Below are 52,061 nucleotides of genomic sequence, written 5' to 3' on the forward strand. Positions count from 1 at the left end.
TTTCACGCGGCTGTTGGTGGGTGCCGACCTTGGTCGGCACGGGGTCGGATCACATCGTGAATATCGATATCTGACAGATGTGTCGACCAAGGTCGACACCCACCAACAGCCGCGTGAAACTGTCGAAGGTGGGGCGGTGTCGGAGTGCGGGGTGTCAGCCGCATGGGCCCGAGGCATGCCTCGGGCGGGTTGGGCAGGACGCCCAACCCCGGTCTTGCCGTGTGCGCAGGAACGCGCACACGAGCAAGCGGCTGCCAAGCCTACACGGACGTACTTGCGGCGTCCCCGCACACCGACACCGCCCCGCCACCCCACAGAAGGCCCGCATTTGACGTTGACGTTGCTCTGGCTCGCAGCAGGTGCAGGGCTGCAAGCCCTGCCGAACACCCCCTACTTCCGCGGCAGGTAGGTCACCAGCGAAAGATCGTGCCGGCTCTCCGGCACCAGCGCCACGTACTGCAGGTCCAGCAGCCCGCGCGTGGGATGGTTCAGCTTCTTCGCACCCTCGTCGAACCGGCGCACGTCGTGCTCCGGCCACCACTGGCGAAACTCTTCACTGTGCGCCGCGATGTCCTCGACCAGTGCCAGGAACGGCGCCTTGTCCGGCGCCTGCGCCATCGCCGCGCGGAAACCGGCCAGCAGCCCGCGGGTCATTTCTTCCCAGTTGAGGATCAGCGTGCGGTACGGCGGGTACAGGAACATCAGCCGCAGCGTGTTGCGCTCGTGCGGCGCCAGCTGGCTGTAATCCACGAACAGTTCGGCGATGGCCGGATTCCAGGCCAGGATGTCGAAACGGGTATTGCGCACGTAGGCCGGGATCGGCTGCATCGCCTCCACCAGCTGGCGCAGGCCGTCGGTCACGCTCTCGTCCGGCGATTCCAATGGCACGCCATAGCCGGACAGCGCGAACGCATAGGCGCGCTCGTCGTCGCTCATGCGCAGCACCTGCGCCAGGCGCTCAAGCACCTCGGGCGAGGCGCGCACTTCGCGGCCCTGCTCGATCCAGGTGTACCAGCTGACGCTGACCCCGATCGCCAGCGCGACTTCCTCGCGCTTCAGGCCCGGGGTACGCCGGCGCCCGGCCGGGAGGCCGAGCGTGGCGGGGTCGACACGGGCGCGGCAGGCCTTGAGAAAGCCACCGAGCTCCTTGCGTTCACTTTCGCTGCGCATCATCGCCCTCCGTTGCGGAAGGCGATGATATCCGCGCAGGCGCGTGGATCAGGCATCGACGCGCTTGGAGCCCACGGCCAGGCCGGCCTTCAGGCTGGCCTCGACGAACTCGTCCAGGTCGCCGTCGAGCACCTTCTGCGTATCCGAGCGTTCAATGCCGGTGCGCAGGTCCTTGATACGGCTCTGGTCGAGCACGTAGTTGCGGATCTGGCTGCCCCAGCCAATGTCGGACTTGGTGGCTTCCACCGCGTCCTTCTCGGCGTTGCGCTTCTGGATTTCCAGCTCGTACAGCTTGGCGGCCAGCATCTTCATCGCGTTGTCGCGGTTCTGGTGCTGGCTGCGGCCGGTCTGGCAGGCCACCACGATGTTGGTCGGGATGTGGGTGATACGCACCGCCGACTCGGTCTTGTTCACGTGCTGGCCACCGGCACCGGACGAACGGTACACATCGGTACGCAGATCGGCCGGATTGATGGTGATGTCGATGTTGTCATCGATTTCCGGCGACACGAACACCGAGGTGAAGCTGGTGTGGCGGCGATTGTCCGAATCAAACGGCGACTTGCGCACCAGGCGGTGCACGCCGGTTTCGGTCTTCAGCCAACCGTAGGCATAGTCGCCTTCCACGCGCAGCGTGGCCGACTTGATGCCGGCAACGTCGCCACCGGACACTTCCATCAGCTCGGTCTTCCAGCCGCGCGATTCGCACCAGCGCAGGTACATGCGCAGCAGGATTTCGGCCCAGTCCTGGGCTTCGGTGCCACCGGCACCGGCCTGGATGTCGACGAATGCCGCCGCATTGTCCATCTCGCCGGAGAACATGCGCTGGAATTCCAGCTTCTCGACGTGCGCCTGGTGCTTGTCCAGGTCGGCGACCACGGCCAGCGCGGTATCCTCGTCCTGTTCGGACTCTGCCAGCTCCAGCAGTTCGGTCGCGTCGGTCAGGCCGTCGAGCACCGAGGCGATGCCGCCCACGGTCTTTTCCAGGCTGGAACGCTCGCGGCCCAGGTTCTGGGCGTACTCGGCGTTGTTCCAGACGTCGGGGCTTTCCAGCTCCCGCGTTACTTCTTCAAGACGCTCTTTCTTGGCGTCGTAGTCAAAGATACCCCCGAAGCGACAGCACGCGATCGGTCAGATCGGTGATGCGCTGGCGGACAGGATTCAGTTCGATCATGTCGGCGGTCATGCATTCAAAAGATGACTGGGAATGATACCGCAGCCACCCCGCCCCCGGCGAGGCAGCCAGGCCCGCGACGTCCGGCGGCGGCTGGACAGGGGCCGGGCCACTGCCGGTAGACTTCCCGGCCGCCACGGCAACAGGGGGACGCGGCGGTTCATTCCCATCCAAGGAGCACCAATTCAATGACGATCCTGCGTTCCACCCTGTGCCTGGCCGCCTGCCTGATGGCCGCCAATGCCTCGGCCATCGACCTGAAGGGCCTGACCAGCACCGGCATGAAGGCCGGCAAGGCGCTGACCCTGTCCGACGCCGAAGTCTCGGCCGCCGCCGACCAGGCCTGCACGTACATGGACAAGGACAACCCGGTGGTGGCCGGCAACGACCCCTACGCCCAGCGCCTGGCCAAGATCACCCAGGGCCTGTCCAACGAGGACGGCCTGAACCTGAACTTCAAGGTCTACCGCACCGCTGACGTCAATGCCTGGGCGATGGCCAACGGCTGCGTGCGCGTCTACACCGGCCTGATGGACATGGCCAGCGACGACGAAGTGCGTGGCGTGATCGGCCACGAAATCGGCCACGTGAAGCTGGGGCACAGCAAGACCAAGATGCGCACCGCTCTGCTCGCCTCGGCTGGCCGCGAGGGCCTGGCGGCCTCGGGCAACGGCAACCTGACCCAGCTCAGCCAGGGCCAGCTCGGCGAACTGGCCGAAGGCTTCATCAACGCGCAGTTCTCGCAGAAGGAAGAGAGCGCGGCCGATGAGTACGGCTACCAGTTCATGAAGCGCCACAGCTACGATCCGGCGGCCCTGGCCAGCATGTTCCGCAAGCTGTCCAGCGACGGCGGCCTGATGTCCTCGCACCCGGGCTCGGAAGCCCGCGCCGCGCGCATCGACGCGATGATCAAGAAGGACAAGAAGTAATCCCTGTGCGGGCGGGCCGACCGGTCCGCCCGCTCAGCTCCCTGCCAGCGCCTGGCGCAACAGGGGTAGCTGTCGCCGACTGCACGGCACTTTGACGCCATCGGCCATGTGGAGCAGCGCTTCACCGCCATCCAACGGCTCGATCGAGCGCAACTGGCCACGGTGGATCAACCAGCTGCGGTGCGGGCGCAGGAACTCGGCCGGGTCCAGCCGCTGCTCCAGCGCCGCCATGGTGATGCGCAGCGGGTAGTCATGCCCGCGCACCCGCAGGTTCACGTAATTGCCCGACGCCTGGGCGTACTCGACGTCCGCGGTGGCGACCAGGAACTCCTTGCCCAGCTTGCGCACCAGGAAGTGCTGCGGGCGCTCGACCGGTTCCACTGGCGGGCCTTCGTCGGGCGGCGCCAGCAGATGGGCCTCACCCCGCCGCTGGCGACCGAACCAGGCCGCCGCGTGCACCGCGATCACCAGCAGGCTGTAAGTCTGCACGTCCTTGAAGAACTCGTAGAACCACTGCGCCGGCCACGCACCATACGTGTAGTGCTGGCCGGCCAAGGCAAAGGCCACCTTGCGCAGCAGCACCATCGCACTGACGTGCAGCAGCCACCAGGCGATGCCGCCCAGCACGTAGAAACCGATCCGGCGCCGCCAGGTGTCGGCATGCAGCGGCCAGCGGCGCGCGGCCGCATGCAGCAGCGCCAGCAGGGCCAGGCTGGCCAGCGCACTGCTGAACTCCTCGATCGAGACCGCCCCCGCCGGGAAGATCTGACCATCACGCAAGGCCCGCATCCACTGTGCCAGCACATTGCCCGCGGCCGTGCCCAGGAACAGCAGCGACCAGAACGCAGCAGCAAGCCCGGGGTGCCGCGGCCGCGATGCAGCAAAGGCGGTCAACGCCGCCGGATCTCCCTTTTCCATAGCGCCATTGTTGCGCATCCGGCCGCGCGCGCATCCGCCATTGGTCCCCGCCACCCCTCCACTGAACCCTGCGCACCGGCCATTTCGCCCCATCCGCTGGCGGCCACGCGTTGGCAGGCGGAGGGTGCAGCTTCCTCCTGAAGCCCACCCACCCATGCACCGTCGCCATGACCTGGACACCCTGCGCATTGCCGCCTTCGGGCTGCTGATCCTCTACCACGCCGCCATGGCCTACGTGGCCGGCTGGGACTTCCACCTCAAGAGCGCCTACACCACCGAGTGGCTGCAGTGGCCGATGATCGCGATGAACCGTTGGCGCATGCCGCTGCTGTTTGCCATCAGCGGCATCGCGCTGGGCCTGTCCCTTCCCGACCAGGGGCGGCTGCGGCATACCCTGCGACGTTGCTGGCGCCTGCAGCTGCCCCTGCTGTTCGGCATCGTCGCCGTCGTGTCCCTGCAGGCGTACTGCGAGGCGCTGGACAAGGGTGACGTGGCGCCGGGGCTGGCCCGGTTCCTCTGGCGCTACTGGCAGTTCCGGCCGTGGCCGGGTGCGCACTTCAGTGGCGCCGAGTACGGCTTCACCTGGAACCACCTCTGGTACCTGGCCTATCTGCTGCCCTATACCCTCCTGGCCGTAGCACTGGCCAGCCTGCTGCGACCGCTGCGCGGCGCGCTGCCACGCTGGCAGCCGGGCGACCGCCTGCTGGGCAGCCTGCTGCTGGTGCTGCCGGTCGCCTGGATGGCCTGGGGGCTGCTGGTACTGATGCCACGCTGGCCGCCCACCCACGCGCTGCTGGACGACGTCTACGTGCATGCCGAGTCGCTGCCTCTGTTCCTCGGCGGCTTTCTGGCGGCACGCTGGCAGCGCGGCTGGGATCTGCTGGTACGCGGACGACGCCTGACCCTGTGCCTGGCTCTGCTTGGACTGTGCCTGGAACTGGGTATCCGTGCACTGGCCCGATTGCCGCATGTGGGCGACCTCGATGCCTGGGTGCTGGCCCTGCCTTGGGGCCAGACCGAACGCATCGGCCGTGCGCTCTATACGTGGTGCATGCTGCTGGCCCTGTTCGGCTGGGCACGGGTGCTGCTGTCCCGTCCCTGGCCCGGCCTGGGCTATTGCCGGGAGGCCGTTTTCAGCTGGTACATCCTGCACCAGACCGTGCTGATCGTGCTGCTGTATGCGTTGCGGCCGCTGCAGCTCGGCCCCTGGCTGGAGCCTGCACTGCTTGTGGCCGGCACCGTCGGCGGTTGCCTGCTGATCCACGAACTGTTGATCCGCCGCGTACGCTGGCTACGCCCCCTGTTCGGCCTGCGTGCCGATCCGCTATCGTCGACGCCGGCCCGCGTCGTGGCGGCGCATTGAGGACAATGGATGTTCCAGACGCAATGGCACCTGTGGTTGCAGCACACCTTCGACAGCGGCTGGATGCTGTCGCTGATGCAGTTCATCAGCCTGCTGGGCTACGAGATGGCCTATACCGCGCTGATTCTGGTGTGCGCGTTCGGGGCACGCCTGCGCGCCGGCCTGTGCGTGATGCTGGCGGTGTTGCTGATGGCCTGCGCCACGCATGCGATCAAGCAGAGCGCAGCCCTGCCCCGCCCGACCGATGTGGACGCAGCAGTGCTGGACAAGGGCGAGCCGTCGCATCCGTTCGTGGTGGACGGCGGAGGCCACGCCTTCTGGGCGCTGCCGGACGCGCAGGCTACTGCAATGCTGCGGGCGCAGCCCGACGCCGACTACGGCTTCAACAGTGGCCATGTCGGCGTGGCAACGGCCGCCTGCGTGGGCCTGCTGCTGGCCTTCGGCATCCGCCGCCGCTGGCTGCGCTGGGTCCTGCTGCTGGGTTGGCCACTGCTGATGGCCCTCTCGCGCATGTACCTGGGCCGGCATTTCCTCGCCGACGTGCTGGCCGGTTGGCTGATCGGCCTCGGCGTGGCCGTGCTGGCCTGGCAGTTGATGCCGGGGTTGTGCGGGAAACGGCGTTGGCAACTGCCGGTACTGCTGGGCCTCGGCACAGCGCTGGCCTGGGCCTCGCTGTGGACGCCTCTTGTGCCGTTGAGCGAAGCCGCGCGCCTGCTGGCGCTTGGCCTGCTGGTGGTGTGGCTGCAGTGGCGAGGCTGGCCAGCCGATCCGCACGGCATCGTGCAGCGAGTGCTGCGTGTGCTGGGCGTTGTGCTGGTCTACCTGCTGGCGCGGCCCATCATCGACTGGCTCGCGCACAGCATTCCGTTACCGGATGCACCGATCACTGCGTTGCTGTGGCATGCCGTCGGCACGCTGTTGATCCTGGGTGGCGGCGTGGCACTGGCGCGGTGGATTCCCCGCCAGCGCTCCCACGAGTCGGACGGCGCCCTGTAGATCCACGCCATGCGTGGATGGGTCGTTCCGACGCCGTGCGACAGCCACGCATGGCGTGGCGCTACTTCACCTCGAACTCGCCCACCAGCACGGTCTCGGCACGGTCCTTCAACCGCAGCGTGACACTCTGGTCCTTCTGCTTCGGCGTACCCCAATGGGTGGTCAGGCGCAGCATCAGGCTGGTGGCGCCGGTCACCAGCTGCTGGCGGCTGCCGAAGTAGTTCGCCTCCACCTTGTATGTGCCCGGCTTCGCATTGCGCAGCGAGAACTGCTCGGGCCCATAGCCGCCGGTGAAGTCCTGCGACATCTGACCGCCCTGGTAGGTCAGGCGGTTGCCGTAGTAGGCGCGCTCGCCGTTCGGATCGGTCACCCACAGGTCCATGTCGCTGTTGTCGGCATCCCATGACAGCACCACGCGCAGGTCCAGCGGCATCGCCTGCAGCAGGCGTGGATCGATGCCCGTGGTGTCCAGCGTCGGGCGGCTGCGTGATACCAGGTTGGTCAATTCGTCCAGCGCGATCAGCGCGATGCCATCGAAGCGGCTGTCCCAGGGGCGCACCACCACCTGGTACAGCGGCGCCAGCGCCTGTTGCGGCTTCCCGGCAGCGGCCAGCGCCAGGCCAAGGTCACGGAAACTCTGCGGTTCTTCCTGGCCCATCGCCAGCACCTGCTCAAACACCGTCACCGCCAGCGCGGGGGCATCGGCCTGCATCAGCCGGTAGCCGAGCACGCGCAGCAGGTGGCGGTTGTCCAGGTCCATCTCGGCCAGGTTCGACAGCACACGCAGGGCCAGTTCGCGCTGACCCTGCTCCAGCAGCAGGTCGGCCACGTCGAGGAAGAACGCGCTGCTGTCGGCATGTGCCTCGCGCTCGGCCAGGTAGCGGTCGTACAGTTGCGACGCCGGGCCCTGGCGCAGGCGGCGGGCGATCGCTGAATCCGGCTGCCATGCGGCCAGCTGGATGCCGAGCTCGCCGTCGTTGGCGGGTCCGGCTTGATCGATGGCCGAACCGGTGACCACCACCGCATCGAGCGCCGGGTTCGCCGCGGACACGGAGCGTCGCGCGCGTGCGCTGCTGGCCTCCCTGCGCTGCTCGGCTGCCGCCGCCATAGGCGCAGGCGGGGCCGCCGGAGCGGGGGCCGCCAGCATCGCTACCGGCGCCGATTCCATCGCAGCATCTGCGGACGCCACTTCCAGTGCCCTGCCCTTCAACTGCGGTCGCGCATCCTTCGGCCAACTGCGGCTCCACCACTGCTGGCGCTCCTTCCAGCGTGCCGCCACATCATCCAGACGACGGCGATCGGCAGCGGCGCGGTCGCTCACCTGGCGTGCGAAGCGGGCGTCGTACTCGGCGCGCAGCGTGCCCGCCGGACGGATCGCGTAGCGCAGGTAATCCTCCAGCGTTTCCAGCACGATCAACGAGGTATCCGGCCCAACCAGGCCGAACTGCTGCGACAGGCGCTGCATTGCCTCGCGGTTGCCGCGACGGTCGGCCCCCAACTGCTGCAGGCGCGCCTGCGCCCACAAGCCGGCGAGCAGTTCACCGTCGTCGCTCTTCTGCGTGGCCGGCAGCGCCAGCCACTCACCACCGCCAACACGCACCCGCATCGGCACACCGTCCGCCGCCAGCCGCGCATGCAGCCACAGCCAGCCATCAGCCTCGCTGCGACGGTCGATCACCACGTCCTGCACGCCGCGGCCCGCAACGATCTGTACGTCCAGCGGCGGGGACAGCAGCTCACGCGCAGCGGCGTCGACAGCCTTGCCGAGCGCGACGAAGCGACCGCCATGCGCTTCGCTCCAGCCACGCAAGCGCACTGCATCGGTACGCGCGCCGGCACTGCTGACCGCGAACAGGCGCTGCTCCGGCGCCATTGCCGGCAGCTGTTCCGGCCCATAGGTCAGCAGGCCATCGCTGACCAGCAGGTACTCCTTCACGCTCGGCTGCGGCTGCCACTGGGCCAGCGCGCTGGCACCGTCCGGGCGCACCGCCTGCAAAGCCGCGCGCAGCTCGCTCCAGTTGCCTGCACGGATACGGAAACGGCCCACCGGCTCGGCGCGGTCACGCAGCACGGTCAGGGCGACCGTGCCATTGCCCATCGCGGCGAAGTAGCGATCCAGCAGGGCGAACTCACGCGCGCGGTCGCGCTGGCCGGAGGAACGCGAGCCGTCCCACAGCAGGCCGACCTCGCTCGGCAGCGCGCGGGGAGTACCGCTGACCGGCACCGGCACCTGCGCCAGCAGATAATGTCCGTCCTGCCACGGTGCCACCTGCACCTGCGGCTTGCGTTCGGCGGGCAGGGTCCATTGCAGCTGTGCCGGCAGCTGCGCGCCGCGGCCCTGCCAGTGCAGCTGGCCCGCCGTGATCTGAAACGGTGCGGTACCTGCGGCCATCGCCCCTGGCGCCTGCACCTTCACCTCAACCGAGGCAGCACCGGCGGCGAACTGCAGCGGCAGCGTCCACCGCCAGTCCTGGCCCGAGAAGGCCAGCGGCTCGCGCAGCACCAGCTGCACGCGGCGACTGCCACCGGCCGGCAGCGGGTAGATGCGCAGGCGGAACTGATTGCCCGCTGTCTGCTCCAGCAAGCCGGGGTCGACACCACGGCGGGCGATCTCCTCGAAGACCTGGCGGCCGCGATCCTTCGGCACTGGCACCGCCTCGCGCAGCTCGCCACCGATCTCGAGGGCAAACCCGGTGATCTGCTGGCCCTCGGCCAACGGGAACTGCAACTCCCCTTCCAGCACGCGCCGGTTCGGGTTATGGAATTCCAGGGTGATGCGGGTCTGGGCGATGCCGGCGCGGACCTCACCCTCGATGCTGGCCTGACGCAGCTCAATGGGCTGCTCGGCACCCGCAACCTGCAGCAGGGGGGCTGGAGCAAGCGGCCGGACGGCCGGGCGAGACTGTGCGTAGGCAGACCCGGCCAAGGTGCCGAGCAAGAGGGCCAGCACGCAGGGGGCACGGCGGAGGACGAGGGGCATTGGACGGCTCCAGCGGGAGGATGGATGGTTCAACGCCTGGGTAGGGGGAATGGGGTTGCTGGGGAGGCAGCCGGCGCGCATGCCCCTTTCCAAGACCGCCGCCTGCCTTGACCTGATTCAGAATCGCCTCCCGTCCAGTCATCCTTGCAGCCACATGCGACGCTCCCCTGCGTCGCGCAACATCAGATCTGGCCGTCTTCCAGCTGCTCCAGCACAACAGACCACCACGCGCCTTCCGCGAGTGCAGCAGGGTCAAGCGTAGTCCATTCCGCCGCCATCGTGCTGATTGCAACATCACGATTGAACCGTTGCTCTGTCGAACGCGCTTGGAACTCACCTCGCCTGAAGGCCTCAAGCCTGGCCTGCATCTCTGACTGGGAGTAGACAACGGGACCGGATTCCCCTGACCTGGCCTGCTCCTGAAATGCCTCATACAACGCCAGAAACCCGAGGAAGCTGGACAAGCAACCATTGACGAACTTATGTATGCCATCACCCGCCGCAATCACCTTTCCGCTTGCTGATAGGCAGAGCAGAAGCTTCCGTCCCCATGGCTCGTGCGCAACGACGAGAAGCTCCTTCCCGTCGAGAACGGCTCTCTGCGGCGCCTCAAACTGCACAAGGGGCACTTCGCCCGGCAGTTTTGAAGGCAACCCTAGGCGCAACATCAGCTCGCTGGACAAAGGATCAAGACCAAAGTCGCTCAGTACTTTGGCACTTACCTCCAGAGAACCCGCATCGTAGATGCGAGGGAAGGAATTTCCAGTCACGTCCAGACCTCACAGGCAGGAAGACGCTGTCCGATAGATGGATGAACCAACGGATGATTGGCATCCCAGATCAGCGCCAGATCGTCCGACGCATTCCGCTGAGGCGCTCACTTGCTCACCAGATCGTCCTCTCGGTCAATCAAGTTGCGCTTGCCCTGATAGGTGCCCCTGCACGCTCAGGTGATCACCATCGTCGCCCCATCGCCACCTTACGCGTCCGAACCTGCTTCACCTCAGTGTGCACCCAGTCGCCCGCGGGGTAGTCGGAGTAGCGATAGCTCCAATCCCAAAGGCTATGGAAAGAGACGACCCCACCTTTAGTCAAGCCAACCAATTGATGCCGCTTCCTTCTTAAGTGCGAACATGAAAGAGGTGACATCAAGACCTTCAAATTTGTACTTTTTCAAAGAGTCCTCAACGTACTTGAAGAAATACTTCGCCACGACAGACCTTTGCTGCTCAACATCCATTTCTTTCAGCAAATCCTCTGATAAGCACATATCAAGGAAGAGAACCGACTCAGCCTTCGAAAAACGACGTGACGACTTCCTTCCAAGCTCCTCCGGGAGGCATCGGAAGACAAAGAAAACCTCGACTTCGACCGATTTGAAATCCAGCTCCAACACTGGAAATATGGAAACAAGCTCATTCGCAATTTCATAAACGTGAGTTGCTCCACCTGTATCCGTAGACAATCCAAATTTCATTTCACCCTCAATGCCTGCATTTATTTCCCGGAGGAAGAAATCCCTTCCAATTCAAGAATCCTGATATTCGCATCCGCTCCACAATCCGGTTAAAGCTCTTAGTCGTCCCGCGATGTATGGCAAAGTACTGCAAATTATTCCTTCGCAACCATGCAGCAGAATACCTAGTTTTCGGCACCTTTGTCTCGCCAAACTTCCAGACCTCGCCCTTCTTTAGGTACCAATAGCCAACCGGATTCTTCTTTCCCCATTCCATAATAGGATACCACCCATCCTTTGAGGCAAGAAGCGCATAAAGTTCGTCAAGCCCAAGTGGATCCGCCCACCCAATCGCATTTGGACCAAATAGGTAAAAATTCTCACCCGCTTCAAGCCCCAGTGGATCCTGACCAATGAACGACCCAACACTTTCTTCGTAATATCTATACCTATTGTAGTGCAGTCCAGTTTCATGGTCGTAGTACTGCCCTTGCAATCTAATATTGTTGTCTATGCTTGAGCTGGGATCTGGCGCCATGCCACCCCACGCCGTTTGATGGCTGGACCACACACATCCTCCCGATTTGCTCAGAATCCGATCAGGAGAACCGTTGGGCATGACGTGGAAGTAGTGCAACTCGCTTCCGAGGGGCGCTTGGGATATCTCGGAGGAACGGCTGAACGATGTATCACCAAAAGAGTGACCAGCGAAGTTTTCCCGCGATGTGGTCGCCTGCCCCGCCTCGGTCCCATCTGCTTTCGGTGACCTCCCAGGTGCGGCGATCTCATGCCCAGAAAGGCGTTCCGAGTCGCTCTTGTTGTGGCTTTTCCCACCAGAGAGCGCAGACAGACATTTATCATTGACCGAGCGTTGAATGGGAGCTTCAGCTCCGAGCGGCCGAGCGCCAAGCCCGCCAAAGGCAAGGGGAAGTTTTTGTTGGGCAGATGTCCCGATTGGGGCACCCAATCCCACCGGCGCCGTCGAAGCACTGACGACTGACTCATCGCCGCTTGGCTTGGCTCGATGTTGTACGCCCTCCAATTCTGGTGCCGTGGAACTGACAGCGTCCACCAGCGCCAACGGCACAAACGTCCCCGGGTAGTACACATACTCCCGCACCCGCCCATGCAGCTTTTCCAACCGCCGCTGCCGCCGCCTCACCTCCACCAGGCTCGCCACATTGCCCACCCAGACCGGCGCCGCCTCTTCGGCATCGTTGGCCTGCTGCACTTCACCCAGCAACGCATCGCCATCCCAGAAGAACCACGTCGTGTGCGTCGGGTTGCACTTGAACACCCGCCGTCCCAGCGGGTCATAGCCGTAGTACGTTGATTGCCCGTTGCGGCGGCTCTCCGCCAGCCGATGGTTGGCATCCCAGATCAGCGTCAGGTCATCCGGCGCATTCCCGTGCGGCACGCCCTTGCGCACCAGGTCGCCCGCCCGGTCGAACACGTAGTGCATGCCCTGGTAGGTGCCCTCGCGCGTCCAGGTGGCCAGGTAGTCATCGTCGCCGCCGACTACCTTGCGCGCCTGCACCTGCTTTACCTCGGTGCGCAGCCGGTCGCCCGCCGGGTCGTTGAAGTAGCGCTCGACCTTGCCCGTCGGGTCGATGTGCTGCAGCAGGCGCCCGATCGCGTCGTAGCGGTACTCGTCCACGCCTTGCGTGCTGTCGCTGCGGCGGGTCAGGTTGCCACTGCTGTCGTAGTCGTAGCGGGTCTCAAACAGCGGCGCAGCATCCTTCAGTATCGACTGCGACGTCAGCAGGCTGCGACTGTCGTAGGTGAACTCGCGCTGCAGATGCGGGCTCAACTGCTCGCGCGTGGTACGACCCAGCGCGTCACGCTCCATCGAGATCGGCGATTCGTCATTGATGGCCACCGATACGGTCTGGTCCCGCAGGTCATAGCCGAACTCGACGCGGTTACCCGCCGAGGTCTCGCGCAGTACGCGGTTGCCGACCGGGTCATAGCCATAGCCCACGCGGAACCCGTCCTGCAGTTCTTCCAGCAGCCGCCCCAGCGGGTCATACCGGCGCTTCACGGTACGCGCTGGATTGCGCAGCTCGACGATCTGGCCCTGCGTGTCGTAGACGAAATGTTCCTGCACCTGCTGGCCGGGATGCCGCACATCCGGCAGCGTCTTGCGGGTGATGCGCCCAAGCTTGTCGGTGGTAAACGCCACGCGCTGGCCCAGTGGATCCAGGGTCGCCGTCAGCCGCCCGGCAGCATCGTAGCTGTAACGCCGTGATTGCCCCCAGTAGTCCACTTCCTCGACGATGCGGCCCAGCGCATCGCGCACCAACTGATAGGTTTCGCCGCGCTGGTTGATGACCGCGACCAGCTGCTCTTCGGTATCGTAGCGGTACTCCACACTGTGGCCATCGGCCTGAAGGCGCTTGCCGATCTGTCCGATGCCCACGTACTGCAGCCGCGTCTGCGCGCCGGCCTCATCGGTATAGCGAAGCAGTTGGTCTTCAGCATCATATTCGCAGCGCACACCCGCGCCATCGGGGCCAGCGGTGGCCAGCAGCCGCCCCTTGGCGTCGTACTCGTAGCGACTGGCCTGCCCCAACGGATCCACCTGGCGCAGCAGGTTGCCGAGCGGATCGTGCTCGAAACGGCTCTCATGGCCGAGCGCATCAATGACGGCAGCCACCAGCCCATGACGGTCATAGCGAAGGCGTGTCACCGCCTGGCGGGCATTGGTCTGCGACTGCAACTGGCCCTGCGCATCGTAGTCGAATCGGGTTGTCGCTCCCAATGGATCGGTCTGGCTGACCAGCAGGCCTTGGCCATCGTATGCCTGCTTCCAGTCGACGCCATCCGGCGTGCGCAGCGACACCATATGGTCGTCCTGGTCGTACTCCATCTGGATCGACGTGCCATCGGCGCGGGTCAGGCAGACCAGGTTGCCATGCGCATCATAGGCAAACGCCGTTCGCAGTCCTTCCGGATCGGTCACCGCCACCGTCCGCCCGAAATCGTCATACTCGAACAGCGTCACACCATCGAGCGGATCGATCTCGCACAGCGGCAGCTGGTTCTCATCGAACTTGACCACGCACAGATGGCCCAGCGAGTCGGTTACCCGGGTCTCGCGCAGCAGCGCATCGTACTCGAAGTGGTAGTCGCACAGGCCACCATCACCCCACGAATGCACCACCCTACCCTGCGCGTCGAACGCGTAATGGAACGACAGACCAACGCGGTCGGTGTGCCGCACCATGCGGTGCTGTTCGTAGGCGAAGGTGCGCGGCGCTCCCAGCGCGTCCACCGCCGCCAGCAGATCGCCGTCGGCGCTGTAGCGATAGCTCACCAGCGGATGCACCAGGCCGGTGGCCGGGTCATGCAGCGCCATGCGGTCGATGCGGCCGTGGCGCGCCTCCACTTCGATGAAACGGCCCTGCAGGTCGCCGATGCCACTTTCGACGATGCGTACCAGATGGCCGTCGCGACGCTCGAACCGCCAGTGGTTGCCATGGGCATCCTCGATGCGCTCGATCGGCCAGGACTGTGGATTCGGCAGCGCGCTCACGCCCGCCGGCAGTTCACCGCCAAACACGTACTTCAGCCCGCTCTTGAAGCGCACCAGCCACTGCCCGCGCCGACGCAGCAGGCGCGCGCCATCGACGAAATCGAGGATCGCCCCGGCCTCGCCTTCAGCGGGCGGCAGTTCGGGGAAGAACGCGGCCTGGTCCGGGCCGGACAACCACACGCTGCCGTCGTCCAGCAGTTCCAGGCGGATGTCGGCCGGCGTCTGCCAGCCCGCGCCGCACAGGCCGGGTTCGCCCGCGCGGCGCGAGCCATAACTGCGCTGCCAGGCGAAGGAAAGCCGCCCCGGAATGTCGAAGTCCTGGTGGCTGACCACCACGCTGCCATCGCGGATATCCACCGGCTCGGCACGCAGCACCTTGCACTTCAGGAAGCCGGAGGGCAGATGGCCCCACTTGCCGCGCCGCCAGTTGGCGAACGCATCCATCTTCTTGCGGAAAAACGCACTCTTGCGCAGCTTGCCCAGTCCGGCGAACGCGGCGCGGAACGCCAGCGCGGTCCATGACACCGTCGGCGGTCCTCCCACCTTGACACTGGTCGGAATGGCCACGTTCAAGCCGGTCGGCAACGACATCGCGCGTAGCGGCTTCTTCGGCTTCTTCATCCGGAACGGATTGATCATGCCGGCCAGGTTGCAGTCCAGCACCGGCATCGCCAGCCGCGAGAACGGCTCGCCATCGGCCGACACCGTGCGGCTGCCCATGAAGATTTCTTCGCCGTCGAACTGCGGCCCCATCGGCGCGGCCAGCGGCGGCCCCCACACGCCCAGCGGGATGTGGATGTCGAGGCCGCCGGTACCGGCGGTGCCGCGATGCACACCGTTGACCTTGATGGTGGAGCCGATGAACGGGATGTAATCGAACGGATCCAGCACCAGGCCGATATGCGGCGTCGGCAGCGGGCACGGCGGCACCGCATACATGTGGATGTCGATGCCCAGCTGCGGATCGAAATGCTTGGCGGCGATGCTCACGGCAACACTCCCTGTTGCTTTACAAGGCGCGGAACAACGCGCGCAGGAACGCCTTTACTTCGTCACGGTACTCGGCGCTGATCCAGGTCACGACGATGATGCCCAGCACGATGGCCACCAGCATCACCACGGTCTTGTTCGACTTCATGCAACAGCCACTCCTGTAACGGCAGGCCCGGCAGGCGCCGCCACGGACGCCTGCAGCAGGCCACTGGGATCGGGCAACGGCTGCATTGCCGGCGGCTCGCTCCACACCGGTATCTCGTGGTCGAGCGGGTGTTCGATGGCCGGCAGGCCGTTCCAGCCCGGGTCGAGGAAGTCGCGGCCCACGGCCACGATCTTGCGGAAGAATTCGTCGCCGCCCTGGATCAGCCGCTCGCGCTCCTGTTGGGCGCGGTGGAAGCCCCGTTCCAGCGCAGCATCCAGCTCCGTGTCGATGGCATCCAGTGCCGGCCGCACCGGCCGCGGACCCAGCTCGCGGCCCTGTGCATCGGCCTTTTCCAGCAGGCCGGTACTGGCCAGCAGGTAATCGGTGGCCACCTGCTGCAGCGATTCGCAGCGGCGCACATCCTGCAATTGCAGCAGGTCCCACAGCGCCTGCGGCAGCGTGGTGGCCTTGCGGTCGGCCGGCGCCAGCGGCTTGGCGATGCGGATCGCCTCAAGCAGCTGGGTACGCGCCGCTTCGCGCTGACCGGCCTGCAACTGGCACCAGCCGGCCATGCGCTGGCCTTCCAGCGCGAACATCGGGTGCGGGATGCTGGCCGCCGACGCCGAAGCCTGCAGGTAGGTCTGCGCGGCCCGCTCGGGCTGCTTGGCCGCCAGCCAGCAGCCTGCCTCGCCGAACCAGCTCTGCATCACCAGTTCCGGTGCAGCAGGGTTGCCGCTGGCGCGCGCGCCCTCGGCCGCGCTGCGCGCACGCTGACCACGAAGAAGCTGCGATCAGTGTCATCGCGGCCGATGAAGTCTGGATGCCGTTCCAGATCAAAGCAGCCGCCGGCCTCCATCTCGCCGGCATTGCCCGCACACTCGAACAGCTTGGTCGGCCAGGTGACTTCCTCGTTGCGCACGTTGGCCAGCGCGGCACCGATGCGGCTGTTGCTGAAGCGCGCCGCGCCGTCATAGCGATACTGTTCCAGCGGGGGCAGCAAGCCCAGTGGCACCTGGTTGCCCTGGTTGCCATCCAGCCGTTCGCCCGGCTGCTTGAAGTCGAAGCTGCGCAAGGTCTGCACGCTGGGCCCAACCCGGCGCCGCGCACCCCAGCGATGCAGGCCGGTACTGGCCAGCGTGCCCTGGTCGGAGACGAAGGCGATCGGCTGCGGGTCGCCATGCGCGGTGCTCAGCGTCGAATCGTCGCTGATCACCAGGGTATGGCCTTCGTCGTCGTGCACGAAGCTGTAGTACAGGCCCGCATCTTCCAGCAGGCGGCTGACGAAGGCGAAGTCCGATTCGTTGTACTGCACGCAATACGGCAGCGGCGCCAGCTTGCCGGCGTTGAGGTCGTAACGAAACTTCGCCAGCTGCGCATACCCGGCGAACACCTCTTCGATGATCTGCAACGCGGTGCGGTCCTGGAAAATGCGGCAGTTGCAGGTGTAGTCCAGGAACGCGAACCACGGCGCAAGCTCGGCACGGTAAGCGCTGAACTGCGCTTGCTGGCCGATGCTGGCGAACTCGCGCACGTAGCCGTGCACGCTGCGGTTGCCGAATTCATCTCCGAGTTGCAGGCGCAGGGGCTGGCCGACCAGCTGCTTCAGCTCCAATCGCGGCTGGATGGAGAGCAGATCGATGCGATACGCAAACGGCGCAGACACCGATTCGGTGCCGGTGAAGTGCTTGACCAGGAAGGTATCCGGATCCAAGGCGGTTTCGACGCGGACAAGGCGTCGGTCCTGGTGCAGGCGCTGCAGCGCGGCGCCGGGGAGCAGTGATTCGGCGTACATCGGGCGTTCCGTCGTCCCATGTTGGTCGTGGCCCGACTTTGCCATTGACCTGTGCCATGTGCCAGCTTTTTGACGCAATCAGCGCAGGATAAGGAGATGAATTCATTAAGGATTTTCACGACAGCGCGAACTGCGTCACAAATACGAAGGGCACAGCGCAGCCATTCAGGCTGGCGCTGCCAGGCACCGACAGGCACTCTATGGCCCCGCCCATGTGTATGGATACCCATGCGTCTGTTCCTGCCCATTGCCCTGCTGGCCGCGACCAGCCCTCTTGCCGCAAGCGCTGCAGCGCCGGCCAGGACCTTGTACTTCCAGCACCACGACTGGATCGCGGCCTGTGACAACACCCGCACCTGCCGTGCCGCCGGCTACGCTGCCGACGAGCAGAGCACCCTCAGTGTGCTGCTGACCCGCAAGGGGGGCGCCAACCAGGCCATCCACGGCCGTCTTTCACTGCAGCCGGATGAAGGCCAGACGCTGCCTTCCGGCGCGCTGCACCTGCGTATCCGCGAGCAGGATCTGGGCAAGCTGGCGCCGGACAAAGGCGAAGGTACGTATGCGCTGAGTGCCGCGCAGACCGCCGCCCTGTTGGCCGCACTGGTCCGCGACGGCGGAATCAATGTGACCGATGCGGTCGGCCATCGCTGGCTGCTGTCGGACAAGGGCGCGGCCGCGGTCCTGCTGAAGATCGACGAATACCAGGGCCGCCTGGGCACACCCGGTGCGGTGATGCGCAAGGGCAGCGCACCTGAAGCCAGCGTCCCTGCGGCACTTCCCGTGCCGGTGGTGCACAAGGCCGCCACCTTGGACCCGGCCCCGGACGATCCTTCGCTTGCGCGGCTGGCCGCCTCGCCTGCCCTGCGCGCTGCCCTGCGCGCCACGCTGAAGGACAACAGCTGCGAGGGCCTTCTGGAGCCCGACGCCGATGTTCCGCTGAGCCATTCCCCGCTGGAAATCCGGCGCCTGGATGCGCAGCACGTGGTGGTCAACGTGCCCTGCTGGCGCGCGGCCTACAACACCGGCGACGGCTTCTGGGTCGCCCGTCCGCAGGCCCCGTTCCAGCCGCAGTGGGTGACCAGTGATGCGATCGACTATGACGATGGCCAGATCATCGCCGCACAGAAGGGCCGCGGCCTGGGTGACTGCATCTCGCAGAACACCTGGACCTGGAATGGCACGGCCTTCGTCGCCACCTCCGAAATCGCGGCGGGCCTGTGCCGCGGCGTGCCCGGTGGAACCTGGGAGCTGCCGACCCTGGTGACCGAGGTCCGCTGACCTCACAGAAAAAGGGGACGGAGGGGGTCAAGTCGCAAGTGGCAAGCAAGGCACAAGCGACTTGATCCCCTCCGTCCTCTCTTTTCAGGTGGGCAGGCAGTGCTCGACGATCAGCTGGATGGCGCTGCCGCCACGATAGTCGTCGCAGGCCAGACGGTAGGCCAGATGCACATGGCGGGCCGGTGCATTGCCGTGCCAGCCGCCGAAGTGGATGGCGTTGATCGTGCCGGGCACGCCCGGCAGGCGCAGTTCCAGCTTCAGGTGGCGCTCCTTCAGCACGCGCCAGTTGGCCACTTCGAAGTGGCCGTCGAACAGCGGTTCCGGGAAGCCCTGCCCCCACGGCCCGGCCAGGCGCAGCGCATCGGCATGGCGATGGTCCAGCTCGTCCGCCGCCAGTTCACCGTCGCTCAGCACCTGCTGCTGCAGCGCCGCCGGGTCGAGCATTTCCAGCACCACGGCGACGAAAGCGGCCTTGAAGTCATCAACGTGATCCAGGCGCAGGCTGAGGCCGGCGGCCATCGCATGCCCACCGAAACGTTCGATCAGGCCCGGATGGCGCGCGTCGACCAGCGCCAGCGCGTCACGGATGTGCAGGCCGGGAATCGAGCGGGCCGAGCCACGCAGGGTGTCGGCGCCCGGTTCAGCCGGGGCGAAGGCGATCACCGGACGGTGCAGGCGGTCCTTCATCTTCGACGCGACCAGGCCCACCACGCCCGGGTGCCAGTCAGCATCGAACAGGCAGGCCGCCACCGGCCGCTGTCCGGCCATGTCCAGCACCACGCGGGTCAGCGCCTGCTCGGCGTCGTCGGTCATCGACTGCTGCACCGCGCGCCGTTCCGAATTGATCTGCTCAAGTGTCTGCGCGATGTCGCGTGCCTGCCGCGGATCCTCGGTCAGCAGCAGCGCGATGCCCAGCGCCATGTCCTCCAGCCGACCGGCAGCGTTCAAGCGCGGGCCGAGTGCGAAACCGATGTCGGTGGCGGTCAGCCGCGCGGCATCGCGGCCGCTGGCTTCGATCAAGGCACGCAGGCCGACACAACCCTGCCCGGCACGCAGCCGGCGCAGGCCCGCGCTGACCAGCGCGCGGTTGTTCGGGTCCAGCGCCACCAGGTCGGCGACGGTGCCGACCGCCACCAGGTCCAGGAGCGTGGTCAGGTCCGGTCCCTTGCCATCGGCGAAGACGCCGGCCTCACGCATCCGCCGGCGCAACGCCATCAGCACGTAGAAGATCACGCCGACACCGGCCAGCGATTTGCTGGGGAAGGCATCGCCATCCAGGTTCGGATCGACGATGACATCGGCCGGCGGCAGCTGCGGGCCCGGCAGGTGATGGTCGGTGACCAGCACCTGCCAGCCACGCGCCTTGGCCGCAGTCACGCCGGCATGGCAGGCAATGCCGTGGTCGACCGTGACCAGCAGGTCCGGCTGCAGCGCGGCCAGTTCGTCCACCAGCGAAGGCGACAGGCCATAGCCGTGCACCATGCGGTTGGGCACCGCGTGGAAGACATGCTGCGCGCCGAGCATGCGCAGGCCACGCACGCCCACCGCACAGGCGGTGGCGCCATCGCAGTCGAAATCGCCGACCACCAGGATGCGCTTGTCATTGGCGATGGCTTCGGCCAGCAGGCCCACCGCATCATCGATGCCGGTCAGCAGCTCGGGCGCGTGCAGATTGCCCAACTTCGGCTGCGCCAGCTCCGGGGTGCCGGCACCGCGACTGGCATAGAGCCGCGCCAGCAGCGGCAGTGTGCCGTCCGGCCAACTGCCGGGCGCGACCGCATCGCGACGGCGGATCGTCGGCGTATCAGTGGATGGCTGTACAGCATCGGCGGCAAGGGACATCGGCATCGCCGGTTACGAAAGACAGAGGGATGATACCGCGCGTGGGAGAGGCTGGCGGGATTGCGCCCGGCAGCTGCGGTAGTGCCGGCCGCTGGCCGGCAACCCCGGTAACCATCGGGGGTCAGAGCCGCTTTCCGACGAAAAACGGATCCGACCCCGATCAGTCGTGCAGCTGGCGCGGCTTCTTCCAGAACTGCCAGCGCTGGCCACGGTCCAGCTGGAACTGCAGGCCATCCTCGAAGTCCAGCACCAGCCGCTGCAGCTCGCCCCGCTTCAGCGCGGCCAGCAACGGCCGGATTGCATCGTTGCCCAGCTGCTGCAATGAACGCAGTTGGCGCAGGTCGACCAGTGCATCCACCGCCTGCTCGCCATCCACCGCCACGCCAGCCGCCAGCGCCAGGCCCTGCAGCAGGGCGTCGCGGCTGCGCACCTGCGCGTGCGCCGTGCTGACCGACACCGGCATCACGCCGCCGCCCCAGAACCACAGCGAATTGATCGGCTGTTGTCCCTGGGCGACGCGCTGCTGGTTCCAGGAATGGTTGTGCAGCAGCACCTGCGCCTCGGTCATCAAGGCCCGCCAACGGCGGCCGCCCTCGCCTTCCGGCAGGTGCGAGAACAGATCATCGCCCAGCACTTCGTCCGGGTTGTCGAACTCGGGCAGCGCCAGGTCGATCGGAAGCCGCAGGTACCAACGCGAAGGATCCGGTGCGTCGAGCACGAAGCCGGCGTCGGCGAACAACGGCTGCAGCACCGGCAGCAGGGCCAGGCAATCGGCCAGGGTCGGCCGCAGCGTTTCGCCGTAGGCCATCATCCGCGCGCCGTGCATGTCCGGCACCATGCAGGCCGGATCGGCGCGCAGCCAGCGGGCGCCGGCGGCATCGCCGACGTCACGCTGGCGGGTCAACGCAGCCACCGGCCACTGCGGCGCGGCCACGCTGAAATGACGCTGCAGCTGGGCGCGCTCACCGGCGTCCAGCTGCAACGCGGTGGCGCGACCCAGGGCGCGCGCCACGTCGTCCGGCAATGCAGCCGCCGCAAGGCGGCTGCGCGCCGGCAACAGCAGGGTCGCCGTTGCCACCTCGTCAGTCCACGTAGCTGACGCTGACGATCTCGTACTCGCGCTGGCCAGCCGGGGCGTCGATCACGATCGAATCGCCTTCCAGCTTGCCGATCATCGCGCGCGCCACCGGCGAGGAAATGGCGATCAGGCCCAGCTTGATGTCCGCTTCCAGGTCGCCGACGATCTGGTACTTCTTCTCTTCGTCGGTTTCCACGTCGGCCAGGGTCACGCTGGCGCCGAACACCACCTTGGAGCCGGCGTTGAGCTTGCTCACGTCGATGATCTCGGCGTGCGACAGCTCGCCTTCCAGCTGCTTGATGCGGCCTTCGATGAAGCCCTGTTCCTCGCGCGCGGCGTGGTACTCGGCGTTCTCCTTCAGGTCGCCGTGCTCACGCGCTTCGGCGATCGCGGCGATCACCTTCGGGCGCTTGACCGACTTCAGGTGATCCAGTTCGTCGCGCAGCTTCTGCGCGCCCTTCATGGTGATGGGGGCTCTCATGCATTCAACTCCTTGTGCAGCTCCTGCAGCGACCAGACGGGGCCGGTGCCGCGGAATTCCAGTGAATCCACCAGCGCCTTGGCGCCGGCAATGGTGGTCGAGTAGGTGACGCGGTGCTGCAGCGCCTCGCGACGGATCGAGAACGAGTCGTTGATCGCCGAACGGCCTTCGGTCGTGTTGACGATGTAGACGATCTCGCCGTTCTTGATCGAATCGACGATGTGCGGACGGCCTTCGACCACCTTGTTGATGATCTCGCAGTCCATGCCGTGCTGCTGCAGCCACGCGGCGGTGCCGCGGGTGGCGATCAGGCTGTAGCCACGTGCCAGCAGGGCCTTGGCTACCGGCAGCACGCGCTTCTTGTCCGGATCGCGGACCGAGACGAAGGCCTTGCCGACCGGCGGCGCCTTGATGCCACCGGCTTCCTGCGCACGCGCGAAGGCGGCGTTGAAGGTGCGGCCCACGCCCATCACTTCACCGGTGGAGCGCATTTCCGGCCCGAGGATCGGATCGACGCCCTGGAACTTGGCGAACGGGAAGATCGCCTCCTTCACCGAGTAGTAGTCCGGCACGATTTCCTTGGTCGCGCCCTGCTCGGCCAGCGTCGTGCCGGCCATGCAGCGCGCGGCGATCTTGGCCAGCGGCATGCCGGTGGCCTTGGACACGAACGGCACGGTGCGCGACGCACGCGGGTTCACTTCCAGCAGGTAGATGGTGTCGGCACCTTCGTCGCTGCTCTGGATCGCGAACTGGGTGTTCATCAGGCCGACCACGTTCAGGGCCTTGGCCAGCTCCACCACCTGCCGGCGCAGCTCGGCCTGGGTTTCAGCCGACAGCGAGTACGGCGGCAGCGAGCAGGACGAGTCACCCGAGTGCACGCCGGCTTCTTCGATGTGCTCCATCACGCCGCCGATCAGGACGTTGCCGTCCTTGTCGGCGATGATGTCGACGTCGCACTCGACGGCGTTGTCGAGGAAGCGATCCAGCAGCACCGGCGAATCGTTGGACACCTTCACCGCGTCACGCACGTAGCGGGCCAGGTCGGATTCGCCGTAGACGATTTCCATCGCGCGGCCACCCAGCACGTAGCTCGGGCGCACCACCAGCGGGTAGCCGATCTCGCGGGCCAGCAGCAGCGCTTCCTGGTCGTTGCGGGCGATGCGGTTCGGCGGCTGCTTCAGGCCCAGCTTGTCGACCAGCTGCTGGAAGCGCTCGCGGTCTTCGGCCAGGTCGATCGAGTCCGGGCTGGTGCCGATCACCGGCACGCCGTTGGCTTCCAGCGCACGCGCCAGCTTCAGCGGGGTCTGGCCGCCGTACTGCACGATCACGCCCTTGGGCTGTTCCAGCTCGACGATTTCCAGCACGTCTTCCAGGGTCAGCGGTTCGAAGTACAGGCGGTCGGAAGTGTCGTAGTCGGTCGACACGGTTTCCGGGTTGCAGTTGACCATGATGGTTTCATAGCCATCCTCGCGCAGTGCCAGCGCCGCGTGCACGCAGCAGTAGTCGAACTCGATGCCCTGGCCGATGCGGTTCGGGCCACCGCCCAGGATCATGATCTTGTCGCGGTTGGTCGGCGCGGCCTCGCACTCGTCCTCGTAGGTCGAGTACAGGTAGGCGGTACCGGTGGAGAACTCACCGGCACAGGAGTCCACGCGCTTGTAGACCGGGCGCACCTTGTGCGCACGGCGCAGCGCGCGGATGGCCGCTTCGTTGGTACCGGTCAGCTGGGCCAGGCGGGCGTCGGAGAAACCGGCGCGCTTGAGCTTGCGCAGGCGCGCCGCGTCGAGCGCATCGATGCCACCCGCAGCCACTTCAGCTTCGGCCGCGATGATTTCCTCGATCTGGTCCAGGAACCAGTGGTCGATGAACGACAGCGCGTAGATCTCTTCCACGCTCATGCCGGCGCGGAATGCATCGGCGACGAAGAACAGGCGCTCCGGGCCCGGGGCCTTCAGCTCGCGGCGCAGGGTCTGCAGGTCTTCTTCATTGGCCAGGTCCAGGCCGGTCGGGTCAAAGCCGACCTTGCCGGTTTCCAGGCCACGCAGGGCCTTCTGCACCGACTCCTGGAAGGTGCGGCCCATCGCCATCACCTCGCCCACCGACTTCATCTGGGTGGTCAGGCGGGCGTCGGCAGCCGGGAACTTCTCGAAGGCGAAACGCGGGATCTTGGTGACCACGTAGTCGATGGACGGCTCGAACGAGGCCGGGGTCAGGCCGCCGGTGATCTCGTTCTTCAGTTCGTCCAGGGTGTAGCCGACGGCCAGCTTGGCGGCGACCTTGGCAATCGGGAAGCCGGTGGCCTTGGACGCCAGCGCCGAGGAACGCGACACGCGCGGGTTCATCTCGATCACGACCACGCGGCCGGTCTTCGGGTTGATGCCGAACTGCACGTTCGAACCACCGGTATCCACGCCGATCTTGCGCAGCACGGCGATGGAGGCATCGCGCAGGCGCTGGTATTCCTTGTCGGTCAGGGTCTGCGCCGGGGCCACGGTGATCGAGTCACCGGTGTGCACGCCCATCGGGTCCAGGTTCTCGATCGAGCAGACGATGATGCAGTTGTCCGCGGTATCGCGGACCACTTCCATCTCGAACTCCTTCCAGCCCAGCACCGACTCTTCCACCAGCACTTCGGTGGTCGGCGACAGCTCCAGGCCGCGGCTGACGATCTCGACCAGCTCTTCGCGGTTGTAGGCGATGCCGCCACCGCTGCCGCCCAGGGTGAAGCTGGGGCGGATGATGGTCGGGTAGCCGACGCGGGTCTGGATCTCCAGCGCTTCGTCCAGGGTGTGGGCGACGGCAGCGGTCGGGCATTCCAGGCCGATCTCGCCCATGGCCACGCGGAACAGCTCGCGGTCTTCGGCCATGCGGATCGCTTCGCGCTTGGCGCCGATCAGTTCGACGTTGTACTTCTCCAGCACGCCGTGGTCGGCCAGGTCCAGCGCGCAGTTCAGCGCGGTCTGGCCACCCATGGTCGGCAGCAGCGCGTCAGGCTTTTCCTTGGCGATGATCTTCTCGACCGTCTGCCAGTTGATCGGCTCGATGTAGACGGCGTCGGCCATCTCCGGGTCGGTCATGATCGTGGCCGGGTTGCTGTTGACCAGCACCACGCGGTAACCCTCGTCGCGCAGGGCCTTGCAGGCCTGGGCGCCGGAGTAGTCGAACTCGCAGGCCTGGCCGATGACGATCGGGCCAGCACCGATGATGAGGATGGTCTTGAGGTCAGTGCGCTTGGGCATTTTCTTCTCTAAGTCAGTACAGCGTGACAAGGGGGGTGATCGCACGCTGTCGATCAGGAATCTTGATCCGCAGCGCCGCGCCAGCGGCAGCAGCGATGCGGGGGCTTACGGTCCATCGCGACGCCACCGGCAAGCCGGCGACGTACTGATCACGCCTTGCTCTGTTCCATCAGGGCCACGAAACGGTCGAACAGCGGGCCGACATCGGTCGGGCCGGGCGACGCTTCCGGGTGACCCTGGAACGAGAACGCCGGCACGTCGGTGCGGGCGATGCCCTGGTTGGTACCGTCGAACAGCGAACGGTGGGTCACGCGCAGGGTCGCCGGCAGGGTCGATTCATCAACCGCGAAGCCGTGGTTCTGCGAGGTGATCATCACCCGGCCGTTGTCCAGGTCCTGCACCGGGTGGTTGGCACCGTGGTGGCCGTGGCCCATCTTCATGGTCTTGGCGCCCGAGGCCAGGCCCAGCAGCTGGTGGCCCAGGCAGATGCCGAAGGTCGGGATCTTCACGTCGATGAAGGTCTTGATCGCTTCGATGGCGTAGTCGCACGGTTCCGGGTCACCCGGGCCATTGGACAGGAAAACGCCGTCCGGCTTCAGCGCCAGCACTTCGGCGGCCGGGGTCTGCGCCGGCACCACGGTCACTTCGCAGCCGCGCTCAGCCAGCATGCGCAGGATGTTGGTCTTCACGCCAAAATCGTAGGCCACGACCTTGAACTTCGCCGGCACGCTGACGAAGGCATTGGCATCCAGGTCCAGCTGGCCCTCGGTCCAGGTGTAGGTCTTCTCGGTAGTGACGACCTTGGCCAGATCCATGCCCTTCAGGCCCGGGAACTTGCGGGCGGCTTCCAGTGCCTTTTCCACGTCGATGTCGCCGGCCATCAGCGCACCGTTCTGCGCGCCCTTCTCGCGCAGGATGCGGGTCAGCTTGCGGGTGTCGATGCCGGCGATGGCGACCACGCCACGCTGGATCAGCCAGTCCTGCAGCGACACCTGGCTGCGCCAGTTGCTGGGGCGGCGCGGCACGTCGCGCACGATCAGGCCGGCCGACCACACCTTGGACGCTTCATTGTCCTGGTCGGTCATGCCGGTGTTGCCGATATGCGGATAGGTCAGCGTGACCATCTGCCGGGCGTAGGACGGGTCGGTCAACACTTCCTGGTAACCGGTCATGGCGGTGTTGAACACCACTTCACCGACGGACAGGCCGGGCGCGCCTACGGATTCGCCCTCGAATACGGTGCCGTCTTCGAGGACGAGGATTGCGGCTTGGGTCACGGAAATCTCACTTTGGCTACCGAGGGGGCTGCCGAAGTCACGCCTGCGCTTCACGGAAATCCGGTTGCAAAAAAGCGCGGACGTACGGTCTGGAACCGGTCCGGCTTTCGTGATTCGGCGAGTGCGAATTGTAGCGCTGCCGGGGCGCTCGCGCCAGCGGTTATCGCTGTTCATGAACAGGCGTTTGCGCATTCATTTCAATCCGGCGGCGTATGCGTGGGCCGCCGCCTGGTAGTGCCGGCCGCTGGCCGGCGATCCCAATGGCCTCAGCCACCCGAGGCAGCCGGCCAGCGGCCGGCTCTACCCGCTCTATTGCAGCAGATCGCGTACGCGGTAGCTGCCGGCCGCCCGGCCATGCAGCTGGCGGGCGGCGAACAGCGCGCCGCGGGCAAAAATGTCTCGATTGGTGGCGCGGTGGACCAGCTCGATGCGCTCACCGAGGCCGGTGAACTGCACCAGATGCTCGCCGACGATATCGCCGGCACGCAGGCTGGCGTAGTGCGGCTGCGCCCCACCCCGCTGCGCGGCCGCCCCCAGGGTCAGCGCCGTACCCGACGGCGCGTCCTTCTTCTGGGTGTGATGCGATTCGACGATGTCGCAGTCCCAGCCGGCCACGGCCTGCGCCGCGCGCTCGACCAGCTCGTCCAGCACCGCCACGCCCAGGCTGAAGTTCGAGGCCCAGACCAGCGGGATGGACGCCGCCGCGGCCTCCAGCGCCTGGCGCTGCGCGCTGGAGATGCCGGTGGTGCCCGACACCAGTCCCGCGCCGCGCTCCACACACAACGCCAGCATCGGATCGAAACCCTCCGGCAGGCTGAAGTCGATTGCCACGTCGAACACCGGCGCGCCAGGCAGCTCGCTGGCGGCGAAGAACGGCACGCCGTCGACCACGCGCTGGGCCGGCGCGCGGCCGGTCACCGCCGCCACGATCTGCAGGGTTTCGGGGTGTTCAGCGGCCAGCCGCAGCAGGGCCTGGCCCATGCGCCCGGAGGCGCCGTGAATGAGCAATCGCAGGGGAGTCTGGTTCATGCCCGCAGGCTAGCGGCAGCGCACCCGCTCCGGCAAGCGCCATCGCTGCTACGCTGCATGCCCTTTCACGCAATGGATGGCAGTTCCACCATGCAGATCAGCGAACAACTGGTGCTGGTCACCGGCGCCGGCCGCGGCCTTGGCCAGCACATCGCCCGTGCCTTCGCTGCGCACGGCGCGCGGGTCATCATCAACTACCGCCGCAGCGAAGGCGCTGCACGTGCACTGGCCGCCGAGTTGGGCGGACAGGCCATCGCACTGCCGGCAGACATCACCGACCGCGCCCAGGTCGACGCCATGCTGCAGCAGGCCTTGGCGCACTTCGGCCAGGGCGTCACCACGGTGGTCAACAACGCGCTGGCCGCCTTCTCGTTCAATGGCGATGCCCGCGACAGCGCAGCCGATATCGGCTGGCCCGCGTTCCAGGCGCAGTTCGAGGGCAGCGTGCGTGGCGCGCTCAACACCGTGCAGGCCGCCCTGCCCGGCATGCAGGCGCGCCGTTTCGGCCGCGTCATCAACATCGGTACCAACCTGTTCCAGAACCCGGTCGTGCCCTACCACGACTACACCGCGGCCAAGGCTGCGCTGCTGTCGCTGACCCGCACCCTGGCCGGCGATCTTGGCCCGCACGGGATTACCGTGAACATGCTGTCCGGCGGACTGCTGCGCACCACCGATGCCAGCGCCGCCACGCCCGAGGCGGTGTTCGACTACATCGCCGCCAACACCCCGCTGCGCAGCGTCACCACCCCGGCCGAGTTCGCCGATGCAGCACTGTTCTTCGCCAGCCCCTGGTCGCGCGCGGTGACCGGCCAGAACCTGGTGGTCGATGGCGGGCTGGTGCGGGACTGAGCCGATGCGCATCTCCGAGGTCAGCCGCCTGACCGGCGCCAGCGCCAAGGCCATCCGCCTGTACGAAGCCCGCGGCCTGCTGCCGCCGGTGGCGCGCGTGAACCGCTACCGCTACCGGCGCGATTCGGTGTGGTGGGACCGGCTGCTGGCCGGCCGCAGCGCGCGGGTGATCACAACGCTGGATACGCCACCCTGGTACTACCGCTAGGTCTACCGCGACCCCGGCATCGTGCAGATCCGCGCGACCATCCTGGAATTCTGCGGCATCCGCCCGGTACGGGTCAGCCGGCTCGGCGCGGTACGCAGCAGCACGCCGGCGCAACGCAGCACGTGGCTGGCGCTGGCAGCGGAGCTGGGTTCCCGCGCCAGGTAGATGCAGGCCATGGGCAAGGCGTGCGAACCGAGGTTCGCACCCACCTGGGGCGCTCGTTGCGCGTGTCGCGTTTGCCAATTGACCCTCGCGCACGGCGCGACAAGGCTGTGGGCCCTTCCTCCAGCCCAGGCGGGCCCCATGAAATCCGCGACAGTCTTCAGCAGATGTGCAAGGAAGACAGGCTTTGCCGGGACCACCACCACCCGCTACCGGATGCTGGAGGGCGCCCTGCTTGTCGTGAACCACCAACGCGCCAGCGAACACCGGGGCTTCTACGTGAATGCCGGGCTCTACTTTCCAGAGCTGCTTGAGTATCCGCTTGCGCCTTCCGACCTGGAAACTGCGTTCAGGTACCGCTCCAGCATTCCCACGCCGCATGTCGACTGGCGGATCGAAGAGACGCCCGGCCTGCGCCGGGCCTTCATCCAGCAGGATCTGGATGATCTGCTGGAGGCCGGCAACCGTGATGCGCTGAAAGGCCTGCTGCTCGGCGCCCTTGCCGATGTGGCGGGCTTTGCGGAAGCCCATGGAAACCGCGAGTCAGTGCGTCGATTGAATCGGGACGGAAACTTCCGCGCGCTCATCCGCAGGGAGGTCTGAACCCGGGAGGCGTGCGAACCAAGGTTCGCACCCACCGGGTGAAGTTCGCACCCACCGGGCGAAGTTCACACCCACCGGGCGGCCGCCGTCGAGCAAGCCCGACGCTACTTCTTGGTTGGCCCGCAGCTGTCGCAACCGCCACACGCGCCACCGCCGCCCGTCGCCGGCGGCGCGATCTTCCGCCCCAGCCCCTGCAGCCAGGCGGCGCGGCCCGGCTTCAGCAGGGCCAGCGCCAATGCGCCGCGCACCCTGCGCACGGTGCCCGGGAACTGCTTCTTCAACACCACCCAGGCGCTGACCAGCACGGCCACCGCGATGATCAGGTATTGCAGCAGCAATCCGCTGTCCATCAGCCGCCTCCCAGCGCCCGGGTCACCTGGTAGGTGATCAGCGCCGCCACGTAGGCCGCGGCGAACAGGTAGAACGCCGAAAAGGCCATCGTCTTCCACGAATTGGTCTCGCGCTTGATGGTGGCCAGCGTCGAGATGCACATCGGGGCGTAGATGTACCAGACCAGCAGCGACAATGCAGTGGCCAGCGACCAGCCGTCGCTGATCAGCGGGGTCAGCGCCTGGCTGGCGGCATCGTCATCGGCCGCCGACAGCGCGTACACGGTGGCCAGCGAGGACACGGCCACTTCGCGCGCGGCCAGGCCCGGAATCAGCGCGATGCAGATCTGCCAGTTGAAGCCCAGCGGCGCGAAGAACACCGCCATCGCATGGCCGATCTGGCCGGCGTAGCTGTAGTCGATGGCCGGCATCGTGGCGCCCACCGGCGCCGCCGGGAACGACAGCAGCACCCACAGCAGGATGGTCAGCGCCAGAATGATGCCGCCGACGCGCTTGAGGAAGATCATGCCGCGCTCGTACAGGCCCACCGCCAGGTCGCGCACATGCGGCAGGCGGTACGACGGCAGCTCCAGCATCAGCGGATGCTCGCTCTTGTCGCGGCGCCACTTCTTCATGATCCACGACATCGCCAGCGCACTGAGGATGCCGGCCGCATACAGGCCGAACAGCACCAGGCCCTGCTGGTTGAACACGCCCCACACGGTCTTCTGCGGGATGAACGCACCAATCAGCAGCGCATACACCGGCAGGCGCGCCGAGCAGGTCATCAGCGGCGCGACCAGGATCGTGGCCAGGCGGTCGCGCGGGTCCTGGATGCTGCGGGTGGACATGATGCCCGGCACCGCGCAGGCGAAGCTGGACAGCAGCGGGATGAACGAGCGTCCGGACAGGCCGGCGGCCGCCATCATGCGGTCGAGCAGGAAGGCCGCACGCGGCAGGTAGCCGGACTCTTCCAGCACCAGGATGAAGAAGAACAGGATCAGGATCTGCGGCAGGAACACCACCACGCCGCCGACGCCGGCGATGATGCCGTCGGTCAGCAGGCTGGCCAGCGGCCCTTCCGGCAACACGCTGCCGACGAACGCGCCGAGCCAGGCGAAACCGGCCTCGATGGCATCCATCAGCGGCGTTGCCCAGGCGTAGACCGCCTGGAAAATCAGGAACATCACCACCGCCAGGCTGACCAGGCCGAACACCGGGTGCAAGAGCCAGCGGTCCAGCGCGTCATCGATCTTGGCGGTACGTGCCGGCATGCGCACGGCCACCGACAGGATCTGGCGCACCTTGGCGTGATAGTCGATGCCGCCTTCCGGGCCCGGTACAGGCGCATCCAGGTGCGGCACCATCGCATCGAGGCGCTCGACCAGCGCCTTGGCGCCCTGCTTGCGTACTGCCACGGTTTCCACCACCGGCACGCCCAGCTCGCGCTCCAGCGCGGCCACGTCCACCTGGATGCCGCGGCGCTGGGCCGCGTCGACCATGTTCAGCGCCACCACCATCGGCTTGCCCAGCTCGCGCAGTTCCAGCGCGAAGCGCAGGTGCAGGCGCAGGTTGGTGGCATCGATCACGCACAGCAGCACGTCCGGCGCGGCCTCGCCTGGGTAGAAGCCACGGCACAGGTCACGGGTGATCGCCTCGTCCAGGCTGGCCGGCTGCAGGCTGTAGGCACCCGGCAGGTCGAGCACCGCGAATTCACGACCGGACGGCGCGCGCAGGCGGCCTTCCTTGCGCTCGACGGTGACGCCGGTGTAGTTGGCGACCTTCTGCCGGCTGCCGGTCAGCTGGTTGAACAGGGCGGTCTTGCCACTGTTCGGGTTACCGACCAGCGCAACGCGCAGGGGGGCGGTGGAGGCAGTAGCGGTCATGCACGTCGTTCCTGGCTGGCGGCGTCAACCACGACGCGCTTGGCTTCACTGATCCGCAGCGCGAACCGGGTGAACCCGACCTGCACCAGCAGCGGCTCCCCGCCTACCGGGCCCTTGGCCACCAGGCGCACTTCCTCGCCCTTGACGAAGCCCAGTTCGCGCAGGCGGCGGGCGATCGCATCGTTGGCATGCAGGTCCTGCACGGACCCGACCACGGCCGAGGTATGCAGCGGCAGTTCGGACAGCGTCATCTAGCGTAATCTCTGCTGGATGTAAATGGTTCTCGATTCTAACATTCCCGCGTCGCGTCATGGCCCATGACCAATGGCCCGCTATGATCCATACAGGTATGGAGTGACCCTGGAATCCCATGAACGATGCTTTGCAGATCGAGCGCCGTGGCGCCGTCCTCACTCTCTGGCTGAACCGGCCGGAGCTGCACAACGCCTTTGACGCCAGCCTGATCGCCCGGCTGACCGCCGCGCTGGAAGCCGCCGGCCGCGATGATGCGGTCCGCGCGGTGGTGGTGGCCGGCCACGGTGCCTCCTTCTCGGCCGGCGCCGACATGCAGTGGATGCGTGGCATGGCCGCTGCCAGCGAGGCCGACAACCGCGAGGATTCGCTGGCGCTGGCGCGACTGATGCGCACCCTGGACGAGCTGCCCAAGCCAACCCTGGCCCGGGTCCACGGCGCCGCCTTCGGTGGCGGCGTCGGCCTGGTCGCCTGCTGCGACATCGCCATCGCCAGCAGCTCGGCCCGCTTCGGCCTGACCGAAAGCCGCCTCGGCCTGCTGCCGGCGGTGATCTCGCCCTACGTGATCGAGGCCATCGGCCCGCGCCAGGCCCGGCGCTGGTTCGCCACCGGCGAGCACTTCGACGCCGATACCGCACTGCGTATCGGCCTGGTGCACCAGCTGGTCGAGCCCGAGCGCCTGGACGAGGCACTGGAACGCCAGCTGGCCCTGCTCGACAAGGCCGGCCCGATCGCCTCGTCCACCGCCAAGCAGCTGGTCCGGCAGGTCCGCGACAGCCATGACCGCGACGCGCTGGATCGGGATAATGCCGCGCTGATCGCGCGCCTGCGGGTCTCCGCCGAGGGCCAGGAAGGCCTGGGCGCGTTCCTCGACAAGCGCGCCCCCCACTGGGTCACGGAAGCCTGAACATGCTCGATCATCTTGGTTTGACCAGCGCCGACCTGGCGCGCAGCAAGGCCTTTTTCCTGCACGCGCTGGCGCCGCTGCAGATCGGCGTGGTGATGGAAGTGACCGCCGAACAGAGCGGCGCCCACGACCACATCGGTTTCGGTAGCGACGGCAAGCCGTTCTTCTGGCTCGGCAATGGTGGCACCGCCAGCCACGGCGTCCACGTGGCCTTTGCCTGCGCCAGCCGCGCGCAGGTGGACGCCTTCCATGCCGCCGCCCTCGCCGCCGGCGGCCGCGACAATGGCGCCCCCGGCCTGCGCCCGTGGTACCACCCGGATTACTACGGCGCCTTCGTGCTCGACCCGGACGGCAACAACATCGAAGCGGTCTGCCACCGCCCCGGCTCCGAGGTAGAGGCATGAGCGACTACGTCCGCATCGTCGAAGTCGGCCCGCGTGACGGCCTGCAGAACGAAAAGCAGTCGGTGTCCACCGCCGACAAGATCGAACTGATCAACCGCCTGTCGGCCACCGGCCTGCGCAGCATCGAGGCGACCAGCTTCGTCAGCCCGAAGTGGATCCCGCAGCTGGCCGATGCCGCCGAGGTCTATGCCGGCATCCAGCGCAGGCCCGGCATCCATTACCCGGTGCTGGTGCCGAACGAACAGGGTTACGACCGTGCCCGCGCGGTCGGCGTGGAGGAAGTGGCGGTGTTCACCGCCGCCTCCGAAGCGTTCAACCGCACCAACACCAATGCCGGCATCGACGAGTCGCTGGCCCGTTTCGAGCCGATCCTGCGCCGTGCCGCCGCCGATGGCGTGCGTGTGCGCGGCTATGTGTCCACCGTGCTCGGCTGCCCCTACCAGGGCGAAGTACCGCTGGCCGACGTGGTGCGCGTGGCCCGTGCCCTGCACCAGATGGGCTGCTACGAAATCTCGCTGGGCGATACCATCGGCGTCGGCACCCCGCGCAAGGCTCGTGCCATGCTGCAGGCGGTCGCCGCCGAGATTCCGATGGCGGCTCTGGCCGTGCACTTCCACGACACCTATGGCCAGGCCATCGCCAACATCGCCACCTGCCTGGAAGAAGGCGTGCGCGTGGTCGACAGCGCCGTGTCCGGCGCCGGTGGCTGCCCGTATGCCAAAGGCGCCAGCGGCAACGTCGCCAGCGAGGATGTGGTCTACCTGCTGCAGGGCCTGGGCCTGGACAGCGGCGTGGACCTGCCGGCACTGGCCGAGACCGGCCGCTGGCTGGCCGGCCTGCTCGGCCGCGCCACCGCCAGCCGCACCGGACAGGCCCTCGCCGCCGCCGGCTGACCGCCGCACTGCGCCGCCACGCACAGGCAGCGCAGTGCACAACAGCGACGGTCGTGGCTTCCGTTAGAATCGGCGGTTCTCGAACCTGCAGGACCGTTCAATGCAGCTGTCTTCCGTACGTGCCGTGATCACTGGCGGCGTCTCCGGCCTCGGCCTGGCCGTGGCCCAGCACCTCGTCGCCCAGGGCGGCAAGGTGGCCCTGTTCGACCTCAACGACGACAAGGGCGCAACCGCCGTTGCCGAACTGGGGGCCGACAAGGCCCGCTATTTCAACGTCAACGTCAGCGATGAGGCGGCCGTCTCGACAGCCATCGACCAGGCCCACGATTTCCTCGGTGGCCTGAACGTGGCGATGAACTGCGCCGGCATCCTTGGCGCCGGTCGCGTGCTGGGCAAAGAGGGCCCGATGCCGCTGGCCGGCTTCCAGGGCACGGTGATGGTCAACCTGGTCGGCAGCTTCAACGTGGCCAAGGCCGCGGCCAACCGCATGCAGCACAACGAGGCCGGCACCGACGGCGAGCGCGGCGTGATCATCAACACCGCCAGCATCGCCGCCTATGAAGGCCAGATCGGCCAGGCCGCGTATGCCGCCAGCAAGGGCGGCGTTGTCTCAATGACGCTGCCGATGGCGCGCGAACTGTCGCGCTTCGGCATCCGCGTCAACACGATTGCGCCGGGCGTGTTCTGGACGCCGATGGTCGACGGCATGCCCGAAGCCGTGCAGCAGTCGCTGGCCGCCTCGATCCCGTTCCCGTCGCGCTTGGGCAAGCCGGAAGACTTCGCCAGCCTGGTCGGCTTCATCCTCGGCAACACCTATCTCAATGGCGAGACCATCCGCCTGGACGGCGCTACCCGCCTCGCTCCGAAGTGATTCCCCCGGGCGCCGGGACGGCGCCCTCCCCCAACGACCTAGATCACCATGAAAGCCAACGACATCAAGAAGGGCAACGTCGTCGAGTACAACAACGGCGTGTACCAGATCCGCGACATCGAGCGCAGCTCGCCGCAGGGTCGCGGCGGCAACGTCCGCTTCCGCTTCATCATGTACAGCGTGCCGGGCGGCAACAAGCTCGACGCCAGCTTCGATGCCGACGACAACCTGGTCGAGGTCGAACTGCTGCGCCGCCAGTCCACCTATTCGTACAAGGACGGCGACGCCTTCGTGTTCCTCGATGACGAGGACTACACCCCGTACACGCTGGACGCGGACGTGATCGGCGACGACGCCGGCTACATCACCGACGGCCTGACTGGAATCTACGTGCAGGTCATTGACGAGCAGCCGGTGGCGATCCAGCTGCCGGCCTCGGTGGTGCTGGAAGTGATCGAGACCCCGCCGGAGCTGAAGGGCGGCACCGCCACCAAGCGCCCGAAGCCGGCCAAGCTCAACACCGGCATCGAGATCATGGTGCCGGAGTACATCGTCAACGGCGAACGGGTGCTGGTGAATACCGCCACCGGTGAATTCGCCGGCCGCGCCGACTAAGCGCGTGGTGCTGCCTGCGGCGCATGCCGCCGCAGGCAGCATCTTCCGTGCAGCCGGGCACCGTCCCGGCTGCACGGATCACTTACGGCTGCTGGGCACCGAAATTACCGCAACCGTGGTACTGGCGCGTGCCAATGGTCAGATTCACCTTGGCGTCGAATGATTCGCCACTCATGTCGTCCTGGCAGGTGGTGCGCTGGAAGCTGAGCTTGACGTCGGTGCCATCGGACGCCTTTCCGCTCCAGCCGTCAGCACCTTCGGTGGGCTTGGCCACGTCGAAGCGTCGCTCACCGTAATCCACTTCCACCTGCAGGCCGGGCCTGTCGCCATCCACGACGGCCAGCCAGCCCGGTTCGTTGCCGGTGGCACGGAACGCCGCGTTGCCGGCGCTGCCATCGCCCTCGGTGGCTTCCACCGCGTGGCATTCGCGGTCCGGCTCGCCCTTCAGGCTCAACAGCCCGTCATCGCTGCCCTTGGTCCAGAAGCTGTTGCCCTGGCCATCACCATACTTCGCGCCCGACGCCGCGCGCTCGGAGGTCATCGCAAAGGTGCGATCGCCGATCACCACCGTGGCCGCATCCTCGCCATTGAAGGTCGCGCGCACGTTCAGATCGCCGCATTGGTACAAGGTCTCGCTGCCGGCGCCAGTGCTGGCCGCCGGTTCGGGCGCGGCCGGCGGCGCGGCATCATTGCCGCCCGCGGCGGGCGGCTGTGCCGGCTGGCACGCGGCCAGCACCAACGCCAGGGAGGCTGCCAACAGACTGGGAACTACACGCATGGCTCGACTCCTTGTCGACACTACTGAGAGGTTCGACCCTATCACCTGGCAGTGAGCGGGGCCTGAAAGCGGCCTGACCACGCTCACGCGGCCAGCACCGCCATCGACAGCAGCTGGGCACCGCTGTCGCCGGAACTGCAGGTCCACACCCGCAGCAGGCGCAGTTTCAGTTCGCGCTCGCGGCCCTTCCGGCACACCGCCAGGCGCACGTCACTGGACAACAGCGCCAGCCGCCCGCACAGCAGCGTCTCCACCGTGTCCACCTGCAGGCTGCGCACCTGCAGATGGCCTGCGAGCCACTCGCCCAGCCAGGGCAGGTCGAGCATGCGCCCGCCCTGGCCATCCATCATGAACAGCGCTGGCGATACCAGCGTGCCAAGCGCATCGTGGTCGCCGGCCAGCAGCGCCTGGCACAGACGCTGCTCCAGTGCGATCAACTGCAGTTCATGCAGGTCTTCAACGATGTTCCGTTCCATCCACGGATCCTTCCGGCATCGGCCGGCGCCTGCGCAGGCGTTGCGCGATCCATTGCCGCGCGCCCTGCACCACTACATAGAAGACCGGCACGAAGAACACCGCCAGCACGGTCGCGCTGACCATGCCGCCGAACACGCCGGTTCCGATCGCCTGCTGGGTTTCCTTCGACGCCCCCTGCGCCAGCATCAGCGGCACCACGCCCAGCGCGAACGCCAGCGAGGTCATGACGATGGGCCGCAGGCGCAGCCGCGCCGCCTCCAGCGCCGCTTCGGCCAGGCCGCGCCCCTGCTGCTGCAGTTGCCGCGCGAACTCGACGATGAGGATCGCGTTCTTCGCCGACAGCCCGATCACCGTGATCATGCCCACCTTGAAGAACACATCATTGGGCATGCCGCGCAACAACACCGCCGCGACCGCACCGAGCAGGCCCAGCGGCACCACCAGCATCACCGCCAGTGGAATCGACCAGCTCTCGTACAGCGCCGCCAGGACCAGGAACACCACCAGCATCGACAACAGCAGCAGCCACGGCGCCTGTGCCCCCGATTCGCGCTCCTGCAGCGATTGGCTGGTCCACTGCAGGGCGAAGCCGGAGGGCAGCTGCCTGGCCAACCGCTCCATCTCCGCCATGGCCTGGCCGGTCGACACGGCCGATGCCGGTGCGCCGGACAGATTCAGCGCCGGGAAACCGAGATAGCGCTGCAGCTGCAGCGGCGCTTCGGTCCAGTGTGGCGTGACCAGTTCGGACAGCGCCACCATGCCGCCTTCGCTGTTGCGCACGTACAGCTTCAGCACGTCCTCCAGCTCCATCCGGTGCGGCGCGTCGGCCTGCAGGATCACCTGCTGCAACCGGCCCTTGTTGGGGAAGTCGTTGACGTACTGCGAGCCCATCGCCGCCGACAGCGTGCTGCTGATGTGCTCGAAGCCCACGCCCATCGCCTCGGCCTTGGCGCGGTCGATGTCCAGCCGCACGCTGGTGCCGGCCGGCAGGCCATCGGCATGCACCTCCGACAGCAGCGGACTGGCCTCGGCCAGTTTCAGCAGCTGCTGCAGGGCCGCACGCAACTCGGCCTGGCTCTGCCCGGTCCGCGCCTGCAGGGCGAGCGAGAAGCCGGACGAACGCCCAAGGCTGTCGATTGCCGGTGGCATCACGCTCATCACCTCGCCCTCGGCGACGGCCGCCATCGCCTTCTGCGCCGCCTCCACCTCACCGGCTGCGGTGGCACCGGCGCGCTCGCCCCAGTCCTTCAGCATGGTGTAGGTCAGCGCCGCGCTCGGGCCCGAACCGGAAAAGCTGTAGCCGAGGATCGACTGGTTGGAACCGATGCCCGGGCGCGACGCCACGTGCCGTTCGTAGGCTTCCACCACCGCCAGCGTGCGCTCGGCCGTGGCTTCGGCGGGCAGCTGGATCGAGGTCATGAAATAGCCCTGGTCCTCTTCCGGCAGGAACGCGCCGGGCAGCCAGTGCAGCCCCAGCAGCAACGCGGCCACCAGCGCGGCGAACACGCCCATCACCCGCCCGCTCCGCTGCAGCACCGAGGCCACGCCTCGCTGGTAACGCCCGGTCATCCTCTCGAAGCCACGATTGAAGGCGCCGAACAGCCCGCCACGACCGTGATGACCATGGCTGTTCGGGCGCAACAAGGTCGCGCACAGCGCCGGGGTCAGGCTCAGCGCCAGCAGCGCCGAGAACAGGATCGACACCGCCATCGCCACGGTGAACTGGCGGTAGATCGCGCCCACCGAGCCGCTGGCCAACGCCATCGGAATGAACACCGCGATCAGTACCAGGGTGATGCCGATCACCGCGCCGGTCAGCTCGCGCATCGCCTTGATGGTGGCCTCGCGCGGCGGCAGGCCTTCCTCGGCCATGATCCGTTCCACGCCCTCGACCACCACGATCGCATCGTCGACGATGATGCCGATCGCCAGCACCATGCCGAACATGGTCAGCACGTTGATCGAGAAGCCCAGCGCCAGCATCACCGCGAAGGTGCCCAGCAGCGCGATCGGGGCGACCAGCGCTGGAATCAGCGTATAGCGCCAGTTCTGCAGGAACAGGTACATCACCGCGAACACCAGCAGCATCGCTTCCAACAGCGTCTGCACCACCTTCTGGATCGAGATCTTGACGAACGGCGCGGTGTCGAACGGAATGCTCGACTCCACGCCACGCGGCAGCAGCGGTGCCAGCTCGGCCATGCGCTCGCGCACTGCCGCGGCGGTTCGCACGGCGTTCGCGCCCGGGCGCAGCTGCACGCCGGCCGCCGTCGCTGGGTGGCCGTCTTCCCGCGTGCCCCAGGCGTAACTCTGCGCGCCCAGCTCCACACGGGCGACATCACCCAGCACGACCCGCGAACCGTCGGCGCCGGCGCGCAGCACGATGGCGGCGAACTGTTCCGGCGTGGACAACTGGCCATCGGCGCTCAGCGGCACGGTGATGCGCTGGCCCGCCACGCCCGGCGAATCGCCGATGCGGCCCGGCGAGATCTCCAGGTTCTGCTGCTCGATGGCGGTCGCCACATCGCTCATGGTCAGGCCGTAGCCGGTCAACCGGGTCGGATCCAGCCACACCCGCATCGCCTGCTCGGCACCGAACAGCTGCACGCGGCCGACGCCATCAATGCGGCGCAGCTCTTCGATGATGTTGCGTGCCATGAAGTCACCCAGCGCCGCCTCGCTGACGCTGGCATCCGGCGAGCGCAGGCCGACCAGCATCAGGAAGCCGGAATCGGCAGCTTCCACGAACAGGCCGTTCTGGCGCACGCTGCGCGGCAGGCGGGGTTCAATCGCCTTGATCCGGTTCTGCACGTCCACCTGCGCCAGCTCCGGGTTGGTCCCCGGCTTGAAGGTTGCAGTGATGGAAGCCTCGCCGGAGGTGTCCACCGACGATTCGAAATACAGCAGGTGCTTGACGCTGGACAGCTCGCGCTCGATCAGGCCGACCACCGCATCATTCAGCGTCTGCGGGCTGGCCCCCGGGTAGCTGGCATAGATGCTGACGCTGGGTGGCGCGACGGCCGGATAGCGCTCCACGGCCAGGCGCGGAATCGCCAGTACGCCCGCCAGGATGATGAAGATCGCCAGCACCCAGGCGAACACCGGGCGATCAATGAAGAAACGTGCCATGTTGGATTTCCCTGGAGAGACTGGCCCGGGAAAGGCTCAGCCCTTGCTGCCGGCCTGCATCGCACCGGCGCTGGCGACCGGCCGCTGCCAGTCGCGCGCATCGACCACCACGCCTTCCTGCAGGCGCTCCTGGCCCTCGACCACCACCCGCTCGCCTGCCTTCAGCCCATGCCGGACCAGCCACTGGCGATCAACGCTGCCGTCAACCTCCAGCGTGCGGATCACCGCTTTGCCATCGCCCGCGATCACCCAGGCATAGGCCTGGCCATCCGCGCTGCGCAGCACCGCCTGCTGCGGCACGGTCAGCGCACTGGCCGGGGCGCCGCGCGGCACCCTGGCACGCACGTACATGCCCGGCAGCAGCTGGCGCTGCGGATTGTCGACCAGGATCCGCAGGATCACGTCACCGGTGCGCGCATCGACGTTGATGCCGGAGAACAGCAGCTGGCCACGTTCAGACAGCGGCTTGCCGGCAGCGCCGATGATCGTCACCGGCAGTTCGCCACCGCCGGCGGCGCTGCGCTGCAGCGACTCCAGCTGCGCGGCAGGCTGGCGCACGTCGACGTAGACCTGGTCGATCTGCTGCACCACCGCCATCGGCTCGGCATCGGCAACACCGACCAGCGCCCCTTCGGTCACCAACGCCTGGTCGATACGGCCGGCAATCGGTGCGCTGACCGTCGCATAGCGCAGGTCGAGCTGGCGACGGGACAGGATCGCGCGCGCTTCATTCACTGCCGCGCGTGCCTGTTCGTACTCGGCGCTGGCATCATCGCGATGCTGCTGGCTGACCGCCTGCGCGGCGGCCAGGGCATGCAGTCGCTGCGACTGCACGCGGCTGCGGCCCAACGCCGCTTCACTGCGCTGCAGCGCAGCCAGCGCTGAGTCGACGTCGGCACGGAAAGCGGCCGGATCGATCTGGAACAGGGGCTGGCCGGCGTTCACTTCGGCGCCCTGCTCGAACAGGCGGCGCTGCACGATGCCACCCACCTGCGCGCGGATCTGCGCGGTGCGCACGGCGGCCACGCGGCCGGGCAGTTCATCGTCACGCTGCACCACCTGCGGGCCGACGGTGACCACGCTGACACGCGGTGCGGCTTCGGGCGGGGCTTCGGGGGAGGAGCAGGCCGTCATGGCCAGAGCGAAGGCCGCGATCAACGCGGCCGGAGTCCTGAAGGTTCTCATTGCTGTGCACAATGCCGCGCGGGCGGCTGAAAGGTTCTGAAGAGCGCAGTGTGCGTGGCGATGATGGGGTTTCGATGGAGGAACTGTGGAGATACGATGGAGGCAAGCACCTTAAGGCCCCGCCCCTGCATGCATGCCTCCCCTGCCCTCGCCGCCCTCGTCCTGATCGTCGAGGATGAGGCCGAGATCGCCGATATTCTCACCGCCTATCTGGAACGCGAAGGACTGCGCACCCTGCGTGCCGCCGATGGCCACGGCGCGCTCGACCTGCACCGCAGCGCCCGCCCCGACCTGGTCCTGCTGGACGTGCAGCTGCCGCGCCTGGATGGATGGAGCGTGCTGACCCAGCTGCGCCAACGCGGCGATACGCCGGTGATCATGCTGACCGCGCTGGACCAGGACCTGGACAAGCTGACCGCACTGCGCATGGGCGCCGACGACTACGTGGTCAAGCCGTTCAATCCGGCCGAGGTGGCCGCGCGCGTGCGCGCCGTGCTGCGGCGTACACTGCGCGCCTCGCGCGTGGATGCACCCAGCGCGCTGCGCGTGGGCCCGCTGCTGATCGACTCGGCAACGCATGCGGTGCACGTGGAGGGCGACGGCTACAGCCACGAAGTGCTGCTTACCCTCACCGAGTTCAAGCTGCTGCACTGCATGGCACTGGCCCCCACGCGCATCTTCAGCCGCAGCGAACTGATGCACGAGTGCCTGCCGGAGAGCGAGGCGCTGGAGCGCACCGTCGACAGCCATGTCAGCAAGCTGCGACGCAAGCTGGATGAGGTGGGCATGCTCAATGTACCGGCCAGTGTGCGCGGCGTCGGTTACCGGTTGATGGCCGACCGCTGATGCGCCCCCTGCGCCGCTCCGGGCTGAGCCGTCACATCATCGTCTCGATGTCGCTGATGGTGATCGGCGTGATCGTGATGATGATCCTGTCGTCGTGGCTGCTGTACGCGGTGCTGGTCGAGTTCTTCCCGGGCAGTGCCGAGGAGCCGGAGAGCTGGCTGCCGACAGGGCCGGAACTGGCATGGATGGTCGGGGTGATCCTTACCGGATTGGCGCTGGCCATTGCGGCCTCGTTCCGGCTTGCACACCGCATCCTGTCACCGCTGAATTCGCTGGTGGACAGCGTCCGCGCGCTGGCCGGCGGCGATCTCGGTGCACGCGCCAGCGTCGAAGAGAACTCACCCGGCGAAGTGGCCACCCTGGTCGAGGACTTCAATGCGATGGCGCGGCGCCTGCAGCACATGGAGAGCGAGCGTGCCATGTGGCACGCCGCGATCGCCCACGAGCTGCGCACCCCGGTGACGATCCTGCGCGGCCGCCTGCAAGGGCTGGCCGAGGGCGTGTTCCAACCCGACGAATCCCAGTTCCGCAGCCTGCTTGCCCAGGTCGAAGGCCTGTCGCGCCTGATCGAGGATCTGCGCGTGCTGAGCCTGTCCGACAATGCGCGGCTGGACGTGCGCCGAGCGCGTACCGACGTGGTGGCGGAGGTGCATTCGGTGATGACCCTGGTCGACCCGCAGTTCCGCGCTGCCGGCTTCGTGCTGGAACTGGAAACCAGCCGCGAGGAACACACCGCGCACTGCGATCCGACCCGGCTTCGCCAGGCGCTGCTGGCACTGCTGGAGAACGCGCGTCGCTACGCCAGCCCGGGCAAGGTGCGGATTGCGGTGCATGACACGCCAGCGCATGTGCAGGTGGCCATCGAAGACGAGGGCCCGGGCATCGACCCGGAGCTCCACACCGACATCTTCACACCGTTCATGCGTGCCGACGGCTCCCGCTCTCGGCAGGGCGGTGGCAGTGGGCTCGGCCTGGCCGTGGTCAAGGCCATCGCCGACGCCCACGGTGGCCGCGTCTACTGCATGCCGGGCAGCGCCGGCGGCAGCCGTTTCGTCATCGAACTGCCGCGCCAGTAGGCGAGCTGGCCGCCTGCGTGCGCAGGTGTGCACCAAGCGCGGCCAGATTGGCATCGATCGCATCCATTTCTTCGCGCTGGTTCACCGGCAACTGCTGGCGCAGCTGCAGGCGCAGCGCCTGCCACGCCGGCACCGCCTGCGCACTGGCAGTGGCCACGGCCTGCATCAGGAGCGCCTGTTCGCCGGCCAACGGCAATCCGTAGCCATCGCCCGGCAGCAACGTACCCGGGCGCAGCCATTGCCCACTCTGCTCCAGCAGCCCGCGCAGGTTGCGGGTCTGGGCGCTGTCCGGTGCACCCAGCAGCTGCCGCTTGAGCACATCGCGCGCGCGCAGTTCGGCACGTCGTTGCGCGGCCTGCTCCAGCAACAGCAGGCCCGCACTCGCCCGCAGGTCACCCTGCAGCAGCCACGGTGCGCGCTGTCGCGCGGGCAGCTTCAACCAGCCGCGCACATCGCGCGCGGGCAACGCCAGCTGGGCAGCGGCCACGCCGAACAACTGCTGATAGTGGTCACGCGCCGAGGCGAAGTAATAGCCCTGCGCCTGTGCTGATTCGCGATCGGCCAGCACCTGCTCATCCAGCACCTGCAACCGCGCCAGCCGGCGCTTCAGCCCGCGCGGGCTCAGCTGCGCCAGGCCGGCGCTCCCAAGCCGCGGCACGCCGGCCTGCAGCAGCTTCGCGGTTTCCACCGCGCAGTTGTTGCTGACGAAGTAATAGCGCCCGTCATAGCTCCAGTGCACCTGCGCGGTGCGCTCGAGCAGGCTGGCGATCTCGTCGCGATCCAGCTGCAATGGCAACGACTGCAGCCCGCGAAGTTCGACCTTGGTGTACTCGTCCACCACCTGCTGCAGCGGCAGCACGAACAGCCGCGAGGGATAGCCACCGGTCAGCCCGCGCCAGTTTGAAATCTGCACGTCGCCGACGAAGGCGCGGAACGACAGCACGCGGTGGTACTCCAGGTCCAGGCGACAGTCCGGCCCCGGCGCGCGGCCTGGCCGGCAGATCACCAGCCGCAGCATGCTGTGGCCCCAGCGGCTCATCGGCTGCGCGCTGCCTTCGGCGAACAGGTAATCCACCGCGTAAACCCGTGAGGGATCCAGCTGCAGCAGTGATGCCGCCCCTTCCTCCGGCTCCGCCTGCAGCAACGGGACGCGGCGGTCGCACTGCGGCTGCGGCAGCGACGGCGGCGTGCCGAAGTGCTCCTGGTACCACTGCGCCAGTGCCGGGCGACGGCAGGCAAACTCGGCATCGAGCATGAAATGCTCGGCGTTTACCGCCAGATATTCAGCCGGGTCTTTCAGCTCATAACCGTCCGGGCTGCGATCACGGAAGTCGTTGTGGCCGCGACCGAGATGCCACGGCTTGCGTTGCCACCCGGCGAGATCGCGCCAACGCGCAGTGCGCGACCAATCGGCGCCATTGCGGTCGGCGACATGGGTCAGCTCGTGCACCAACGCGCTGCGTCGAGCCCGCCGCGCACCAGGCACGCTGTCGTCCAGCAGGTCGCGGCGCAGCGTGATGCGGCCGGCGAAGGCACGGCCATGCACCTCGGCGGGCAGGTCAGCGCCCCAGCGCACCTGCACTTGCATCGGCAAGGCACGCAGCAGGCCGTCCGGCAGCAGTGACTGCACATCGGCCAGGGTCTGGCCGGCCAGCTGCTGCTGCGCAGGGCTCAGCCCCGCCGGGTCGAGCTGCAGGCGGTCGGCTGCGTGCGCGACGGGGGCGATCAGCAGTAGCGCCACGCCAAGCGTGGCTGCGTTCCGTGCAGATGTCATGGAGTTGCCGGCCAGCGGCCGGCACTACCCGAAGGCCGGATCAGCGTGCCAGCAGCGCGCGGGCCAGCTGCAGGTCGCTCTGCTGCTGGGCAGCGGCATCCTGCTCGCGCAGTTGGACCAGCGCGGCCTGCAGGCGTGCGCCGCGGATCTGGCCGTCGCTGGCGACGAACGCAGCGGCATCATCGCGTGCGGCCTGTACCACCTTGTCGTCGCCCGAGCTGCTGGCCGAGGAACCGGAGGAAGCACCGGTGGCCGAGCCGGCCGAGGTACCCGCGAAGCTGGAAGCGAAGCCGGCCAGCGGCAGGGACAGCAGGGCGAGCAGAACAAGCGGACGGGTCATCTGATTCGAAGCCGGTTGTGAGAATGCGTGGAGCGTAACGGGTACGTGAAGGATTTGCCCGGCTCAGACGTCGAACAGCTTGCCGGGATTCAGCCGCGCTTGGGGATCGAACGCGCGTTTGACTGCCTTCATCAGCGCGATCTCGGCCGGGCCGCGGGTGCTGTCCAGGTAGCCTTTCTTGACCAGGCCGATGCCGTGCTCGGCGGAAATGCTGCCATCGAAACGGGCCAGCACCTGGGCCAGCAGCTTGGTCACGTGCTCGCACTGCGACACGAATTCGGCGTCGGGGGTGTCGTCCGGCTTGAGCACGTTGATATGCAGGTTGCCGTCACCGATGTGGCCGAACCAGACCACGTCGAAATGCGGATAGGCCTGCCCGATCAGCGCCTGGGTCTCGGCCAGGAACGCCGGCATCGACGAGATCCGCACCGAAACATCGTTCTTGTACGGCTTGTAGCGTGCAAGCGACTCGGTGATGCCTTCGCGCAGGCGCCACAGCTGGGCGGCCTGGGCGTCACTGGCACTGATCACGCCATCGCTGACCCAGCCGTTGCCCATGCAGTCCTCGAACGCCGCCATCGCCGCCGCTTCCTGCGCCTCGTCGTTGGCCGCGAACTCGGTGACCACGTAGTAAGGGTGCACCTCGTCGAACGGCGCCTGCGCACCATGCGCCAGCACGTGCTCCAGCGCCCGCTCGGTGAAGAACTCGAAGGCCTGCAGCTGCAGGCGCGCGCGGAACGCGGCGAACACCTGCATCAGCACCTCGAAGCTGGGGACGGCCAGCAGCATCACATTGCTGGCCGGCGGCGGGTCGGTCAGCTTCACTGTCGCCTCGACGATCACCCCCAGCGTACCTTCCGAGCCGATCAGCAGGTGGCGGAAGTCATAGCCGCTGGAGTTCTTGATCAGGCCCTTGTTGAGTTCGAGCAGCTCGCCGCTGGCGGTGACCACTTTCAGCCCGGCGATCCATTCGCGGGTATTGCCGTAACGGATCACGCGGATGCCGCCGGCGTTGGTGGCGATGTTGCCGCCGATCGTGCAGGAACCGCGCGCCGCGAAATCAACCGGGTAGATCAGGCCGTGGTCGAGCGCGGCGTTGTGCACCGCCTCCAGCGGCATGCCGGCCTGCACCACCAGGGTGCGATCAACCGCGTCATAGGCCAGCGCCTTGTTCATCCGCTCCAGGCTGAGCACCAGCTCGCCGTTGGCCGCGACCGCGCCACCGGACAGGCCGGTGCGGCCACCCGACGGCACCACCGCCACGCCCTCGGCCGCGCTCCAGCGCATCACCGCCTGCACTTCCTCAACCGTGGCCGGCAATGCAATCGCCAGCGGCGCCGGCGTCCAGCGCCGGGTCCAGTCGCGCCCGTAATGCTCCAGGTCGGCCGGATCAGTCTTCAGTTTCAGGCCGGGACAGGCCTGCTGCAGCGAGGCAATGCGGGAATCGGTCATGACGGTCCAGCGCGGTGCGTGAAGAACGGGCAAGCGTGCCAGTGGCACGCGCCAGCGTCCAGCCCTGCAGGCGCGCAGATAGCTACGGATGCAACCAATTGCGCACTGCACCATGGGCTGCGCGATCTGGCATAGTGATTGGCCCCTGTCCCACTGGCCGTGTTGCCCCATGTCGCCGAAGAAGACCTCGTTCCCGAAGCAGGATATCCGCGTGCTGTTGCTGGAGGGGGTCAGCCAGACCGCCGTGGAGGTGTTCAGCGCCGCCGGCTACAGCCAGATCGAAGCGCACACCAAGGCGCTGCCCGAGGACGAACTGAAAGCGCGCATTGCCGAGGCGCACATCGTCGGCATCCGTTCGCGCAGCCAGCTCAGCGCCGAGGTGCTGGCCGAGGCCAAGCGCCTGATCGCGGTGGGCTGCTTCTGCATCGGCACCAACCAGGTCGACCTCGACGCGGCCGAGCTGGCCGGCATCCCGGTATTCAATGCCCCCTATTCCAATACCCGCAGCGTGGCCGAGCTGGTGATCGCCGAGGCGATCATGCTGACCCGTGGCATCCCGCAGAAGAACGCCGAATGCCATCGCGGCGGCTGGTCGAAGTCGGCCAGCGGCAGCCATGAGGTGCGTGGCAAGACGCTGGGCATCATCGGCTACGGCCACATCGGCACCCAGGTCGGCGTGCTCGCTGAATCGCTGGGCATGCAGGTGATCTTCCACGACGTGGAAACCAAGCTGGCGCTGGGCAATGCGCGTGCCGCGGCCAGCCTGGACGATCTGCTTGCCCGCGCCGACATCGTCACCCTGCACGTACCGGAAACCCCGTCCACGCAGTGGATGATCGGCAGCACCGAGTTGGCGAAGATGCGCAAGGGCGCGCACCTGATCAACGCCGCGCGCGGCACCGTGGTCGACATCGATGCGCTGGACGCGGCGCTGGCCAGCGGCCACGTCGGTGGCGCCGCGCTGGACGTGTTCCCGGTCGAACCAAAGGGCAACGGCGATATCTTCGAATCGCCGCTGACCCGCCACGACAACGTGATCCTGACCCCGCACGTGGGCGGCAGCACGCTGGAGGCGCAGGACAACATCGGCGTGGAAGTGGCCGCCAAGCTGGTGCGCTACAGCGACAACGGCAGCACGCTGTCGGCGGTCAACTTCCCGGAAGTGACCCTGCCCGAGCATGCCGACAGCCTGCGCCTGCTGCACATCCACCAGAACGTGCCGGGCGTGCTGTCCAAGGTCAACGAGATCTTCTCGCGCCACAACGTCAACATCGACGGCCAGTTCCTGCGCACCGACCCGAAGGTGGGTTACGTGGTGATCGACATCACCGCCAGCGAGGAACAGGCCGCCGCGGTGCGCGACGAGCTGGCCGCGATTCCCGGCACCCTGCGCACGCGCATCCTGTACTGATCACGTCTCGCCGGGCCATGCCCGGCGGAATCCATCCGACATCTCACCCTCCACGCATGGCGTGCATCTACTGGATCGCAGTAGAGCCACGCCATGCGTGGATGCGTTCTTCAACGCGCCAGCCACCTCTGTGCCATGCGCTGCATCGATTCATCCGATTCCGGATCGGCGGCAACCTCGGCCACCGGCCGCCAGGCCAGGTCCAGCGATTCCTCGCTGAGTACGAAGGCTTCGCCACCCAGCGCACGGATCACGAAACGCACGTCGTAGTGCCAATGCCCCGGTACGTCCTTGCGCTCTGGAATCCAGTGCTTGTCCAGATCGAAGATGGCCGGGTCTTCCAGTACCAAGCCGGTCAGACCAGATTCTTCCTCGGCTTCCTTCAGCGCCACCCGGGCCAGGTCACGGTCGCCGTCGGCGTGGCCGCCCAGCTGCAGCCAGCGCTGCAGCTTGCGGTGGTGGGTCAGCAGCAGGCGCTGCCCGTCGGCGCTGACCAGCCAGCAGCTGGCGGTGAAGTGGCCGGCCAGCCGTTCGCGCCGGAACGGATCTTCCGGATCGTCCAACAATGTGCCGAATTCGGCAGCCAGTGCGTCGTGGGCCGGCTCACGGCGGGCATAGTCCCGCAGCAGGCCACGCAGGCGATCGTCAAGCACGGCAAGGGTTTCGGCGGTCTGGCTCATGAATGGGCGGCGTCTGGAAAAATACTGCTCATTATCGCCGTTCATTGTTGCGATTGCGCTTGTGCGTTGGCTTCAGCTTTGGCTAAGGTACAGCGGGCCGTTCGCACGGCCTTCACCATTCAAGGTTGCCGGCAACGTATCGGCGGCCCACCCAATCCGATCACTAGGAAGTACTGCATGCTGAAAGCTCTGTTGAGGGTCAAGCCGGTCCAGCCGGCCGGGCACGTCGATGCCGGCGAACCCATCGAAGGCAGCCTGGACGGCGAAGCCACGTTGAAACGGACCCTCACGGCTAAACACCTCATCCTGCTTGGCGTGGGTGCGGTGATCGGCGCAGGTATCTTCGTGCTGACCGGCCAGGCCGCAGCCAACCACGCTGGCCCGGCAGTGATGCTGTCGTTCGTGATCGCCGGATTCGCCTGCGCCCTGGCGGGCCTGTGCTACGCCGAGTTCGCGGCGATGATGCCGGTCTCCGGCAGCGCCTATTCCTATTCCTACGCCACCCTCGGCGAAGGCATGGCCTGGTTCATCGGCTGGTGCCTGGTGCTGGAGTACCTGTTCGCCTCGGCTTCGGTCGCGGTGGGCTGGTCGGCGTACCTGATCAGCTTCATCACCACCACGCTGCACATGCCGTTCCCGGACCTGCTCAGCGCCGCGCCCATCGCCTGGACCGGCAGCGAGTTCGTCTCCTCCGGCAAGCTGTTCAACCTGCCGGCGGTACTGATCGTGGCGGCGGTGTCCGGCCTGCTGTACGTGGGCGTGACCCAGTCGGCCTTCGTCAACGCGATCATCGTGGCGATCAAGGTCACCGTCATCTGCCTGTTCATCGGCATTGGCGCGGCCCATATCGATCCTGCCAACTGGCAGCCGTTCATCCCGGAAAACACCGGCGTGCCGGGTGAGTTCGGCTGGAGCGGCGTGTTCCGCGCGGCCACCATCGTGTTCTTCGCCTACATCGGCTTCGATGCGGTCTCCACCGCCGCCGGCGAGACCAAGGACCCGCAGCGCAACATGCCGATCGGCCTGCTCGGCTCGCTGGCGGTGTGCACCATCGTCTACATCATCGTCTGCGCGGTGCTGACCGGCATGATGCCGTACCACCTGCTGGGTACCGACAAGCCGGTGGCCACCGCGCTGGAGCCCTACCCGACCCTGTCGTGGCTGAAGACCATGGTCGAGATCGGCGCCATCGCCGGCCTGTCCTCGGTGGTGCTGGTGATGATGATGGGCCAGACCCGCATCGCCTACACCATCTCCCGCGACGGCCTGCTGCCGAAGTTCTTCGGCAAGGTCCACGCCCGCTTCCGCACCCCGTACGTCGCCACCATCGTGGTCGGCGTGATCGCCGCGGCACTGGCAGGCCTGGTGCCGCTGAACGTGCTGGGCGAACTGGTCTCGATGGGCACCCTGCTGGCCTTTGCTACGGTCTGCATCGGCGTGCTGGTGCTGCGCTATACCAAGCCGGACATCCATCGCCCGTTCCGCGTGCCGATGGTGTGGATCATCTGCCCGCTGGGCGCGGCCACCTGCCTGTTCCTGTTCTGGCAGGCGTTCGTGGTGCACTGGCACCTGTTCGTTGGCTGGACGCTGCTCGGCCTGCTGATCTACCTGGGCTACGGCATCCGCAACAGCAAGCTGGCCAAGTCGCCCTGATCCGCCTACGGGCCGGCCTCGCGCCGGCCCGTCCGTTTTCCCCGCGCGCCCCTGGCGGCGCGCTTCGACAAGACCACCACACATGTTCAAGCAACTGTGGGCCACCAAGCACCCGCATGCCGCCCATGAAGACGCCAACGGCCTCAGCCTGCGCCGCCACCTCGGCCCCTGGGGGCTGACCGCCCTCGGCATCGGCGCGGTGATCGGCGGCGGCATCTTCGTCATCACCGGCCAGGCCGCCGCCAACCATGCCGGCCCGGCGATCATGCTGTCGTTCGTGCTGGCCGCCATCTGCTGCGCCTTCTGCGCACTGGCCTACGCCGAGTTCGCCTCGATGGTGCCGGTGTCCGGCAGCGCCTACACCTATACCTACGCCACCTTCGGCGAGCTCTCGGCGTGGTTCATCGGCTGGATGCTGGTGCTGGAATACGGCGTCTCCGCATCAGCCGTGGCAGTCAGCTGGACCGGCTATTTCCTCAGCCTGCTCAGCCAGTTCGACATCCATCTTCCGGCGGCGTTGGTCAGCGCGCCACTCGACGCGCAGCTGCGCCCGACCGGCGCGATCGCCAACCTGCCAGCCGCCGCACTGGTGCTGCTGCTGACCTGGCTGTGCTACGTCGGCATCAGCAAGTCCTCGGCGATGAACATGGCGATGGTCGTGCTCAAGACCGGCCTGATCGTGCTGGTCATCGTGGTCGGCTGGAAGTACGTCGACACCAGCAACTGGACCCCGTTCATCCCCGCCAACGAAGGCCCCGGCAAGTACGGCATGGAAGGCGTGCTGCGTGGCGCGGCGATGGTGTTCTTCGCCTACATCGGCTTCGAGGCGGTGTCGGTGGCCGCGCAGGAATCGAAGAACCCGCAGCGCGACATGCCGATCGGCATGATGCTCTCGTTGGTGATCTGCACCGTGTTGTACATCGCGATGGCGGCGGTGATGACCGGCCTGGTGCCGTACCAGTTGCTGGGTACCGACGAGCCGGTGGTCACTGCGGTCGCCGCGCATCCGCAGCTGGGCTGGCTGCGCTGGGTGGTCGAGGTCGGCGCGCTGGTCGGCCTGTCGTCGGTGGTGCTGGTGATGATCATCGGCCAGCCGCGCATCTTCATGATCATGGGGCGCGACGGCCTGCTGCCGCCGGTGTTCACCAAGATCCATCCGAAGTACCGCACCCCGCACATCAACACGGTGATCACCGGCATCGGCATCGCACTGCTGGCGGCGCTGTTCCCGCTGGACATCCTCGGCGAGCTGACTTCGATGGGCACGCTGATCGCGTTCGCCGCCGTCTGTGCCGGCGTACTGATCCTGCGCCGCACCCAGCCGGACCTGCCGCGCCCGTTCCGCATGCCGATGGCGTGGCTGATCTGCAGCCTGGGCGTGCTGAGCTGCCTGGCGCTGCTGTCGGCGATGACGATGCACAACTGGATGCTGATGGGCGTGTGGACGTTCGTCGGCTTCGTGATCTACTTCTGCTACGGCTTCAAGCACAGCCGCCTGCGGGGGAAGTGAGGGGGTTTTGCATTGCAGGGCCTGCGGCCCTGCACCCGCCTTTGAAGCCGGAGCAACGGCAACCGCTGGGCTGAGGCTTTGGCGGGGCGGGTT

General features: G+C 67.1%; 43 protein-coding genes and 1 pseudogene. 17 read left to right on the forward strand and 27 right to left on the reverse strand.

The window, feature by feature from the left end; all coding sequences use genetic code 11:
* Positions 1 to 390 precede the first annotated feature (390 nt).
* Both SSKA14_RS13955 and prfB read right to left on the reverse strand, forming a co-directional pair.
* Complete coding sequence (locus tag SSKA14_RS13955; RefSeq protein ID WP_008267447.1) at positions 391 to 1,173, reverse strand: helix-turn-helix transcriptional regulator; 783 nt, start codon at positions 1,171 to 1,173, stop codon at positions 391 to 393.
* 45 nt (positions 1,174 to 1,218) lie between these two features.
* A protein-coding gene (gene prfB / locus SSKA14_RS13960; protein WP_099551678.1) for a peptide chain release factor 2 occupies positions 1,219 to 2,344 on the reverse strand; the annotation gives its coding sequence in 2 pieces (ribosomal slippage) (positions 1,219 to 2,268 and positions 2,270 to 2,344; 1,125 coding nt in all).
* 188 nt (positions 2,345 to 2,532) lie between these two features.
* On the opposite strand from prfB, the gene SSKA14_RS13965 reads away from it, so the two are divergent.
* A complete protein-coding gene (locus SSKA14_RS13965; protein ID WP_008268683.1) occupies positions 2,533 to 3,273 on the forward strand; it encodes a M48 family metallopeptidase in 741 nt (246 codons plus the stop codon).
* Between the two features lie 33 nt (positions 3,274 to 3,306).
* Here SSKA14_RS13965 and SSKA14_RS13970 read toward each other — a convergent pair whose 3' ends face one another.
* Positions 3,307 to 4,209 carry a LytTR family DNA-binding domain-containing protein gene (locus tag SSKA14_RS13970; RefSeq protein ID WP_008264451.1) on the reverse strand — a complete coding sequence of 301 codons (903 nt, stop codon included), beginning with the start codon at positions 4,207 to 4,209 and terminating at the stop codon, positions 3,307 to 3,309.
* A 136-nt stretch (positions 4,210 to 4,345) separates the two neighbouring features.
* Here SSKA14_RS13970 and SSKA14_RS13975 point away from each other — a divergent pair, with 136 nt between their 5' ends.
* The gene (locus SSKA14_RS13975; protein WP_008268488.1) at positions 4,346 to 5,554 is read left to right on the forward strand and encodes an acyltransferase family protein; all 1,209 of its coding nucleotides are present in this window, start codon (positions 4,346 to 4,348) and stop codon (positions 5,552 to 5,554) included.
* A 9-nt stretch (positions 5,555 to 5,563) separates the two neighbouring features.
* Positions 5,564 to 6,550 (forward strand): phosphatase PAP2 family protein, encoded by a 987-nt coding sequence (locus SSKA14_RS13980; RefSeq protein WP_008267067.1) that lies wholly within the window; start codon positions 5,564 to 5,566, stop codon positions 6,548 to 6,550.
* A 61-nt stretch (positions 6,551 to 6,611) separates the two neighbouring features.
* Here SSKA14_RS13980 and SSKA14_RS13985 read toward each other — a convergent pair whose 3' ends face one another.
* From SSKA14_RS13985 to tssI, 7 genes are all read right to left on the reverse strand, one after another.
* The gene (locus SSKA14_RS13985; RefSeq protein WP_050413379.1) at positions 6,612 to 9,530 is read right to left on the reverse strand and encodes a VIT domain-containing protein; all 2,919 of its coding nucleotides are present in this window, start codon (positions 9,528 to 9,530) and stop codon (positions 6,612 to 6,614) included.
* Between the two features lie 182 nt (positions 9,531 to 9,712).
* Positions 9,713 to 10,300 carry an SUKH-4 family immunity protein gene (locus tag SSKA14_RS13990; RefSeq protein WP_040007823.1) on the reverse strand — a complete coding sequence of 196 codons (588 nt, stop codon included), beginning with the start codon at positions 10,298 to 10,300 and terminating at the stop codon, positions 9,713 to 9,715.
* A gap of 317 nt (positions 10,301 to 10,617) precedes the next feature.
* Complete coding sequence (locus tag SSKA14_RS13995) at positions 10,618 to 11,007, reverse strand: hypothetical protein (RefSeq protein ID WP_157635953.1); 390 nt, start codon at positions 11,005 to 11,007, stop codon at positions 10,618 to 10,620.
* A gap of 7 nt (positions 11,008 to 11,014) precedes the next feature.
* On the reverse strand, positions 11,015 to 15,511 hold the full coding sequence (locus tag SSKA14_RS14000) for an RHS repeat-associated core domain-containing protein (protein ID WP_008268398.1): 4,497 nt from the start codon (positions 15,509 to 15,511) through the stop codon (positions 11,015 to 11,017).
* 19 nt (positions 15,512 to 15,530) lie between these two features.
* Positions 15,531 to 15,659 carry a hypothetical protein gene (locus SSKA14_RS24290; protein WP_006441023.1) on the reverse strand — a complete coding sequence of 43 codons (129 nt, stop codon included), beginning with the start codon at positions 15,657 to 15,659 and terminating at the stop codon, positions 15,531 to 15,533.
* A complete protein-coding gene (locus SSKA14_RS14005) occupies positions 15,656 to 16,366 on the reverse strand; it encodes a hypothetical protein (protein ID WP_198283609.1) in 711 nt (236 codons plus the stop codon). Before SSKA14_RS14005 ends, SSKA14_RS24290 begins: the two co-directional genes overlap by 4 nt.
* Positions 16,366 to 17,451 (reverse strand): type VI secretion system tip protein TssI/VgrG, encoded by a 1,086-nt coding sequence (gene tssI / locus SSKA14_RS14010; protein ID WP_008266003.1) that lies wholly within the window; start codon positions 17,449 to 17,451, stop codon positions 16,366 to 16,368. Before tssI ends, SSKA14_RS14005 begins: the two co-directional genes overlap by 1 nt.
* 228 nt (positions 17,452 to 17,679) lie before the next feature.
* Between tssI and SSKA14_RS14015 the strand changes: the two genes are divergently transcribed.
* Positions 17,680 to 18,729 carry a DUF1176 domain-containing protein gene (locus SSKA14_RS14015; RefSeq protein WP_008267265.1) on the forward strand — a complete coding sequence of 350 codons (1,050 nt, stop codon included), beginning with the start codon at positions 17,680 to 17,682 and terminating at the stop codon, positions 18,727 to 18,729.
* Positions 18,730 to 18,813: 84 nt separating this feature from the next.
* Here the strand turns inward: SSKA14_RS14015 and recJ are convergent, their stop codons facing one another.
* The 6 genes from recJ to dapB all read right to left on the reverse strand — a co-directional run bounded on the left by recJ (position 18,814) and on the right by dapB (position 27,675).
* On the reverse strand, positions 18,814 to 20,571 hold the full coding sequence (recJ, locus tag SSKA14_RS14020; RefSeq protein WP_040007827.1) for a single-stranded-DNA-specific exonuclease RecJ: 1,758 nt from the start codon (positions 20,569 to 20,571) through the stop codon (positions 18,814 to 18,816).
* A gap of 160 nt (positions 20,572 to 20,731) precedes the next feature.
* A complete protein-coding gene (locus tag SSKA14_RS14025) occupies positions 20,732 to 21,649 on the reverse strand; it encodes a hypothetical protein (RefSeq protein WP_008267777.1) in 918 nt (305 codons plus the stop codon).
* A 4-nt stretch (positions 21,650 to 21,653) separates the two neighbouring features.
* Complete coding sequence (gene greA, locus SSKA14_RS14030; RefSeq protein WP_026347191.1) at positions 21,654 to 22,118, reverse strand: transcription elongation factor GreA; 465 nt, start codon at positions 22,116 to 22,118, stop codon at positions 21,654 to 21,656.
* A gap of 8 nt (positions 22,119 to 22,126) precedes the next feature.
* Positions 22,127 to 25,369, reverse strand: coding sequence for a carbamoyl-phosphate synthase large subunit (gene carB, locus SSKA14_RS14035; protein ID WP_040007830.1), 3,243 nt, complete (start codon positions 25,367 to 25,369; stop codon positions 22,127 to 22,129).
* A gap of 149 nt (positions 25,370 to 25,518) precedes the next feature.
* Positions 25,519 to 26,646 carry a glutamine-hydrolyzing carbamoyl-phosphate synthase small subunit gene (gene carA / locus SSKA14_RS14040; RefSeq protein ID WP_008265442.1) on the reverse strand — a complete coding sequence of 376 codons (1,128 nt, stop codon included), beginning with the start codon at positions 26,644 to 26,646 and terminating at the stop codon, positions 25,519 to 25,521.
* Positions 26,647 to 26,955: 309 nt separating this feature from the next.
* A complete protein-coding gene (gene dapB, locus SSKA14_RS14045; protein WP_083797371.1) occupies positions 26,956 to 27,675 on the reverse strand; it encodes a 4-hydroxy-tetrahydrodipicolinate reductase in 720 nt (239 codons plus the stop codon).
* Between the two features lie 72 nt (positions 27,676 to 27,747).
* Here dapB and SSKA14_RS14050 point away from each other — a divergent pair, with 72 nt between their 5' ends.
* The 3 genes and pseudogenes from SSKA14_RS14050 to SSKA14_RS14060 all read left to right on the forward strand — a co-directional run bounded on the left by SSKA14_RS14050 (position 27,748) and on the right by SSKA14_RS14060 (position 29,500).
* Complete coding sequence (locus tag SSKA14_RS14050; protein WP_008268551.1) at positions 27,748 to 28,527, forward strand: 3-oxoacyl-ACP reductase; 780 nt, start codon at positions 27,748 to 27,750, stop codon at positions 28,525 to 28,527.
* 4 nt (positions 28,528 to 28,531) lie between these two features.
* A pseudogene (locus SSKA14_RS14055) lies at positions 28,532 to 28,900 on the forward strand (MerR family DNA-binding transcriptional regulator).
* Between the two features lie 138 nt (positions 28,901 to 29,038).
* Positions 29,039 to 29,500 carry a DUF4304 domain-containing protein gene (locus tag SSKA14_RS14060; RefSeq protein ID WP_040007833.1) on the forward strand — a complete coding sequence of 154 codons (462 nt, stop codon included), beginning with the start codon at positions 29,039 to 29,041 and terminating at the stop codon, positions 29,498 to 29,500.
* Between the two features lie 104 nt (positions 29,501 to 29,604).
* Here SSKA14_RS14060 and SSKA14_RS14065 read toward each other — a convergent pair whose 3' ends face one another.
* The 3 genes from SSKA14_RS14065 to SSKA14_RS14075 are packed head-to-tail and all read right to left on the reverse strand — an operon-like array spanning position 29,605 to position 31,966.
* Positions 29,605 to 29,850: a DUF6587 family protein gene (locus tag SSKA14_RS14065; RefSeq protein WP_008266517.1), complete on the reverse strand. Its 246-nt coding sequence runs from the start codon at positions 29,848 to 29,850 to the stop codon at positions 29,605 to 29,607.
* Positions 29,850 to 31,715, reverse strand: a complete 1,866-nt coding sequence (locus tag SSKA14_RS14070; protein WP_008265453.1) for a ferrous iron transporter B — start codon at positions 31,713 to 31,715, stop codon at positions 29,850 to 29,852. The genes SSKA14_RS14065 and SSKA14_RS14070 overlap by 1 nt, the downstream gene beginning before the upstream one ends.
* Positions 31,712 to 31,966: a FeoA family protein gene (locus SSKA14_RS14075; protein ID WP_008265355.1), complete on the reverse strand. Its 255-nt coding sequence runs from the start codon at positions 31,964 to 31,966 to the stop codon at positions 31,712 to 31,714. Before SSKA14_RS14075 ends, SSKA14_RS14070 begins: the two co-directional genes overlap by 4 nt.
* A 119-nt stretch (positions 31,967 to 32,085) precedes the next feature.
* On the opposite strand from SSKA14_RS14075, the gene SSKA14_RS14080 reads away from it, so the two are divergent.
* From SSKA14_RS14080 to yeiP, 5 genes are all read left to right on the forward strand, one after another.
* On the forward strand, positions 32,086 to 32,874 hold the full coding sequence (locus SSKA14_RS14080; protein ID WP_008266848.1) for an enoyl-CoA hydratase/isomerase family protein: 789 nt from the start codon (positions 32,086 to 32,088) through the stop codon (positions 32,872 to 32,874).
* 2 nt (positions 32,875 to 32,876) lie between these two features.
* Positions 32,877 to 33,278 carry a VOC family protein gene (locus SSKA14_RS14085; RefSeq protein WP_008265306.1) on the forward strand — a complete coding sequence of 134 codons (402 nt, stop codon included), beginning with the start codon at positions 32,877 to 32,879 and terminating at the stop codon, positions 33,276 to 33,278.
* Entirely contained in the window at positions 33,275 to 34,171 is an 897-nt protein-coding gene (locus SSKA14_RS14090) for a hydroxymethylglutaryl-CoA lyase (protein ID WP_008268685.1), read from the forward strand. The genes SSKA14_RS14085 and SSKA14_RS14090 overlap by 4 nt, the downstream gene beginning before the upstream one ends.
* 100 nt (positions 34,172 to 34,271) lie before the next feature.
* Positions 34,272 to 35,042, forward strand: coding sequence for an SDR family NAD(P)-dependent oxidoreductase (locus tag SSKA14_RS14095; RefSeq protein ID WP_008267050.1), 771 nt, complete (start codon positions 34,272 to 34,274; stop codon positions 35,040 to 35,042).
* A 48-nt stretch (positions 35,043 to 35,090) separates the two neighbouring features.
* Positions 35,091 to 35,657 carry an elongation factor P-like protein YeiP gene (yeiP, locus tag SSKA14_RS14100; protein ID WP_005409468.1) on the forward strand — a complete coding sequence of 189 codons (567 nt, stop codon included), beginning with the start codon at positions 35,091 to 35,093 and terminating at the stop codon, positions 35,655 to 35,657.
* Positions 35,658 to 35,739: 82 nt separating this feature from the next.
* On the opposite strand, the gene SSKA14_RS14105 is transcribed toward yeiP, so the two are convergent.
* From SSKA14_RS14105 to SSKA14_RS14120, 4 genes are all read right to left on the reverse strand, one after another.
* Positions 35,740 to 36,435: an MliC family protein gene (locus tag SSKA14_RS14105; protein ID WP_040007839.1), complete on the reverse strand. Its 696-nt coding sequence runs from the start codon at positions 36,433 to 36,435 to the stop codon at positions 35,740 to 35,742.
* Between the two features lie 83 nt (positions 36,436 to 36,518).
* Positions 36,519 to 36,911 (reverse strand): nuclear transport factor 2 family protein, encoded by a 393-nt coding sequence (locus SSKA14_RS14110; protein WP_008264724.1) that lies wholly within the window; start codon positions 36,909 to 36,911, stop codon positions 36,519 to 36,521.
* Entirely contained in the window at positions 36,892 to 40,041 is a 3,150-nt protein-coding gene (locus SSKA14_RS14115; RefSeq protein ID WP_040007842.1) for a multidrug efflux RND transporter permease subunit, read from the reverse strand. Before SSKA14_RS14115 ends, SSKA14_RS14110 begins: the two co-directional genes overlap by 20 nt.
* 36 nt (positions 40,042 to 40,077) lie before the next feature.
* The gene (locus tag SSKA14_RS14120) at positions 40,078 to 41,226 is read right to left on the reverse strand and encodes an efflux RND transporter periplasmic adaptor subunit (RefSeq protein ID WP_008266967.1); all 1,149 of its coding nucleotides are present in this window, start codon (positions 41,224 to 41,226) and stop codon (positions 40,078 to 40,080) included.
* A 129-nt stretch (positions 41,227 to 41,355) separates the two neighbouring features.
* Between SSKA14_RS14120 and SSKA14_RS14125 the strand changes: the two genes are divergently transcribed.
* A complete protein-coding gene (locus SSKA14_RS14125; RefSeq protein WP_008267289.1) occupies positions 41,356 to 42,072 on the forward strand; it encodes a response regulator in 717 nt (238 codons plus the stop codon).
* On the forward strand, positions 42,072 to 43,148 hold the full coding sequence (locus tag SSKA14_RS14130) for an ATP-binding protein (protein WP_008266649.1): 1,077 nt from the start codon (positions 42,072 to 42,074) through the stop codon (positions 43,146 to 43,148). Before SSKA14_RS14125 ends, SSKA14_RS14130 begins: the two co-directional genes overlap by 1 nt.
* Here the strand turns inward: SSKA14_RS14130 and SSKA14_RS14135 are convergent.
* The 3 genes from SSKA14_RS14135 to SSKA14_RS14145 all read right to left on the reverse strand — a co-directional run bounded on the left by SSKA14_RS14135 (position 43,126) and on the right by SSKA14_RS14145 (position 46,714).
* Positions 43,126 to 44,922, reverse strand: a complete 1,797-nt coding sequence (locus SSKA14_RS14135) for a DUF4105 domain-containing protein (RefSeq protein WP_040007845.1) — start codon at positions 44,920 to 44,922, stop codon at positions 43,126 to 43,128. The two genes, SSKA14_RS14130 and SSKA14_RS14135, sit on opposite strands and share 23 nt — an antisense overlap.
* A gap of 40 nt (positions 44,923 to 44,962) precedes the next feature.
* Positions 44,963 to 45,262: a DUF2388 domain-containing protein gene (locus tag SSKA14_RS14140; protein WP_008267725.1), complete on the reverse strand. Its 300-nt coding sequence runs from the start codon at positions 45,260 to 45,262 to the stop codon at positions 44,963 to 44,965.
* A gap of 63 nt (positions 45,263 to 45,325) precedes the next feature.
* Positions 45,326 to 46,714, reverse strand: coding sequence for an FAD-binding oxidoreductase (locus SSKA14_RS14145; RefSeq protein ID WP_008265837.1), 1,389 nt, complete (start codon positions 46,712 to 46,714; stop codon positions 45,326 to 45,328).
* Between the two features lie 169 nt (positions 46,715 to 46,883).
* Here SSKA14_RS14145 and serA point away from each other — a divergent pair, with 169 nt between their 5' ends.
* Positions 46,884 to 48,125 (forward strand): phosphoglycerate dehydrogenase, encoded by a 1,242-nt coding sequence (serA, locus tag SSKA14_RS14150; protein ID WP_008266804.1) that lies wholly within the window; start codon positions 46,884 to 46,886, stop codon positions 48,123 to 48,125.
* A 110-nt stretch (positions 48,126 to 48,235) separates the two neighbouring features.
* Here serA and SSKA14_RS14155 read toward each other — a convergent pair whose 3' ends face one another.
* Positions 48,236 to 48,850 (reverse strand): NUDIX hydrolase, encoded by a 615-nt coding sequence (locus SSKA14_RS14155; protein ID WP_083797373.1) that lies wholly within the window; start codon positions 48,848 to 48,850, stop codon positions 48,236 to 48,238.
* A gap of 132 nt (positions 48,851 to 48,982) precedes the next feature.
* On the opposite strand from SSKA14_RS14155, the gene SSKA14_RS14160 reads away from it, so the two are divergent.
* Positions 48,983 to 50,458, forward strand: a complete 1,476-nt coding sequence (locus SSKA14_RS14160; RefSeq protein WP_040007848.1) for an amino acid permease — start codon at positions 48,983 to 48,985, stop codon at positions 50,456 to 50,458.
* Positions 50,459 to 50,540: 82 nt separating this feature from the next.
* Positions 50,541 to 51,968, forward strand: coding sequence for an amino acid permease (locus SSKA14_RS14165; protein ID WP_008268127.1), 1,428 nt, complete (start codon positions 50,541 to 50,543; stop codon positions 51,966 to 51,968).
* The last annotated feature ends 93 nt before the right edge of the window (positions 51,969 to 52,061 follow it).

The sequence above is a fragment of the Stenotrophomonas sp. SKA14 genome, from assembly GCF_000158575.1.
Classification (GTDB): domain Bacteria; phylum Pseudomonadota; class Gammaproteobacteria; order Xanthomonadales; family Xanthomonadaceae; genus Stenotrophomonas; species Stenotrophomonas forensis.

Bases quoted from the DNA above. Each gene is read 5' to 3' on its own strand.
- carB (WP_040007830.1), bottom strand. From the start codon at position 25,369: ATGCCCAAGCGCACTGACCTCAAGACCATCCTCATCATCGGTGCTGGC.
- SSKA14_RS14165 (WP_008268127.1), top strand. From the start codon at position 50,541: ATGTTCAAGCAACTGTGGGCCACCAAGCACCCGCATGCCGCCCATGAA.
- SSKA14_RS14005 (WP_198283609.1), bottom strand. From the start codon at position 16,366: ATGCAGAGCTGGTTCGGCGAGGCAGGCTGCTGGCTGGCGGCCAAGCAG.
- SSKA14_RS14065 (WP_008266517.1), bottom strand. From the start codon at position 29,850: ATGGACAGCGGATTGCTGCTGCAATACCTGATCATCGCGGTGGCCGTG.
- SSKA14_RS13985 (WP_050413379.1), bottom strand. From the start codon at position 9,530: ATGCCCCTCGTCCTCCGCCGTGCCCCCTGCGTGCTGGCCCTCTTGCTC.
- SSKA14_RS14085 (WP_008265306.1), top strand. From the start codon at position 32,877: ATGCTCGATCATCTTGGTTTGACCAGCGCCGACCTGGCGCGCAGCAAG.
- SSKA14_RS14075 (WP_008265355.1), bottom strand. From the start codon at position 31,966: ATGACGCTGTCCGAACTGCCGCTGCATACCTCGGCCGTGGTCGGGTCC.
- SSKA14_RS24290 (WP_006441023.1), bottom strand. From the start codon at position 15,659: ATGAAGTCGAACAAGACCGTGGTGATGCTGGTGGCCATCGTGCTGGGC.
- SSKA14_RS13980 (WP_008267067.1), top strand. From the start codon at position 5,564: ATGTTCCAGACGCAATGGCACCTGTGGTTGCAGCACACCTTCGACAGC.
- SSKA14_RS14080 (WP_008266848.1), top strand. From the start codon at position 32,086: ATGAACGATGCTTTGCAGATCGAGCGCCGTGGCGCCGTCCTCACTCTC.
- yeiP (WP_005409468.1), top strand. From the start codon at position 35,091: ATGAAAGCCAACGACATCAAGAAGGGCAACGTCGTCGAGTACAACAAC.
- SSKA14_RS14155 (WP_083797373.1), bottom strand. From the start codon at position 48,850: ATGAACGGCGATAATGAGCAGTATTTTTCCAGACGCCGCCCATTCATG.
- SSKA14_RS14050 (WP_008268551.1), top strand. From the start codon at position 27,748: ATGGATGGCAGTTCCACCATGCAGATCAGCGAACAACTGGTGCTGGTC.
- SSKA14_RS14135 (WP_040007845.1), bottom strand. From the start codon at position 44,922: ATGACATCTGCACGGAACGCAGCCACGCTTGGCGTGGCGCTACTGCTG.
- SSKA14_RS13970 (WP_008264451.1), bottom strand. From the start codon at position 4,209: ATGCGCAACAATGGCGCTATGGAAAAGGGAGATCCGGCGGCGTTGACC.
- SSKA14_RS14160 (WP_040007848.1), top strand. From the start codon at position 48,983: ATGCTGAAAGCTCTGTTGAGGGTCAAGCCGGTCCAGCCGGCCGGGCAC.
- SSKA14_RS14120 (WP_008266967.1), bottom strand. From the start codon at position 41,226: ATGAGAACCTTCAGGACTCCGGCCGCGTTGATCGCGGCCTTCGCTCTG.
- serA (WP_008266804.1), top strand. From the start codon at position 46,884: ATGTCGCCGAAGAAGACCTCGTTCCCGAAGCAGGATATCCGCGTGCTG.
- SSKA14_RS13995 (WP_157635953.1), bottom strand. From the start codon at position 11,007: ATGAAATTTGGATTGTCTACGGATACAGGTGGAGCAACTCACGTTTAT.
- SSKA14_RS14095 (WP_008267050.1), top strand. From the start codon at position 34,272: ATGCAGCTGTCTTCCGTACGTGCCGTGATCACTGGCGGCGTCTCCGGC.
- SSKA14_RS13975 (WP_008268488.1), top strand. From the start codon at position 4,346: ATGCACCGTCGCCATGACCTGGACACCCTGCGCATTGCCGCCTTCGGG.
- SSKA14_RS14070 (WP_008265453.1), bottom strand. From the start codon at position 31,715: ATGACCGCTACTGCCTCCACCGCCCCCCTGCGCGTTGCGCTGGTCGGT.
- SSKA14_RS14130 (WP_008266649.1), top strand. From the start codon at position 42,072: ATGCGCCCCCTGCGCCGCTCCGGGCTGAGCCGTCACATCATCGTCTCG.
- SSKA14_RS14115 (WP_040007842.1), bottom strand. From the start codon at position 40,041: ATGGCACGTTTCTTCATTGATCGCCCGGTGTTCGCCTGGGTGCTGGCG.
- recJ (WP_040007827.1), bottom strand. From the start codon at position 20,571: ATGTCCCTTGCCGCCGATGCTGTACAGCCATCCACTGATACGCCGACG.
- SSKA14_RS14015 (WP_008267265.1), top strand. From the start codon at position 17,680: ATGCGTCTGTTCCTGCCCATTGCCCTGCTGGCCGCGACCAGCCCTCTT.
- SSKA14_RS14090 (WP_008268685.1), top strand. From the start codon at position 33,275: ATGAGCGACTACGTCCGCATCGTCGAAGTCGGCCCGCGTGACGGCCTG.
- SSKA14_RS13965 (WP_008268683.1), top strand. From the start codon at position 2,533: ATGACGATCCTGCGTTCCACCCTGTGCCTGGCCGCCTGCCTGATGGCC.
- SSKA14_RS14145 (WP_008265837.1), bottom strand. From the start codon at position 46,714: ATGACCGATTCCCGCATTGCCTCGCTGCAGCAGGCCTGTCCCGGCCTG.
- tssI (WP_008266003.1), bottom strand. From the start codon at position 17,451: ATGTACGCCGAATCACTGCTCCCCGGCGCCGCGCTGCAGCGCCTGCAC.
- SSKA14_RS14060 (WP_040007833.1), top strand. From the start codon at position 29,039: ATGAAATCCGCGACAGTCTTCAGCAGATGTGCAAGGAAGACAGGCTTT.
- SSKA14_RS14125 (WP_008267289.1), top strand. From the start codon at position 41,356: ATGCATGCCTCCCCTGCCCTCGCCGCCCTCGTCCTGATCGTCGAGGAT.
- SSKA14_RS14105 (WP_040007839.1), bottom strand. From the start codon at position 36,435: ATGCGTGTAGTTCCCAGTCTGTTGGCAGCCTCCCTGGCGTTGGTGCTG.
- dapB (WP_083797371.1), bottom strand. From the start codon at position 27,675: ATGAACCAGACTCCCCTGCGATTGCTCATTCACGGCGCCTCCGGGCGC.
- SSKA14_RS14140 (WP_008267725.1), bottom strand. From the start codon at position 45,262: ATGACCCGTCCGCTTGTTCTGCTCGCCCTGCTGTCCCTGCCGCTGGCC.
- SSKA14_RS14110 (WP_008264724.1), bottom strand. From the start codon at position 36,911: ATGGAACGGAACATCGTTGAAGACCTGCATGAACTGCAGTTGATCGCA.
- SSKA14_RS13955 (WP_008267447.1), bottom strand. From the start codon at position 1,173: ATGATGCGCAGCGAAAGTGAACGCAAGGAGCTCGGTGGCTTTCTCAAG.